This is a genomic window from Virgibacillus kimchii (assembly GCF_055379185.1).
The window spans coordinates 57,672-114,061 of sequence record NZ_AP043951.1 but is presented as its reverse complement, the minus strand read 5'-3'; the positions used below and the strand labels follow the sequence as shown (position 1 = coordinate 114,061).

The 56,390-nt window shown below is 40.0% G+C and carries 64 protein-coding genes, 1 other RNA gene and 1 pseudogene (2 of these 66 cut by a window edge); 19 read left to right on the top strand and 47 right to left on the bottom strand.

The annotated features are described in order from the left end of the window. The 8 genes from aceA to ACZ42C_RS00725 form a co-directional block, all read right to left on the bottom strand. Nucleotides 1-154, bottom strand: the start of a protein-coding gene (gene aceA / locus ACZ42C_RS00760; protein WP_461182916.1) for an isocitrate lyase. Its footprint begins 1,121 nt before the window's first position; the window shows 154 of its 1,275 coding nt (coding positions 1-154); the start codon lies at nt 152-154; its stop codon lies off the left edge, out of view. A gap of 656 nt (nt 155-810) precedes the next feature. Beyond that, nucleotides 811-1,443: a response regulator gene (locus ACZ42C_RS00755; protein WP_461182917.1), complete on the bottom strand. Its 633-nt coding sequence runs from the start codon at nt 1,441-1,443 to the stop codon at nt 811-813. Then, nucleotides 1,436-2,476, bottom strand: coding sequence for a sensor histidine kinase (locus tag ACZ42C_RS00750; protein WP_461182918.1), 1,041 nt, complete (start codon nt 2,474-2,476; stop codon nt 1,436-1,438). Before ACZ42C_RS00750 ends, ACZ42C_RS00755 begins: the two co-directional genes overlap by 8 nt. After that, on the bottom strand, nt 2,473-3,204 hold the full coding sequence (gene liaF / locus ACZ42C_RS00745; protein WP_461182919.1) for a cell wall-active antibiotics response protein LiaF: 732 nt from the start codon (nt 3,202-3,204) through the stop codon (nt 2,473-2,475). The genes ACZ42C_RS00750 and liaF overlap by 4 nt, the downstream gene beginning before the upstream one ends. Before the next feature lie 93 nt (nt 3,205-3,297). After that, entirely contained in the window at nt 3,298-3,933 is a 636-nt protein-coding gene (locus ACZ42C_RS00740) for a PspA/IM30 family protein (RefSeq protein ID WP_461182920.1), read from the bottom strand. Between the two features lie 18 nt (nt 3,934-3,951). Beyond that, the gene (locus tag ACZ42C_RS00735; RefSeq protein WP_461182921.1) at nt 3,952-4,305 is read right to left on the bottom strand and encodes a lmo0954 family membrane protein; all 354 of its coding nucleotides are present in this window, start codon (nt 4,303-4,305) and stop codon (nt 3,952-3,954) included. Nucleotides 4,306-4,551: 246 nt separating this feature from the next. Then, the gene (locus ACZ42C_RS00730) at nt 4,552-5,529 is read right to left on the bottom strand and encodes an LLM class flavin-dependent oxidoreductase (RefSeq protein ID WP_461182922.1); all 978 of its coding nucleotides are present in this window, start codon (nt 5,527-5,529) and stop codon (nt 4,552-4,554) included. Next, nucleotides 5,526-6,128, bottom strand: a complete 603-nt coding sequence (locus ACZ42C_RS00725; protein ID WP_461182923.1) for a DUF1836 domain-containing protein — start codon at nt 6,126-6,128, stop codon at nt 5,526-5,528. The genes ACZ42C_RS00730 and ACZ42C_RS00725 overlap by 4 nt, the downstream gene beginning before the upstream one ends. 133 nt (nt 6,129-6,261) lie before the next feature. On the opposite strand from ACZ42C_RS00725, the gene trhA reads away from it, so the two are divergent. Beyond that, complete coding sequence (gene trhA / locus ACZ42C_RS00720) at nt 6,262-6,909, top strand: PAQR family membrane homeostasis protein TrhA (RefSeq protein WP_461182924.1); 648 nt, start codon at nt 6,262-6,264, stop codon at nt 6,907-6,909. A 45-nt stretch (nt 6,910-6,954) separates the two neighbouring features. Here the strand turns inward: trhA and ACZ42C_RS00715 are convergent, their stop codons facing one another. Then, nucleotides 6,955-8,010 carry a M42 family metallopeptidase gene (locus ACZ42C_RS00715; RefSeq protein ID WP_461182925.1) on the bottom strand — a complete coding sequence of 352 codons (1,056 nt, stop codon included), beginning with the start codon at nt 8,008-8,010 and terminating at the stop codon, nt 6,955-6,957. A gap of 651 nt (nt 8,011-8,661) precedes the next feature. Here ACZ42C_RS00715 and ACZ42C_RS00710 point away from each other — a divergent pair. After that, entirely contained in the window at nt 8,662-9,900 is a 1,239-nt protein-coding gene (locus ACZ42C_RS00710) for an IS4 family transposase (protein WP_461183818.1), read from the top strand. Nucleotides 9,901-10,502: 602 nt separating this feature from the next. Here ACZ42C_RS00710 and ACZ42C_RS00705 read toward each other — a convergent pair. Further along, nucleotides 10,503-10,871, bottom strand: a complete 369-nt coding sequence (locus tag ACZ42C_RS00705; protein ID WP_461182552.1) for a hypothetical protein — start codon at nt 10,869-10,871, stop codon at nt 10,503-10,505. Between the two features lie 135 nt (nt 10,872-11,006). On the opposite strand from ACZ42C_RS00705, the gene ACZ42C_RS00700 reads away from it, so the two are divergent. The 3 genes and pseudogenes from ACZ42C_RS00700 to ACZ42C_RS00690 all read left to right on the top strand — a co-directional run bounded on the left by ACZ42C_RS00700 (nt 11,007) and on the right by ACZ42C_RS00690 (nt 13,797). Further along, nucleotides 11,007-11,486: an Hsp20/alpha crystallin family protein gene (locus tag ACZ42C_RS00700; protein ID WP_461182551.1), complete on the top strand. Its 480-nt coding sequence runs from the start codon at nt 11,007-11,009 to the stop codon at nt 11,484-11,486. A 115-nt stretch (nt 11,487-11,601) separates the two neighbouring features. Continuing rightward, nucleotides 11,602-12,755, top strand: a pseudogene (locus tag ACZ42C_RS00695) (agmatinase family protein). Nucleotides 12,756-12,954: 199 nt separating this feature from the next. Further along, on the top strand, nt 12,955-13,797 hold the full coding sequence (locus ACZ42C_RS00690) for an ATP-binding cassette domain-containing protein (protein WP_461182550.1): 843 nt from the start codon (nt 12,955-12,957) through the stop codon (nt 13,795-13,797). A gap of 80 nt (nt 13,798-13,877) precedes the next feature. Here the strand turns inward: ACZ42C_RS00690 and ACZ42C_RS00685 are convergent, their stop codons facing one another. The 4 genes from ACZ42C_RS00685 to ACZ42C_RS00670 all read right to left on the bottom strand — a co-directional run bounded on the left by ACZ42C_RS00685 (nt 13,878) and on the right by ACZ42C_RS00670 (nt 15,218). Beyond that, entirely contained in the window at nt 13,878-14,351 is a 474-nt protein-coding gene (locus ACZ42C_RS00685; protein ID WP_461182549.1) for a hypothetical protein, read from the bottom strand. Between the two features lie 50 nt (nt 14,352-14,401). Beyond that, nucleotides 14,402-14,641 carry a hypothetical protein gene (locus tag ACZ42C_RS00680; protein ID WP_464891312.1) on the bottom strand — a complete coding sequence of 80 codons (240 nt, stop codon included), beginning with the start codon at nt 14,639-14,641 and terminating at the stop codon, nt 14,402-14,404. Between the two features lie 50 nt (nt 14,642-14,691). Then, complete coding sequence (locus tag ACZ42C_RS00675) at nt 14,692-14,919, bottom strand: spore germination protein (RefSeq protein WP_461182547.1); 228 nt, start codon at nt 14,917-14,919, stop codon at nt 14,692-14,694. Nucleotides 14,920-14,990: 71 nt separating this feature from the next. Next, nucleotides 14,991-15,218, bottom strand: a complete 228-nt coding sequence (locus ACZ42C_RS00670; protein ID WP_461182546.1) for a spore germination protein — start codon at nt 15,216-15,218, stop codon at nt 14,991-14,993. 157 nt (nt 15,219-15,375) lie between these two features. Here ACZ42C_RS00670 and ACZ42C_RS00665 point away from each other — a divergent pair, with 157 nt between their 5' ends. The 8 genes from ACZ42C_RS00665 to ACZ42C_RS00630 all read left to right on the top strand — a co-directional run bounded on the left by ACZ42C_RS00665 (nt 15,376) and on the right by ACZ42C_RS00630 (nt 19,732). Continuing rightward, entirely contained in the window at nt 15,376-15,681 is a 306-nt protein-coding gene (locus tag ACZ42C_RS00665; protein ID WP_461182545.1) for a hypothetical protein, read from the top strand. Nucleotides 15,682-15,931: 250 nt separating this feature from the next. Then, nucleotides 15,932-16,570 carry a CbiM family transporter gene (locus tag ACZ42C_RS00660; protein WP_461182544.1) on the top strand — a complete coding sequence of 213 codons (639 nt, stop codon included), beginning with the start codon at nt 15,932-15,934 and terminating at the stop codon, nt 16,568-16,570. Next, nucleotides 16,563-17,009 (top strand): hypothetical protein, encoded by a 447-nt coding sequence (locus ACZ42C_RS00655; RefSeq protein WP_461182543.1) that lies wholly within the window; start codon nt 16,563-16,565, stop codon nt 17,007-17,009. Before ACZ42C_RS00660 ends, ACZ42C_RS00655 begins: the two co-directional genes overlap by 8 nt. Next, nucleotides 17,006-17,830 carry a DUF4198 domain-containing protein gene (locus tag ACZ42C_RS00650; protein ID WP_461182542.1) on the top strand — a complete coding sequence of 275 codons (825 nt, stop codon included), beginning with the start codon at nt 17,006-17,008 and terminating at the stop codon, nt 17,828-17,830. Before ACZ42C_RS00655 ends, ACZ42C_RS00650 begins: the two co-directional genes overlap by 4 nt. A gap of 28 nt (nt 17,831-17,858) precedes the next feature. Next, entirely contained in the window at nt 17,859-18,635 is a 777-nt protein-coding gene (cbiQ, locus tag ACZ42C_RS00645; RefSeq protein WP_461182541.1) for a cobalt ECF transporter T component CbiQ, read from the top strand. Between the two features lie 76 nt (nt 18,636-18,711). Further along, nucleotides 18,712-18,819 (top strand): YjcZ family sporulation protein, encoded by a 108-nt coding sequence (locus ACZ42C_RS00640; protein ID WP_461182554.1) that lies wholly within the window; start codon nt 18,712-18,714, stop codon nt 18,817-18,819. Between the two features lie 242 nt (nt 18,820-19,061). After that, nucleotides 19,062-19,172 (top strand): YjcZ family sporulation protein, encoded by a 111-nt coding sequence (locus tag ACZ42C_RS00635; RefSeq protein ID WP_461182540.1) that lies wholly within the window; start codon nt 19,062-19,064, stop codon nt 19,170-19,172. A gap of 191 nt (nt 19,173-19,363) precedes the next feature. Further along, nucleotides 19,364-19,732 (top strand): hypothetical protein, encoded by a 369-nt coding sequence (locus ACZ42C_RS00630; protein ID WP_461182539.1) that lies wholly within the window; start codon nt 19,364-19,366, stop codon nt 19,730-19,732. A 240-nt stretch (nt 19,733-19,972) separates the two neighbouring features. Here the strand turns inward: ACZ42C_RS00630 and ssrA are convergent. The 6 genes from ssrA to secG form a co-directional block, all read right to left on the bottom strand. Then, nucleotides 19,973-20,338, bottom strand: a transfer-messenger RNA (tmRNA) gene (ssrA, locus tag ACZ42C_RS00625). Between the two features lie 134 nt (nt 20,339-20,472). Continuing rightward, nucleotides 20,473-20,937 (bottom strand): SsrA-binding protein SmpB, encoded by a 465-nt coding sequence (smpB, locus tag ACZ42C_RS00620; protein ID WP_461182538.1) that lies wholly within the window; start codon nt 20,935-20,937, stop codon nt 20,473-20,475. 75 nt (nt 20,938-21,012) lie between these two features. Next, complete coding sequence (zupT, locus tag ACZ42C_RS00615) at nt 21,013-21,822, bottom strand: zinc transporter ZupT (protein ID WP_461182537.1); 810 nt, start codon at nt 21,820-21,822, stop codon at nt 21,013-21,015. 303 nt (nt 21,823-22,125) lie between these two features. Beyond that, nucleotides 22,126-24,297, bottom strand: coding sequence for a ribonuclease R (gene rnr / locus ACZ42C_RS00610; RefSeq protein ID WP_461182536.1), 2,172 nt, complete (start codon nt 24,295-24,297; stop codon nt 22,126-22,128). Between the two features lie 86 nt (nt 24,298-24,383). Then, nucleotides 24,384-25,130, bottom strand: coding sequence for an alpha/beta hydrolase (locus tag ACZ42C_RS00605; RefSeq protein WP_461182535.1), 747 nt, complete (start codon nt 25,128-25,130; stop codon nt 24,384-24,386). A 222-nt stretch (nt 25,131-25,352) separates the two neighbouring features. Further along, the gene (gene secG, locus ACZ42C_RS00600; protein WP_461182534.1) at nt 25,353-25,583 is read right to left on the bottom strand and encodes a preprotein translocase subunit SecG; all 231 of its coding nucleotides are present in this window, start codon (nt 25,581-25,583) and stop codon (nt 25,353-25,355) included. Between the two features lie 177 nt (nt 25,584-25,760). Here secG and ACZ42C_RS00595 point away from each other — a divergent pair, with 177 nt between their 5' ends. Continuing rightward, entirely contained in the window at nt 25,761-26,675 is a 915-nt protein-coding gene (locus tag ACZ42C_RS00595) for an alpha/beta hydrolase (protein ID WP_461182533.1), read from the top strand. A gap of 64 nt (nt 26,676-26,739) precedes the next feature. Beyond that, nucleotides 26,740-28,452: a phosphoenolpyruvate--protein phosphotransferase gene (ptsP, locus tag ACZ42C_RS00590; RefSeq protein WP_461182532.1), complete on the top strand. Its 1,713-nt coding sequence runs from the start codon at nt 26,740-26,742 to the stop codon at nt 28,450-28,452. Between the two features lie 1,085 nt (nt 28,453-29,537). Here ptsP and ACZ42C_RS00585 read toward each other — a convergent pair. The 9 genes from ACZ42C_RS00585 to ACZ42C_RS00545 form a co-directional block, all read right to left on the bottom strand. Then, on the bottom strand, nt 29,538-30,449 hold the full coding sequence (locus ACZ42C_RS00585; protein WP_464891311.1) for a nuclease-related domain-containing protein: 912 nt from the start codon (nt 30,447-30,449) through the stop codon (nt 29,538-29,540). 165 nt (nt 30,450-30,614) lie between these two features. Further along, nucleotides 30,615-31,202, bottom strand: coding sequence for a nitroreductase family protein (locus tag ACZ42C_RS00580; RefSeq protein WP_461182530.1), 588 nt, complete (start codon nt 31,200-31,202; stop codon nt 30,615-30,617). 174 nt (nt 31,203-31,376) lie between these two features. Beyond that, nucleotides 31,377-32,663: a phosphopyruvate hydratase gene (gene eno, locus ACZ42C_RS00575; RefSeq protein ID WP_461182529.1), complete on the bottom strand. Its 1,287-nt coding sequence runs from the start codon at nt 32,661-32,663 to the stop codon at nt 31,377-31,379. Between the two features lie 48 nt (nt 32,664-32,711). Next, nucleotides 32,712-34,256 (bottom strand): 2,3-bisphosphoglycerate-independent phosphoglycerate mutase, encoded by a 1,545-nt coding sequence (gene gpmI / locus ACZ42C_RS00570; protein ID WP_461182528.1) that lies wholly within the window; start codon nt 34,254-34,256, stop codon nt 32,712-32,714. After that, nucleotides 34,253-35,011, bottom strand: a complete 759-nt coding sequence (gene tpiA, locus ACZ42C_RS00565; RefSeq protein WP_461182527.1) for a triose-phosphate isomerase — start codon at nt 35,009-35,011, stop codon at nt 34,253-34,255. The genes gpmI and tpiA overlap by 4 nt, the downstream gene beginning before the upstream one ends. Before the next feature lie 30 nt (nt 35,012-35,041). Further along, the gene (locus ACZ42C_RS00560) at nt 35,042-36,226 is read right to left on the bottom strand and encodes a phosphoglycerate kinase (RefSeq protein WP_461182526.1); all 1,185 of its coding nucleotides are present in this window, start codon (nt 36,224-36,226) and stop codon (nt 35,042-35,044) included. A 273-nt stretch (nt 36,227-36,499) separates the two neighbouring features. Continuing rightward, nucleotides 36,500-37,507, bottom strand: a complete 1,008-nt coding sequence (gap, locus tag ACZ42C_RS00555) for a type I glyceraldehyde-3-phosphate dehydrogenase (RefSeq protein WP_461182525.1) — start codon at nt 37,505-37,507, stop codon at nt 36,500-36,502. 36 nt (nt 37,508-37,543) lie between these two features. Beyond that, nucleotides 37,544-38,572 (bottom strand): sugar-binding transcriptional regulator, encoded by a 1,029-nt coding sequence (locus ACZ42C_RS00550; protein ID WP_461182524.1) that lies wholly within the window; start codon nt 38,570-38,572, stop codon nt 37,544-37,546. A 174-nt stretch (nt 38,573-38,746) separates the two neighbouring features. After that, nucleotides 38,747-39,001 carry a glutaredoxin family protein gene (locus ACZ42C_RS00545; protein WP_461182523.1) on the bottom strand — a complete coding sequence of 85 codons (255 nt, stop codon included), beginning with the start codon at nt 38,999-39,001 and terminating at the stop codon, nt 38,747-38,749. A gap of 240 nt (nt 39,002-39,241) precedes the next feature. Between ACZ42C_RS00545 and ACZ42C_RS00540 the strand changes: the two genes are divergently transcribed. Then, nucleotides 39,242-39,640 carry a ribonuclease HI family protein gene (locus ACZ42C_RS00540; protein ID WP_461182522.1) on the top strand — a complete coding sequence of 133 codons (399 nt, stop codon included), beginning with the start codon at nt 39,242-39,244 and terminating at the stop codon, nt 39,638-39,640. A gap of 40 nt (nt 39,641-39,680) precedes the next feature. Here ACZ42C_RS00540 and ACZ42C_RS00535 read toward each other — a convergent pair whose 3' ends face one another. After that, a complete protein-coding gene (locus ACZ42C_RS00535; protein WP_461182521.1) occupies nt 39,681-40,613 on the bottom strand; it encodes a fumarylacetoacetate hydrolase family protein in 933 nt (310 codons plus the stop codon). A 137-nt stretch (nt 40,614-40,750) separates the two neighbouring features. Between ACZ42C_RS00535 and ACZ42C_RS00530 the strand changes: the two genes are divergently transcribed. Beyond that, nucleotides 40,751-41,089, top strand: coding sequence for a general stress protein (locus ACZ42C_RS00530; RefSeq protein WP_464891310.1), 339 nt, complete (start codon nt 40,751-40,753; stop codon nt 41,087-41,089). A gap of 620 nt (nt 41,090-41,709) precedes the next feature. Further along, complete coding sequence (locus ACZ42C_RS00525; RefSeq protein ID WP_461182519.1) at nt 41,710-42,111, top strand: hypothetical protein; 402 nt, start codon at nt 41,710-41,712, stop codon at nt 42,109-42,111. Nucleotides 42,112-42,365: 254 nt separating this feature from the next. On the opposite strand, the gene nikC is transcribed toward ACZ42C_RS00525, so the two are convergent. The 6 genes from nikC to aroD form a co-directional block, all read right to left on the bottom strand. Further along, nucleotides 42,366-43,205: a nickel transporter permease gene (gene nikC, locus ACZ42C_RS00520; protein WP_461182553.1), complete on the bottom strand. Its 840-nt coding sequence runs from the start codon at nt 43,203-43,205 to the stop codon at nt 42,366-42,368. 110 nt (nt 43,206-43,315) lie between these two features. Continuing rightward, the gene (locus ACZ42C_RS00515; protein ID WP_461182518.1) at nt 43,316-44,317 is read right to left on the bottom strand and encodes an ABC transporter permease; all 1,002 of its coding nucleotides are present in this window, start codon (nt 44,315-44,317) and stop codon (nt 43,316-43,318) included. Between the two features lie 254 nt (nt 44,318-44,571). Further along, entirely contained in the window at nt 44,572-46,278 is a 1,707-nt protein-coding gene (locus tag ACZ42C_RS00510) for an ABC transporter substrate-binding protein (RefSeq protein ID WP_461182517.1), read from the bottom strand. A gap of 52 nt (nt 46,279-46,330) precedes the next feature. Continuing rightward, nucleotides 46,331-47,299, bottom strand: coding sequence for an ABC transporter ATP-binding protein (locus tag ACZ42C_RS00505; protein WP_461182516.1), 969 nt, complete (start codon nt 47,297-47,299; stop codon nt 46,331-46,333). Beyond that, on the bottom strand, nt 47,274-48,290 hold the full coding sequence (locus ACZ42C_RS00500; RefSeq protein WP_461182515.1) for an ABC transporter ATP-binding protein: 1,017 nt from the start codon (nt 48,288-48,290) through the stop codon (nt 47,274-47,276). The genes ACZ42C_RS00505 and ACZ42C_RS00500 overlap by 26 nt, the downstream gene beginning before the upstream one ends. A gap of 344 nt (nt 48,291-48,634) precedes the next feature. Next, the gene (gene aroD, locus ACZ42C_RS00495; protein WP_461182514.1) at nt 48,635-49,390 is read right to left on the bottom strand and encodes a type I 3-dehydroquinate dehydratase; all 756 of its coding nucleotides are present in this window, start codon (nt 49,388-49,390) and stop codon (nt 48,635-48,637) included. Nucleotides 49,391-49,518: 128 nt separating this feature from the next. Between aroD and ACZ42C_RS00490 the strand changes: the two genes are divergently transcribed. Further along, entirely contained in the window at nt 49,519-50,046 is a 528-nt protein-coding gene (locus ACZ42C_RS00490) for a shikimate kinase (RefSeq protein ID WP_461182513.1), read from the top strand. Between the two features lie 255 nt (nt 50,047-50,301). On the opposite strand, the gene ACZ42C_RS00485 is transcribed toward ACZ42C_RS00490, so the two are convergent. From ACZ42C_RS00485 to ACZ42C_RS00435, 11 genes are all read right to left on the bottom strand, one after another. Further along, nucleotides 50,302-50,649, bottom strand: coding sequence for a hypothetical protein (locus ACZ42C_RS00485; protein ID WP_461182512.1), 348 nt, complete (start codon nt 50,647-50,649; stop codon nt 50,302-50,304). 169 nt (nt 50,650-50,818) lie between these two features. Beyond that, complete coding sequence (locus tag ACZ42C_RS00480) at nt 50,819-51,832, bottom strand: coiled-coil domain-containing protein (RefSeq protein WP_461182511.1); 1,014 nt, start codon at nt 51,830-51,832, stop codon at nt 50,819-50,821. Between the two features lie 2 nt (nt 51,833-51,834). Then, nucleotides 51,835-52,362, bottom strand: coding sequence for a Panacea domain-containing protein (locus ACZ42C_RS00475; protein ID WP_461182510.1), 528 nt, complete (start codon nt 52,360-52,362; stop codon nt 51,835-51,837). A 342-nt stretch (nt 52,363-52,704) separates the two neighbouring features. Continuing rightward, nucleotides 52,705-52,902: a YolD-like family protein gene (locus ACZ42C_RS00470; protein ID WP_461182509.1), complete on the bottom strand. Its 198-nt coding sequence runs from the start codon at nt 52,900-52,902 to the stop codon at nt 52,705-52,707. 481 nt (nt 52,903-53,383) lie between these two features. Beyond that, the gene (locus ACZ42C_RS00465) at nt 53,384-54,529 is read right to left on the bottom strand and encodes a peptidoglycan recognition protein family protein (protein WP_461182508.1); all 1,146 of its coding nucleotides are present in this window, start codon (nt 54,527-54,529) and stop codon (nt 53,384-53,386) included. Beyond that, complete coding sequence (locus ACZ42C_RS00460; protein ID WP_461182507.1) at nt 54,529-54,783, bottom strand: phage holin; 255 nt, start codon at nt 54,781-54,783, stop codon at nt 54,529-54,531. The genes ACZ42C_RS00465 and ACZ42C_RS00460 overlap by 1 nt, the downstream gene beginning before the upstream one ends. After that, a complete protein-coding gene (locus tag ACZ42C_RS00455) occupies nt 54,780-55,088 on the bottom strand; it encodes a hypothetical protein (RefSeq protein WP_461182506.1) in 309 nt (102 codons plus the stop codon). Before ACZ42C_RS00455 ends, ACZ42C_RS00460 begins: the two co-directional genes overlap by 4 nt. A gap of 79 nt (nt 55,089-55,167) precedes the next feature. Beyond that, nucleotides 55,168-55,485, bottom strand: coding sequence for a hypothetical protein (locus tag ACZ42C_RS00450; protein WP_461182505.1), 318 nt, complete (start codon nt 55,483-55,485; stop codon nt 55,168-55,170). Between the two features lie 73 nt (nt 55,486-55,558). After that, on the bottom strand, nt 55,559-55,771 hold the full coding sequence (locus tag ACZ42C_RS00445; RefSeq protein WP_461182504.1) for a hypothetical protein: 213 nt from the start codon (nt 55,769-55,771) through the stop codon (nt 55,559-55,561). Beyond that, nucleotides 55,771-56,130, bottom strand: a complete 360-nt coding sequence (locus ACZ42C_RS00440; protein WP_464891309.1) for a hypothetical protein — start codon at nt 56,128-56,130, stop codon at nt 55,771-55,773. The genes ACZ42C_RS00445 and ACZ42C_RS00440 overlap by 1 nt, the downstream gene beginning before the upstream one ends. Then, on the bottom strand, nt 56,130-56,390 hold the 3' end of the coding sequence (locus tag ACZ42C_RS00435; RefSeq protein ID WP_461183773.1) for a phage tail spike protein. It continues 2,940 nt past the right edge of the window; only the last 261 of its 3,201 coding nucleotides appear in the window; the start codon falls outside the window, past its right edge; it ends in the stop codon at nt 56,130-56,132. Before ACZ42C_RS00435 ends, ACZ42C_RS00440 begins: the two co-directional genes overlap by 1 nt.

Below are 56,390 nucleotides of genomic sequence, written 5' to 3'. Positions count from 1 at the left end.
ATAGCTTTTTGGCACCTCTTTCAGCGAGTGTGTGCTCAATATCAATGGAACCCCTCAGACGAATAACATCCTCAGCTGTGTATGGTCTTTCCACCCCTACCCAGCGTATATCATTGTCCCACGATTTTTGGATTTGTTCAGCACGATTATTCATTTTACTTTTCCTCCCTGTAAATATTGTTTATATGATGCAAGAAACCGGGCAAGATATCCTGGTTGTTTTAAAGGAAGATTCTTGTGTTAGGAGCAAAATTTTATCCGCCCGCTTCCTGATCTTTACAATTAGTTTTTTCCTCAAAATGACTACAGATTGATTTAAAACCAGCCAGTGGTAACCATTCCCTTGTTGTAATACATAACCCTAAAATCACCAATGTTATATAACAGAGTAAACAAAAAATTAAGCGTCCTTCTTGGACAGACAATAATCACATTCAGTCAAATAGTGGCGAGCCTCAATTTCTTTTCCACATTCTGTACAAGCTACGTATTTCGTTTCTGTTTGCATGTGAAATCCTCCTTTTTTTATATAACAGGTTTTGTTTCTTTGTTTTTTGTTATAATACAGTGTATGCTAAATTAATCTTTATTGCAAGGATTTTTTTTAATTTTTTCAGGAAATTTAAAAACAGTAGGTGCCAAACCGTGCTGAGTCAAGGTTTGTAGGTTCTAAATATTTTTTGTAAATTACTCCATCTGTACTAAAACAGATTATATAAATAGGCTGTTTGAATTTTAATGCCGGATATAGTAGTAGGAAGTCTCATTGAAATGAAATAAAAAAACACGGAAAGGTTTACCCTTTTCGTGTTACTTAACCAGATTATGTTTAAATGCATATATTACTGCCTGTGTACGATCCTGCACCATCAGCTTTCCCAAAATATTACTAACATGGACTTTCACCGTTTTTAATGAAATAAATAATTCATCGGCAATTTCCTGATTTGTCTTCCCCTGAGCAACGAGCAGCAGGATCTCCATTTCCCGCTCTGTCAACTGTTCATGCAACGGATCCTTTTCAGGCTTTCTCATTTTGTTCATAATTTTTCCGGTTACTTCCGGTTCCAATATAGTTTCTCCGTTATAGGTGGAGCGTATGGCATCAGCAATCTCACTTGCTTTGGAAGTTTTCAGCATATAGCTCGTCGCACCGGCTTCCAATGCAGGATAGACTTTATCATCATCCAGAAAGCTTGTAACAATGATAATTTTTGCTTCAGGCCAGCTTCCAATAATTCGTTTGGTTGCTTCAATGCCGTCCATTTCTTTCATGACCAGGTCCATTAAAATAATATCAGGCTTTAACTCCAATGCCAGTTTTACTGCTTCTCCCCCATCGTCCGCCTCTGCGATCACATCAATATCAGCCTGGGCGGAAAGGTAGGCGGAAACACCAATCCGCACCATTTCATGATCATCTGCAAATAAGACTTTAATCATCTTTTTCACCTTCTTCGGTTAAATTGGGAATCTTCACTTCGAGCCTTGTCCCTTGATCAGGCAAACTGACGACCTTGAAGTTTCCGCCAATTTCCTGTGCCCTTTCCCGCATGTTTTGCAGTCCGAATGAATTCATTTTTGTCTTCTCCATATCAAATCCAATCCCATTGTCAACAGTTCTTAATATAATGGTTTCATCCCTTTCCACTAAAAGGACATGAAGTTTTGTTGCTTTTGCATGCCGTAAAGTATTGGAAACACCTTCCTGCAGTATACGGAACAACTGGTCTTCCACTCCTTTATCTGCATGAAAATCCTCTATTTTCCAATCCACTTCCATCGGGACCTTCTGGGTTAATTCCACGAGTAGCTCTTTTACGCCTTCCTGCAGTGATTTTCCCTTTAAAGCAGCGGGGCGCAGATGAAGAAGCAAAGCACGCATTTCCAATTGAGACTGATGGATCATATTTTCAACGAGATTGAGCTGTTTTTTCATTTTCAAATCTTCCGGGGGATTCGTATCATTAATCGCCGACATCATCATCGATGCAGCAAACAGCTGTTGACTGACAGAATCATGCAATTCCCTTGCCAGGCGATTTCTTTCCTGGACCACGATTTCCTGTAGACTTTTTTCCCGTTCATGTGCTCTATCTGTGGCTAAGCGCTGTGCTTTTTCCTGTTGCATACGAATTCGTTCCTGAATTTGTTCCATGTATGATTCAATTTTGTCCAATTCCTTATACGGCTCCAGATCAGCAGTTAATTTTTGTCCTTTTGAAATATCGGAAAGCTGCCTTTCCACCCGGAGAAGCCGTTGCCTCCAATATACTCCTGTGACTACACCGATAATCACACCGGCAAACACTGGAATGACTATTACGAGCAGTAAAAATGAAATGTCGGCTACCTGCTTCTGAAAAAGAAGGGACCAATCATTCATAAAAACAAAAAATGTAAAACTAACCATTACGATCGAAATGATCAAGGTGAATAAAACAGCAGTAAATACGTGTTTCAGTATCATACTCATATACGCTTCACCTCGATATCTCCGGATAATACCGTGGTGATAATTTTGACCCGGGATGAGTTTGTATCATAGTTGGGTGTCCGGTATATAAGGGATTGATTGATTAATTTTCGGTTATGCTCTCCCAATATGTGTGCCCTGCCAAAGACAGAACTGTGATGAACACTTACTTCCACTTCATAAGGAATTAATATTTCTATGTTCCCCACTACATGTCTGATCGAAATCACTACTGTATCTTCCGGAAGTACTGTATTACTCAAATCTATCACCCGGTCGCCAAAAGCACCGTGTATATTAATGTCCCGCCATTCGTAAACTGTATCATCCGTTGTTTGATCTCCAAAGATCTTATGATCAAATAATGGTTCTGTCTCGATAATTGGATCTGTGATTATTTCCTGTTCACTGGATAGCTGGGGATAAATCCTTTCAGCTTCCTGTTTCGACTTGGAATAATTAACAAAAAATAATACAATGGCCGCTAAAATAAGAAAACGGACGGCCAGCATATTTAATATAGAGAAGATGGCAGCTACAACACCGAGCCAAAACAGGATTTTTCCCCATAATTGATTAAAGTTCTTCCAGCCAACATAAATCAATACAGCAGAAAATAAAGCTGATGCGATCATGCCGCCATGAAAAAATGCAAGCTCCAAAATGAAGAGGACCACCCCGATGATTAATATCCAATTGAATGTATCTGTTTGTAGATGTTTAAACATGGCAGTGATCCTCCTTTCTATGTAAAACAGACGCGAGAGCAGTCGCGCCTGTTTTAGTATAGCAGATTTTCCGAAAAAGCTTTAGCGGAAAATTTAATTTGCTCTTTCCTGCTCTTTCATTTCCCTTTCAAGCTTGGCAATTTTACTGTCAAATGTGCTTTTGTAATAGTCACTGTTGACCTTATATTCCAATCCTTCGATGTACTGTTCGATCTCTTCAAATTTTGAAAAAGATGCATCACTTACTTTATCGACGACACGATTAATCTGATGGGTTGCTTTTGCAATATTTTCCCTTCCCATTAATTCCATTCGCCTAAGATGCATATCTTTCAGTTTATGCTTCATCTCTTCATATTTTTGTTCCAGTAATTCCAGCTGTTCCAAAGCTTCACTTCTGGATGCCTTCATTCGATCTGCCCGGTTTTGGTATTCCTGCTGCTCTTTTAAAGCAAATTGATACATTTCTTCTTCCCCGGCTTTACGAGCAATTTCCGCCTGTTTTCCCCGCTTGTCCGCGAGATCCTGGGCTTTATGGTATTCCCTGGTGAATTCGTCCTTTAACTTATATTGCCTGTCCACCAGCTTTCGTACTCTTTCCTTTTCCTGCTCACTTTTGCGTAAATAATGATTCAACGCTGCCACCGGGTTATTCTGCTCCTTCTTGTCCATTAAATCATGAAGATCTGACGAAATAGAATCCTTCATACGTGTAAAGATATTTGTCATAGTAAATCTCTCCTTATTTTATTTTTTTAAATCTGCCCACTCACGTTCAAAATTTGTAAATGGATCCCCATCATCCAGCACCTTGACATCGGGATCATCGCTTTCTTTGTTCCAGCTTTTATAGATGAGATATAATGCATAAGCTGCTGCCACGCCAATTACTGCATATATGTTTGAAAAAGTAATGCTTAAAATGATGAGTCCTAAAATGATCCATCCTATTTTCCCTGCTGGCGAATCACTTTGAAGGAATTTTTTAAAGATGATATAGAGCAGCCAAATGCTTAATCCGAGCAAAACCATCGGTCCCAGGTTGGCCAGAAAAATGAGCAGGGCAACCAGTCCGCCAAGAAATAATAAAAACTTCTTCATTTGTTAGCGCCTCCTTCCTCTTATCTGTCTCTATCATACCGGTGAGGAGGCTCTTTGGTAATGAACCCGGGATATATTTTGGGATAGGTCTGAAGGCTTATTTATCATTGGACTTGTGGTATAGAGTGTTTATGGGTTTGGGTATGCGGCTTGGAACGAGGGGATTTATGGGAGTCGAGCGAAATTCCTTGCGGGGCGAGCGATATTCTTTTGGCCGAACGTTTCCACGTTCGGCGCATATTTCTTCTACAAGCCGCATGCTTCTGCTATGAGTTCGTATGATTTCCTTCTGACATCATAACTGTGGGTAATGGTCACTATCATAAATTCATCCGTACCATATTGCACCTGGAGCTTTTCCAGTTGCTCTTTTACCTCTTGCGGGTTGCCAATGATCATATTGTTTTTCATTTTTTCCAATTTGTTTTTCTCTTCATTGGAAAGTTCATATGCTTTTGCTTCTTCCACCGTGGGTACCCCGGATTTTCCTTTACCTTTTTCCTGCTGCAGCTTCCAAACCAAATCACTTAACGCGCACTCTTCCGCTTCCTCCGTTGTTTCAGCGCAGACAGCAGTTACGGCAATGAGTGCCCGGGAACCGCCACTTTTGTAGTAATCTTCCACTATTTCAGGTCCGTTTTCCCCTGACATAAAATGGCCGAAAGCATAGTTCATTCCTTTTTCGACCGCTAGTTTGCCGCTTTTTCCACTCGTTCCCAACAGCCATGGAACTGGGGGTACATTCGGCACAGGTCTTGCTTTTATTTTGGAAAATAAATGACCGTCCGGAAAAGAACCATTTAAAAATGCCAGCAAATCATCCAGTTTATCCGGCATCTTCCGGACATTTTCAAGAAAATTATCAGATAACGCCATGGTTACCTCTGCCGATCCGCCCGGCGCCCTGCCAATACCAAGATCGATTCTCCCGGGATTTAGGGTAGCCAGCATATGATATCTTTCTGCTATATTAAAAGGCTTGTAATGTGGCAAAAGAACAGCACCTGCTCCTATGCGGATCTGTTCCGTCCTTAACCCAATCATACCAAGCAGCACATCCGGTGCCGGACTTGCCAAGCCTGGAAGATCGTGGTGCTCTGCCACCCAGTATCTCGTATAACCCAAACGGTCAGCTGATTGTGCCAGTTCCAAGGTGGCGGTTAATGCTTGCTGTGCAGTGCTTCCGGAAGATACGGGTGCCTGATCAAGGATACTTAATTTCATTCTTCCACCTCTTTGTCTTCATTTTTTGCTTCATTTTCCTGTACATGATCGACCAGTTTCTCTGCAGCTTTCCGGTAAAAATTACTCATCATTGTAAAAGATGCTATTAATAATAATTGTTCAAGATAATCTGCTTCATCATCCCCCAGTTGCTGAACTGCTTCTTTTGTTTGTTCAGTATGTCTTCCTATCGTTTCTTCAAAAATATCATAATTTACTTCCAGCAGATGATTATATTTTTTATATAGATCTTTTACTGAAATAGAGTCATCCACAACTTTTTCATTCAGGCGCGCCAATGTCTGTTTAACATCCTGAATGGATAAAGAACCTTTCATCTGATAAATCATACTGATCAATATGACATGTTCCTTTGAATACCTTTTATTTTCTATTGGAAAAAATAATTTTCCTTTTGCGTAATTGTTAATCATTGTTTTCGTCAGGACTTTTTCTTCTTCATTGCGCTTTGTTCCGGCAAACTTCTTTTCAAATAACTGAATAACCTGATCCATATAAAGTTCAAGATCGGGGATTTCTTCAAGGGATAAATGGGTATCTAAATGTATATCCTTTATCATATCATGAATATTTTTCATCTATAAAATCTCCAGTCTTATCATTTACTACCAATTATAATAGAAAAAAATAACGCGGTAAAGCTTGACTACATAATAATATACCTATATTATTAACATATAGTTTTAAAAACTACATAAGGTGGTTGGTAATATGACGATATCAATTCGGGAACCAGTGAATGGTTTTACTCATTTGTTTGGGGCAATTTTAGCGTTTGTGGGACTTTTGGCATTAGTTATTAAGGCAACTGCAGTGACTGGGGATTTTATTGCCATTATGTCCGTTATTATTTTTGGGGTAAGCATGATACTGCTCTATGCAGCTTCAGCGACCTATCACATGGTGGTGGCTGATGATAGGGTGATTGCATTTTTGCGGAGAATTGATCATTCGATGATTTTTGTGTTGATCGCCGGCACATACGCGCCATTTTGTTTAATCAGTTTAAGTGGAACAACAGGATGGATTTTATTTACGATCATCGGCTTGCTTGCTTTAATGGGAGTGATCTTTAAATTAGTTTGGTTTCATGCACCGAGGTGGCTGTCCACCGCATTATATGTACTAATGGGCTGGATCGTTATTTTTTTCAGTGCAGAACTTGCACCAATCATTGGTGTTGGTGGAATGACTTTCCTTGTCCTCGGGGGGATCATTTATACTATTGGAGCGCTTATTTACTGGTTAAAACCTAACTTTTTAACCTTTAAGCATTTTGGTTACCACGAGATATTTCATATATTTATTATGTTCGGCAGTTTATTTCACTTTTTTTCTGTATATTTTTATGTGTTGTAATAACAATACGAACACACTTTCAGCGAAGTGTGTTCGTATTTTAGTTTAATAGGATACAAGTGACGATTTTACATAATGATATAATAACTTTTCCGTCTCCTCCAGTGAGTTTTCATGTGTTCTTTCATAGGCATGGGAGGAATCAATACCAGGGCCGATCAATCCATGAATAATATCGTGCCCTGCCCGGATTGCAGCAGATGCATCCGAACCGTAGTAAGGGTAAATATCCAGCTTATAGCCAATATTATTTTCTTCTGCCAGTTCGGTCAGATGCTTGCGCAAACCATAGTGATACGGACCGCTTGAATCCTTTACACAAATGGATACCGTATATTCATCTGTGGATTGGCCATCCCCCATCGCGCCCATGTCGACTGCCATATATTCCACCGTTTCCGGCGTAATATTGGAATTGCCCCCGTAGCCGATTTCTTCATTATTGGAAATAAGAAAGTGAGTGGTATAAGGCAGTGTAATACCTTCTTCTTTTATTCTTTTGATCAGCTGCAGCAATATTGCTACACTCGCCTTATCGTCCAGGTGGCGTGATTTGATAAAACCATTGTCCGTCATTTGAACACGTGGATCAAAAGATACAAAATCCCCCACTTGGATCCCCAGTTTCTTTATATCTTCGTCATTTTCGACTCTCGCGTCAATGCGAACTTCCATATTTTCCTGATTGCGCTTCGCTTCTCCTGCATCTTTATAGACATGTACAGATGTTTGGTGCATAAGAATCGTGCCTGTAAACACTTGTCCATTTGAGGTATGTATTTCACAATATTCCCCTTCTATGGCATTGTATTTAAAACCGCCAATCAAATCCAGACGCAGCCTGCCGTTGGATTTAACCTCCTTTACCATGGCACCAAGCGTGTCCACATGGGCAGTAAGCATTCGTTGTTCTTTATTGTTTTCGCCGGGAAGTGTGGCGATCAAACCTCCCTTGCGATTTCGTCTTGTTTCCACTTGCAGGTCTTGTAAAAACTCCTCTGTAAATTGGATCACTTTTTCGGTATATCCTGAGGGGCTGGGAATCGAAACCAGTTTTTCGATCAGGGATTTTGTTTCTTTTATGTCCGGATATGCAGTCATTTTTATTACTCCTTCCTCATAGCGTTGCTTTTAATTATTATTTTAGCACTGTATGCGGGATTCTGCATATAGTGATGACAGGTTTTTAACGTTTTCATTCTTAGGTGAGATTTTGTTTGTAATTCATCTGAAGGAGGATTGTTAAATTTACCACCCAAATTAACATCACTTCCTATACGACGCGGAGAGTGAAAGGCTTCATGAAATTTTTATGGGAGATGAAGGTTCAACTGAAGGTAAAGTCCACTTAAAATGTCCTTCATAATGGTAAAGCAAGACCTGTTTCGAGCAATAAAAATTGCGAATTGTCGTTCATATAGCTAATGAAGATATGTTTAATGAAAAAAACTTACGAAGCGATCTTCATTGCGACTATGAGAATAAATTTAATCTAAAAATACCCCCAATCCGAACTACATTGCGACTATGAAGATATATTTAATGCTAAAATGCTCACTACCTGATCTTCATCACGAATATGAAGATATATTCAATCATTAGCATTGCATTAATTTATCAACCATTTTGTCAAGCATTACATCTAGTAAAAAATATTCCCAATATAGGTAATAATACTTACAATTGCATAAAAAAAGCCTTATAATTAGGGTAGTAGTTCTTGTCCAAATCCCTAATTATAAGGAGCATCACATGGACAAGGATAACACAAAAACAACAATAAATGAATTATTAAAGATAATAAACGAACAAACTTTTACGAAATTAATCAATGTGATCGATCTTGATAAGTACGTTAAAAAACTGACAGCTCATAAATTTTTACAGTTGCTTATCATAGCCCACATAAATGAGGTTGATAGTTTAGCGCACCTTACCCAAAAGGTGAAAGATGATGACAAATTAAACCGCCATATGGGATTTGATATTAGCACCTCTCAACTTTCAAGGAAGCTGGGAGCTTTATCACCAAAAGTTTTTGAGAAGGTCTTTCACCATCTTGTTTTTAACATCCATGCTCGGCAGAAAGGGCAGCCTATTTCTCAACAAATCTCAAGACTTCATGTCATTGATTCGACAACGATGAGTATGTCCCTGACGCAATATCCATGGGCAACATTCCGTAAAACAAAAGCCGGCGTTCGGCTTCATCTTCAGGTAGTTGTTACAAAAGACATGGTATTGCCTGATAGTGGTGTACTTACACCAGCCAAGCATGCAGATCGAACACAGATGAATGAACTTATTGAAATCGTACCTGATGCTGTCTATCTATTTGATCGGGGTTACAACGATTACAAACAATTTGATAAGCTTTGCATGGAAAAAGTTCGTTTTATTACACGGTTGAAAAAGAACGCTGAAGTAAAAGTACTTCAAGAATATGAGGCAAATCCAGACTCTCTCATATTTAAGGACCAGAAAGTTATCTTAGGAAAAGGAAAAAACCAAATGACTAGATCATTAAGGTTAATTGAAACAGAAGATAGTGAAGGTAATACGGTTATCATTATCACAAACTGCTTCCATCTTTCCGCTAATGAGATTGGTGACTTGTATCGCTACCGATGGAAAATAGAGACCTTTTTCAAATGGATGAAACAGCATTTACACCTGAAAACATTCTACGGAAAAAGCGAGAATGCCGTTTACAATCAAATCTGGATTGCGCTCATTACATACTGTTTAGAACTTTTAATGCAGCGAAACTTACATCATAAAGGATCATTATTAGACGTACACCGAAAGTTGCAAACCAACTTATTTGAAGGACTGGATAAATTCATTCGTTCCCTCTTTAGAAAGCCTGAACGCACGTCAAAAGGACGGCGAGCAAATCGTTGGGAGAGAGAATTTAAGTTCATAGAGCGTCAATTTGCACTTGAGGAGGTGAGTCATTTAAACGATTTAACGTTTGATCCTTTATTTTAATTACTTTTTAATATAATTCAAATTATCTGACAAGGACTACACTTATTCCTGTATTAACTTTTTTTCACTGTTCGGAATGAGGTGCAGTCAGAATATTGCATCATATTAATGTTACTTATGAAATCTTTGCTTGACTTTAATTTTTAGGTTTTATGCAATGCTAATGATATTCAATGCAAAAATACTTACAACCTGATCTTCATTAAGCCTATGAAGATACGTTTTATAATAAACTTCTCACTATCTGATCTTCATTGCGACTATGAAAATAAATTTAATGCTAAACTTCTCACTATCTGATCTTCATCACGACTATGAAGATATATTAATCCTAAAATACTTACAACCTGATCTTCATCAAGCCTATGAAGATACGTTTTATAATAAACTTCTCACTATCTGATCTTCATTGCGACTATGAAAATAAATTTAATGCTAAACTTCTCACTATCTGATCTTCATCACGAATATGAAGATATATTAATCCTAAAATACTTACAACCTGATCTTCATCAAGCCTATGAAGATACGTTTTATAATAAACTTCTCACTATCTGATCTTCATTGCGACTATGAAAATAAATTTAATGCTAAACTTCTCACTATCTGATCTTCATCACGAATATGAAGATATATTCAATGCAAAAATCCCTTTGATTCAAACCCCCTACCTTAGTTGTCGTCCTTAGCTGCCAGCAATGCTCTATAGTACGTTTTCTGCGTCGGGACTTCATTTTCTGCAATACAATGCTCAATGTACTCCGCAACCGCACATTCTGCCGGAACATTTCTTCATTTACTTCTGCAAGATGATTGGCTTTCTCCGAGGAAAAATTGCCGCATACCGGTTTTTCTTTTTTCAGCAGTATATCCAATTCACTTTCCAATTCTTTTATTTTATTGTATACAGCCCTTTCTTTCTTTTCCAACTGTGCTGTTCTTTTTTCCAGCTCCTGCAGATTCTGTTCCATGCTTATCCCCTTCCTTCCTGCAAACTTGCTATAGTTTATAAACCGACATATACCCATATGAATCAATCGGGTACAAGCACTTTTTTTAAGCATCGTGATTATGATAAGTGTATAGGCGGGAAAGGAGGGGGTTATTTGAATAAATATTGGCCCAAAGGCTGGAAAGATAAGCTGCCTAATTTCCTGGGTGAAGACTTCTTTTCCAGTTTTGAGAACTTTGATATGAATGATATGGAAAACCCGGGTTCTTCCGGCGGCGCAGCCAACAACAATAATTATTCAAGTGTAAAGGTCAATATTTGTGAATCCGATCATGAATTGTTATGTATTTTTAGAATTCCCGGACTGAATTTGGAGGACGTGGAAGTCGATGTATATGATATGACACTTGAAATCGTTGGCTCCATCAGCATAGATCATAAAGGGTTCAGGCCGGTTCAATTGGAATTATATCAAGGCCCTGTGAAGAGGCAGGTTAAATTGCCTTACCCTGCCCGTCACGATAAAATTAACGCCACCTATAAGCATGGTTACTTATATGTTCATTTGCACCGGCTTTTCCGCAATAAGGATACAAAACAAAAGCTGGATATAAAGAATATGGAAACAGAATAAATTATTCAATATTTTATAGAGTGCTTTATTTGGCATAAATAAAATGATCATAGAATATAATGAAATGATTGCCATCAAGCAAGGAATACGAGAATAACAGCTAAGAGGTGTATGTATGGGTTTTTTTGACAATCATGGGTTGAGCTTTCGCCAGAAAAAAGCATTGGAAAGCGATCGGACAACAGATTTATTGGGAATAGAACATGCGAAAAAAGAAGCCAAAATACCTGACACGGAAAGCAAAAAAGAAATTCAACGCTCCCTAAAATATGGTCTGGAAGGTGCACCCTCCATCGGAGACCGTACTATATCCACATTTACAAGAGAATCAAGACCTCCTTTTGCCGGAATACCCACTTTTTTAAGAGCTCCCTTTCTGGAAGATGTTCGAAACGTAGGCGAATATGATGTAGCTTTCATTGGTGTACCTTTTGACATTGGTACCACTTACCGATCCGGTACAAGATTTGGCCCGGAAGCATTAAGAAAAATTTCAAAACTTTATGATACGTACAGTTATGAAATTGGTGTAGATCTAAAAGAATCGTTAAAAATGTGTGATGTTGGGGATGTATTTACGATTGCCAATATTGAAAAGACGTTTGACCAGATATACAAGGCTGTCTCCCACGTGTTTTCTCAGGGTACCTTTCCGGTAATGCTGGGCGGTGACCATTCTATTGGATATCCATGTTTACGGGCGATCGCAGACCATGTGGATGGAAAAGTAGGCATTATTCACTTGGATCGTCATTTGGATCTGCAGAAAAAGATATGGATGAACGTATGCATACTACACCATGGTTCCATGCCACCAACATTCCGAATGCCCCACCTGAAAATCTCGTTCAAGTGGGAATTGGCGGATGGCAGGTACCAAGGAAAGCTGCAGAAAATGTACGTAAATTCAATACAACGGTGCTGACCATTGGAGATATTGAACGGCTCGGTATCTACAGGGCTGCTGACATTGCTTTGGAAAGGGCCTGGCGTGGAGCTAAAGCGGTTTACTTAAGTGTGGATATCGATTCCTTTGACAGTGGTTTTGTTCCAGGAACCGGTTGGCCGGAACCAGGTGGTTTTCTGCCGAGAGAAGGATTACAGTTTATTAGCAGGGTTGCAAGTGAAGGGGTGTGCGGAATGGAATTGGTGGAAGTATCCCCGCCTTATGACGTCAGTGACCAAACGGCATTATTGGGGCTAAGGGTGATCTCTGATGTACTTGGTTATATGGTAAAGGAAGGAAAATTGGGTAAACATTTTGGATAGATCAATCAGTATATGCATTTCTTCTATTTACAATTAGGAGGTTGAAAGGGGAGAAAATCGTCAATGGAAATTTAAAATATTACTTTTTCATAGTAATCATAATTCGATTTTCTCCAGTCTCTACATAATAGACCTATGATTTCAACAACACTCCCCCGTTGTAAATGCCGGGGGATTTTCTTTGAAAGGAGCAGGTATTTTGAACGCAATAGAACTAAAAGAGGTAACCTATCGATACGATAATGATAACGCAGATGTATTAAAAAACTTTTCCCTGACAATACCAACCGGAAAAAAAGTGGCACTATTGGGAGCTAATGGTGCGGGAAAATCGACCCTCCTGCATCATTTAAATGGATTAAAGCTTCCATATAAAGGTACCGTGAAAATTATGGGCGTTCCCCTCACAAAAAAAACGGCTCCTGCCATTCGCCGGCAGGTAGGCCTGGTTTTCCAGGACCCTGATGACCAGGTATTTTCCAGTACGGTTTGGGATGATGTGGCATTTGGGCCGCGGAATTTGAATATGACGGAAGATGAGGTGGAAGAAGTATGCAGTGCAGCTTTAGGTAACGTGGGGATGCTGGAATATAAAGGAAAAGCCCCTTATCATTTGAGCTACGGACAAAAAAAACGTGTAGCCATAGCGGGAATTTTGGCCATGAGACCGGACATTGTTATATTGGATGAGCCTATGGCATTTCTCGATCCTGTCGGTCAGGACGAAGTTGCCGGATTATTGCAGGGTTTAAATTATATGGGCAAGACCATTTTGTTATCCACACATGATGTCAATTTTGCTGCTTCCTGGGCTGATATGATTATTTTGATACATGACGGAAAAGTTCTCGCAGCAGGTGGTACAAGTCTTTTGGTCAATGAGAATTACATTAGAAAGGCCAATTTGCATATGCCTATTATTTCCAGAACCTTCAAGATGGTCCCTGGACTGGAAAAGGATGAACTTCCGGTTAATGAACAGGAAGCCTACCGCTTTCTCTTTAATCGGTTAAATGAAAAGGAAAACAAATATATATATTAAGCGTGTACTTGGTTGATTTAAACCGGAGTATGGGCTTGTTCTCTTTAATTACACAAGCCCATTTACATATCTAACAAAATTTATTCTTCTCCATCTTGATCATTCATCGTTTCATTATGCATCATCGCATTTTCAAATTCATTGGTATTCATCTCATTAAATGTAATTGGATCATTTTCCTCAAGCAGCTTCTTTAATTCTTCTGCGTCACTTAATGCGGTTAATCCAACCATGAGGTTGCCTGATAAATCCTGCACATGTAAGTCCTGTATTTTATAATTTATATTTTCAATGGTAAGTGGTTTAATATTCTCCACTTCTTCCTGTAATGCTTTGTTTTCCTCCTCCAATTGATCCAGCTTTTCATTTAGTTTTTCTATGTTTTTCAGAATGGAATCATATTTTATGTTGGGTTTATGTTCCTTGTATTGAATTTTTTCCGGGTAAGATGCAGGAGTTTTCTCATATTTTGGTTGTAGGTTAAAAGATGACTGGGGATCATGGTATGGACCATAAGAATAATTCGGGTAAAAGTAACGCCATTGATGATTCAATTCTGTCACCACCTATGATAATAACTTTAAAATGATACATGGTAAACATGCTAGTCGCTATAAAAAACAGGCGACGTCGGAATCTTTTCCACTTCTTCTTTCGCTTTTTCCATTTCCGCTTCAGCTTCTTCCATTTCCTCTTCTTCAAACTCTTCTTCTTCAAAAAATCCTTTTGGCAGTTGTACAGATGAAGATCTGTTCTTTAAAAAGACAGCCTTACCTACATTTAATGACCCTAATGTACTGATTGCATTTACATTTATGTTTCTAATTGAAATATTCAGATCCATAAGTGGCCAGCCTTTCATATATAAACTCTCTAATCATTCTTTCAATCAAACTAAACCTGCTTTTGCATCTGATCTATTACATCGGGATCAAATGCATAGTTCAGGTTACTAAATTTCAGCGGGCTTTGATTGGCATCCCCGTTATGATAATAGCCAACATTTATTTTTACGTTCGCCTGGTGTCCTTTATGCAATACACTTCCAAGGTTAATCGAGCCATTATTTGCAATACTGTTCACTCGAATGCCGAAAACATTATTTACATGGGAAGATGCCATACTCAAAACCCTCCTTAGAACACAATTCCTTAAAATAAAAAAGTTTATTATTGCTCCGATATTCACGCATTTCATACTTGTGCCTGCGGTGTATCAATTACATCTGGATCATTGGAGATATTTGAATTGTTAAATTGCAGTGGACTGAAGTTGGCATCGCCGGGCTGTGTATAGCCTGAGTTCATTTTCATATTCGCCTGATGTCCTTTATGGGCTGCATTTCCATAAGAAATAGCTGCGTTATTCGAAACGTTATTTATACGAATACCAAAAATATTATTAATGTGTGTAGGTATCATAAGCACCATCCTGTCTTGCCTTTTGTAAAATTATTATATTCCTCCAAACGTATTCTGTGCATGAGGTGATCTTTAAAAAACACCTAATTCCTTTGACCAATTTTACGTGGATGAATACAAATATACGGAGAGATAAATATGCAAGGAGGCAATAGGGATGAACTACTATTATACCCCTGGCTACTGGGGGAATTATTACTACCAGCCTGTACCGTATAATCCAAATCAAATGAGAGAATGGCAGTCTAAAACTCCTTCCCAGCCGGATGGAAGGAATATACACGGTCTGAAACCTTCTTATGAAAGTGGAAATGTATGCGCTTATGTTCCGGATCAGGAGGTTCCCTACCACAAATTGTCCATCACACAATGGCCTTCACAGGATTATCATTATCCGCATCCAAAAGGCTTTTTGCACACGGATTTAACGCAGGAGCACGGTGCTTATTACCCGCATCGTTGATACAGGAAAAAACCGATGTAAATTTTCATCGGTTTTTTTATTTTTGTGAAGAAGGTTTTGCATTTTTCCTGGTATTTTCATTTGCTTTGTTCATTCGCCCAAAAACTGTCTGTTTCTGAGGTTTTTAATCGTTTGGTCTTCCTCCCCTCCCACTCTTGGAAGGCAAACTTTATCCTACTCATACATAATTCCTCCGTCATTTTAATACAGTTTATTATGCAGCAATTTGATGTAAGGAGGTGGGCATTCCATGCACATAGCGGACGGGGTTTTAAGTATATCTGTTGCCGTTGCAACAACTGCTGGCGCAATAGGTGTGCTCGCCTACTCCTTGAGAGGAACAAAGGAAGAAGAAATTCCAAAAATCAGCCTTTTATCGGGTGCTTTTTTTGTGGCATCCTTAATTAACATTCCGGTCGGCCCCACCTCTGTACATCCTTTGCTGGGCGGTTTTCTCGGATTAATGTTGGGACGACGTGCTCCTTTTGCCATTGTAATTGGGCTCATCCTGCAAGCTATTCTTTTCCAACACGGAGGAATCAGCACGTTTGGTGCAAATACGCTGTTAATGTCGATTCCGGCTCTTCTTGTTTATTGGGGTCTTCCTTTCATCAAAAAAATCCCTTTATTTTTTAAAGGGTTTATTGGTGGTTTTTTCGCTGTGATGGCTGGTGTTCTATTACTGGTTTTATTATTGTTATTTTCCGATCAACGATATGCAGAGGGAGATTTTTCTGTCATACGCATCGTACTTCTCGCATACTTCCCTCTAGCCTTACTGGAAGGGGTACTGACAGGATTTGCAGTCAGACATTTATATGCCATGAAACCGAGCCTGTTTAAAAATAGTCATATTCATAAAGAGGCGGTGAACAACAAAGATGGGTAGTAAGCAGCTTTATTTTTTATTCATTTTCTGCACGAGCTTGGTTATTCTAGCTTCCCTTCACCCTCATACTGCATCTGCCCACAGAATGCTGATTGAACATGATGAAGCGGGTTTTATTCACGTTCGCTATGATGATGGCACTGGAGCAGGAAACGCCTTTGTTACAGCTTATGATGAAAATGGAGATGTTTTGTTTGAAAGAAAAACAGACGATGACGGCATATTGAACTATGACAAGGAGTGGGAAATTCATCGAGTTGTAGCCGATGATCGTATGGGACACCGGGCTGTTTCGACCACAGGAGAAGAAGCTTCTCTGCTTGACAGTGTTCCTCTTTCGGTCAGGGCATTATTTGGTTTCTCCATATTACTGTTTATCGCCGCCTTTTTCTTATTGCGTACTAATAAAAAGTCCGGGGATGGTGAAAAATCACAATGAAAAAAATAGTCTTATTCACAGGACTTATGCTGACTTTCAGTTTGTTTATATTTTCTAAAGAAACCTCCGCTCATGAATTGTTTATACAAGTGGAGGAATTTCCGGATAGTAAAGAATTACGTGTAGATGTTATTTGGGGACATATCAGGGATTTTGTGGATCAGGCGGATGTGGAAGATTTGGCACTCTACGTTCAATACCCAGATGAAAATACAGAGCAACTGGATTTGGAAGCTATCGGAGTACAGGCGAGGTCTTATGTATCCATCACAGAGGACGGTACATATACCTTCTGGGCAACACGGGAACCGAGTACATATACACCGGATGACGGGGTTACCCAATTAAGTGATCAAGCCGCAAAACTTGTGCATCATGTTGGTGGTGCCGGGACCTCCGGTAACGATACAGTGGAAATGGAGTTGGAAATTGTTCCTGAGACTGAAACACATTCTTTTTCCACCGGTACATTTACCGGAAACATTTTATTAAACGGGGAACTGACTGAAAGTGCCATTATTAGTGCGTATGGACCGGAGTGGGAAGTGCTTGAAACAACATCAGATGAAGACGGCCAATTTGAGTTGGATTTCGGCTCATCGGGTGAATGGCTCATTAAAGCAAATTTGGAACTAGATGAAAGTGGCACAGTGGATGGGGAAGATTATGAAACACACAGCTTTACTTCCACTTTCCTCATAGATACGGAGCAGGAACAAGTGGATACAAACGAATCTTCCCTTTTTTCACTGGTTGGTATGCTTCTGTCCGGTTTATTAATTGGAGCGGCGGTAACTATTTTTATTATGAGAAAAAAATAATCACAGTTCACAGGCAGGTGAATGGTACATGACTGAACAGGAACCAGATGCATTGTCAGCAATACCCAAATGGGCAAAATCCTGGGAACCTCGGACGAAATTAATTGCAGCCGTGTTCTATATTTTTACCGTGATCAGTTTTACCAATGTATCGGTTGTATTTGTTGCATTTGCCATTGCCTTTATTGGGCTGATATTTATGAGAATTTCTCTCGTTACATTGTTCAAAAGATATTTGGTTATTACGCCTTTTCTCATGTTAATGACCATTCCTTTATTGTTCAATTTCGATCTTTCTTTCCATACCCAAAACACAACGTTTATTCTTTTGATCGTAATGAAAGCTTTTACGTCGATGACAATCATTACCATTATTCTCGACTCTCAGTCACTTGATCAGTTCATGAATAGTCTCGCCGGGTTAAAAATCCCGGCTGTATTAATCACTGTCCTGATCCTTTCCTATCGATACGTTTTTTTGTTTCTCGATGATATCCAAAAAATGCAAACAGCAGCCAAATCCAGATTTTTCCGTGGAGGCATCGGAATTAAAAAAATCAAGGTTTATGGGCAGTTGACAGCAGCTTTATTATCCAGATCGGTAGAACGTGCCGAGCGTATGTATGAAGCAATGGCTTCCCGGTGTTTTACAGGTGAATTATATTTTCAAAAAGGACAGAAAATCACGCCGGGGGATATAGGGAAAACAGGGTGTGCTGTATTGTTGATTCTTTTACTGCTTCTTGTGGATCAAAGTCAAATTCCCCATTATTTCCTCCTGCAAAACTATTGTCTATACACTTGATAAAACCCTGCATAAGATAACAGTGAGAGTGTCACTCTCATTATTTTATCCTATCTTTTAAAGGAAGAATTCTGTAATAGGCTGTCGTTATGGTGGCGGTGGAGACTTTGTATTACTTGTAGTGCTGTTTATTTTACTGATTATTGTTGGTGCATCTTTCGTTGACAGTATAGGTTATTATTAAGAATCGTCATAAATGTAGCCAAAGGAATTCATACTCGGAATTCCTTTGGCTTTAGATTAAAAGACCATCAAAACAAGAAAGCATGAACAGCCAAATGAAGAGGAGCACATTTTATCTATTGGATAAAGGTAAATTGCGAATGACCCCAAAATATTGCACTGATGTCTATACAAATTCTGATCGCCTGCATAGGATATCAATGGGAGTACCACTCTCATACTTTAATAAGGAGGAATGCTATAATGAGTTATGGTTATGGTGCTGGTGCCGGTGGCGGCTTCGCGTTAATCGTGGTGCTGTTTATTCTACTGATCATTATTGGTGCATCTTTCGGTGGATACGGTGGCTATTAATAGAAAATCATGAAACAAATGCTCCCTTATGGGGGCATTTGTATTTAAAAAACCGTTTCCTTCCTTTTTTGAGAAATGAATCTTCTAAAGTAATGAAGGTAGATCGGAATTTTTTCTGACTTTCCTGAAAAAATTGGACTACCTGTAATTATTCGTTCATACGTATCTATTAAGGAAGGAGAGATAAGGAAATGAGAACAGGTATAGCTTTACTTTCTGTTTTGGGGCTGATCCTATTTACCGGTTTTCTTGACTCAACGGAAAATTGGAAGGATTATGAAGGTGTCAATGTAATGAATGATCTCGCCCAGGATGAAGAGGAAGCGAGTACATCATTTGCAGCAGAGGGTCTTCCTGCCTTCACTTCCGTGGAAATGATTTTAGAAGAAACGATGGAAGATGATGGACATGTCGTGGAAGTATATAGAGAATATGAAATTTACACAGACGAACATGGGACCGTGACAAAGCGGGAGCCTACGGACCATTATGAATATTTATGGTATAAGGTGGATGGTGAATATGAGCATGACCACGAAGATAGCCATGAACATGAATAGGTACTTTGGGCTGAGCTGTAATTAGATATATATAGTTTGTCAGATAAAAGTTCTTCTTTATTCAATGAAGACCTTATTACTAAAGCTGGCAATACAATTAATTAGCCATACGCTTTCTATTGTGCTCAACTCCAAGAGAGGTCTCAGGATCCCCGTATAAATGGCAGAAGATAATTGTGTATTTCATTGTTAGTTTTGTAACTACTTCTATCATAAACAAAAAACCACCAACATATGTATTGGTGGAGACGGTGGGAATCGAACCCACGTCCAGAGATATCGCCACTTAGGCATCTACACGCTTAGTTGGCATATTATCATTCACTGTCCTGTCAGCCTGCCAACAGGCTTTAAGGCAGCTAGTCCGATTGGTTTCAACTACCATCCTCAGACGGCGGATGATAGTATAGCCTGCTTCATTTGAGACCCTTCAATCTGCATCACAGGCGAACGCAGGAAGGATCGCTTTAGTACTGCTTACGCAGCTGCTAAAGCTGGTTGATTGTTAGTTTTGCCAGTTATATTTAGGCGAATAACGTTTTACGAGCCGTAACCTCGACGTGCAGCCAAAGCTCAAACTATCCCTGTCGAATCCAGAACGTCCCCGTAAAAAGAGAAACGCTCAAAGATTATATTGAGCTTCTTTCAAGATCTTACATACTTTAGTATAACAGAAATCCGAAAAATTTCAAGCCCCGCAGCACAAACGTTCGATGGTATGGACCAATACGCCGGGCAGACTATCGCATTTGCTCCTTGATTGCTCTGTCTGCATCCCGCTTCATTTGCTTCCGTTTCAGGTCCTCTCGCTTATCATATTTCTTTTTCCCTTTTCCGAGACCAAGCAACACCTTGGCAAACCCATTTTTTATATAAATTTTTAAAGGGATTAATGCATAACCCTGCTGCTGAATCAAACCGGTCAGCTTATCAATTTCTTTCCGGTGCAGAAGCAATTTTCGTGTTCTTGTAGGGTCATGGTTAAACCGGTTTCCCTGTTCATACTCTGCGATATGCAGATTAATCAGCTTCGCTTCCCCGCGGTCAATTCTCGCATGGGAATCTTTTATACTCACTCTACCGGCCCGAATGGATTTAATCTCGGTCCCTTTCAGTACAATACCCGCTTCATACGTATCCTCTATAAAATATTCATGGGATGCTTTTCTGTTTTGGGCAATTACTTTTCCGTGTCCTTTTGGCATAAGCCTTCCTCCTACTGATACATCCACATTATTTTATCAAATATTCGCGTATAATCCAACAGGACCGCCCAGAAATTACATTAATAACAATAAGCTTAACGCCATCACCGCCATTCCACTTATCACCCCATAAATGGAGAGATGTGCTTCATCATATTTCTTGGCAGCTGGGAGCAGCTCATCCAATGAAATGAATACCATAATTCCGGCTACCATGGCAAAAATAATACCAAACATCAGGTCATTTAAGAATGGCATAAGGATCAAAAAGGCGACTACGGCTCCAAGCGGCTCGGCAAGTCCCGATAGTAATGACAAACGGAACGCACGCTTTTTGTCCCCTGTAGCATAGTAAATCGGAACGGAAACAGCAATCCCTTCAGGAATATTATGTATGGCGATAGCAATAGCGATGGCAAGCCCAAGTGCCGGGTCCTGCAAAGTAGATACAAACGTCGCAATCCCTTCAGGAAAGTTATGCAAGGTTATTGCAAGCGCAGTAAAAAGACCCATCCTTAATAACTCCGGGTCATCGATCGCCGACCCAGGTTTTTTCATGTCTTCAATTTTTTTCAATTCATGCGGATTGGAATGCTTTGGAATAAAACGGTCAATGAACGCAATCAGGAGAATGCCTGCAAAAAATGCTGCAACAGTCATCCAAACGCCGCCCGCAGCCCCAAGCTCTACAATAAGCGACTCCTGCGCTTTTGGGAAAATCTCAATAAAGGAGACGTAAATCATTACCCCTGCAGAAAATCCGAGAGCGAAAGATAAAAATTTTGTGTTTGTCGTTTTTGTAAAAAAAGCAAGTAGACTTCCAATCCCTGTGGCGAGTCCGGCAAAAAGAGTGAATAGAAAGGCTAAAATTATATCTTCAGACAATCGTGAAGGCTCCTTTTTCATGAAAATTAATTAAGTTTCTGTCCAGCAAATACAGCAATAACTTGATTATCCCCCAAATTTTGTTCCTCTTCCTGCAGGGGAAGGGGAAAATGTTGGTTCGATTTAAGTCAATACAAGTTTCGCACTTCCTGCCTGGAAACTCGCAAATTATATTTTGAACTGTATACAACAAATTATGACCTGTCAACAATAAAGTTTTACATTTACAAAGAATTATGTACCGGGAGTCGTATTGCTGATGTTTTAAAGGGCAATTAAAAAATCGCTGAGGCGGCTGTCGGCTCAGCGATTTTTTGCTTTTTTTGCTTTGATGGTCTTTTTTCTTTTTGGCTTTTCGGCCTGTACGAGTTCAAAATCGACGGTTCTCTCATCGGTATTGACATCAGCTACCTTTACAGTAACCTCATCACCAATTCGATACACATTGGCTGTACGCTCTCCGATCATTGCATAGCTCCGCTCATCGTAATGATAATAATCATCTGTCATATAGCTCACATGTATGAGCCCTTCAATTGTATTTTCAAGCTCAACAAACATGCCGAAGTTTGTTACAGAACTGATCACACCGGTAAATTCTTCGCCAATTTTATCCTTCATAAATTCTGCCTTTTTCAAGTCATCGGTTTCCCTTTCCGCATCCACTGCGGCCCGCTCTCTTTCCGATGTATGACGGGCGATCTCCGGCATTGCATCCTTCCAGCGGCTTTGTGTTTTTTCATCCATCTGTTTATTTAGCAGATAGGTGCGGATCAACCGGTGAACAATTAGATCCGGATATCTCCGTATCGGAGAAGTAAAATGAGTATAAAAATCTGTTGCCAGCCCAAAGTGACCGATGCTTAGTGGATCATATTTTGCCTGTTTCATGGAACGCAGCATCAGCTTGGAAATAATCATCTCCTCAGGCTTACCCTTTGCTTCCTCCAGTACTTTTTGCAGTGCCTGTGGATGAATCTCATTTCCCGTACCTTTTACTACATAGCCAAGACCGGCGAGAAATTCAAAAAATGTGTTCAACTTTCCCTCATCCGGATCTTCATGAATACGGTGAATAAACGGAACATCCAGCCAATGGAAATGCTCGGCAATCGTTTCATTTGCCGCAAGCATAAATTCTTCAATCAGTCTTTCTCCCACAGAACGTTCACGAAGTACTACATCTGTCGGCTCGCCAGTTTCATTGACAAGCACCTGGGCTTCTTTAAAATCAAAATCAATTGCCCCACGGCCCATTCGTTTTTTGTTTAAAACAGCAGCCAGTTCTTCCATATGTTCAAATAAAGGTACTAATTCTTTATATTTTTCCCTTGTTTCTTCGTCTTGATCGACTAGAATTTTATTTAGATCCGTATAAGTCATACGCTCCTTGGAACGAATTACGCTTTGAAAAATTTCATGACCCACGATTTCACCGCTTGACGTAATTTCCATTTCACACCCCAGCGTCAGCCTGTCCACCTGCGGGTTCAAGGAACAAATACCGTTTGACAAACGATGCGGAATCATTGGAATAACACGGTCCACTAGATACACACTCGTCCCTCTTTCAAATGCTTCCTCATCAATCGGTGTTCCTTCCTTTACGTAATAACTGACATCAGCAATATACACTCCAAGCCGGAAATTACCATTATCCAATTTTTTGACGGATATAGCATCATCCAAATCCTTTGCATCTTCCCCGTCTATGGTTACGATTAACTCATCTCTCAGATCGCGTCTCCCCTTGATTTCATCTTCTGAAATTTCCTCCGGGGTTTCCGCTGCCTGCTGAAGAACTTCATCCGGGAAATCCACCGTAATCCCATGCTTATGAATAATGGATATGATATCAATGCCAGGGTCATTTTTATGTCCCAGTATTTCAATGATTTCTCCTTCCGCACTTTTTCTCCCTTCCGGATACTCCGTTATACGGACGATCACTTTATGGCCATCCACAGCACCATTTGTGCTTCCCTTTGGAATAAAAATGTCATTAGGAATCCGCTTATCGTCAGCTATTACAAAACCAAATGATCTATTATCTTCAAATGTACCAACAATATCTGTACTTGCTCTCTCCAAAATCCGTAATACTTTACCTTCCGCCCGTGCATCCTTTTGTTCTTTTGATTCCGGGCGGACAAGCACGGTATCATTATTCATTGCCGACCCAAGGTCTGAATGGTGAATATAAATATCGGAGAGTTCATCATCGTCCGGAATTAAAAATGCAAAGCCTTTTGCATGCATTTGAATTTTACCGCGAATAAGGTTCATCTTTTCAGGCAGACCAAAGCGGTTTTTTCTTGTACGAACCAGTTCCCCTTCATCCTCCAGCTCGTTTAATGCCTTTACCAATTCCTTAAAGTCCACCGCTTCCTCAATCTCAAAAACTTCTTCCAGTTCATGAACCGCAAGTGGTTTCGTTCCACTTTCTTTAAAATATGCTTGTATTCTATCTTTCATATTGCTCACCTTCTTTCTTTACCTATTATTTGCCTTTTCAATTGAATATAATCATTTTCCCTATAAATCATTGATGGAGTTATCCTTTATTCTTCCCAATCAAGTCCTTCCAGAAATTCGTAAATATCCTCATGAAGCTGATCTTTTTCCTTGCTCAATGTAATGACATGGCCGGCATTCTCGTACCACTGAATCTTCTTATGGTCTGTCTCCACATGATCATATATATAATTGGCGCTCTCCGTATTAATTATTTCATCTTTTCTTGCCTGAACGACCATTGTCGGTGTATAGATCGTATCTATTTCGCTTTTTACGCTTTTTATAAAGCTGCCGAGCCGGGAAAAGCCGGACTCGGAACTTTCCATCAGTTCCTCCACTTCTTTTTCAATTGTTTCTTTCTCTTTTCCTTCCAGTTGTTTATATTCTTTTGCATATAACTGAAAACCTTTCGTTAACTGGGTCTGATTATCAAAAAACATGGGAGAACACATGGGAATTACCGCTTTAATTTTTTTGGAATAAGCGAGTTTTAATCCAAGTACCCCACCGAGCGATAGACCAGCTACGGCAATTTCTTTATACCCAAGTTCTTCCAGGTGATGATAAGCCTCCAGTACATCTTCCCACCATTCTTCCGGTGTCGCTTTCATCAGGACTTCAGGAGGTTGATCATGTCCCCTGTAAATGGGGGCGTGGGACGTGTACCCTTTTTTCTCCAAGTATCTGCCAAGCATTCTTACATCTGCCGAATTCCCTGTATACCCATGTAATAGTAATACCGCACGCGGTCCTGCTTCAAACGTAAACGGTGCCGGTTTTTTTACTTTCATTGACTTCACTGCTCCTTTTTCTTTCTCTACATCCTATTTTACCCTTATTTCTTAAGAATAACTCACTTGATGCATTATGTAATTTAATCAATTCTGCTGAAAAATGAGAGAGCGTTTTCTGTCCATTCATCAAAAAATATGCTTCAACCCATCTTATCTACAGATTCCTTATTGCAAAATTAAAAAGACTCCTACCACATTTGTGATAAGAGTCAATTATTTTTATAGGAAATACGCACTTACAAAAGCCAAAAGAAAGAATATTACTGCGGCACCAATCGTGCTGCGATGCAGAATGTATTCCACCCCTCTTGCCTTTTGCTTCCCAAATAATTGTTCCGCACCGCCTGAAATAGCTCCGGATAACCCGGCACTTTTCCCAGGCTGCAATAAAATAAGAACGATCATAATAATACCAACAACAACCAATAACACATTAATAATCCCAGTCATCTTTCCTGCTACCCCCTCTTTAACCGACAATTGCCTATATATTACTTTAGCATAGATATGATTTCCATATCAAGCGCTTTTTCTAAATAGAGTCTTTTTTACTAGAGCTGAGAGTAGACGGATGAATAAATTACACTCATAATTAGTAAAAAATATAATAAAGGAAAGGATAGTCATATGCAAAAATCATTTTGGATGACAATGGATGATGAGGTGGAAGTCTATGTGAAGAAATGGTATACAGCAAACAGGCAGCCAAATGCAATTGTCCAGATTGCCCATGGTATGATTGAACATATTGAACGGTATCACGATTTTGCCGATTATTTAACGAAGCTTGGTATATTCGTGTATGGGAATGACCATCGCGGTCATGGACAAACTGGCCAAAAACAGGGTGTAATGGGTTACTTTGCAGATGAGGACGGTTTTGATCGTACTGCCGAGGATCTATTTGTGATTACAAAGTTCATCCAGAGGGAACACCCAAAAGTACCGATATTTCTGTTTGGACACAGTATGGGATCCTTTCTGATCCGGCTCTATCTACAGTCATACAGTGAATCAGTAAAAGCTGCCATACTATCAGGAACGGGTTATACACCAGAGTGGAAACTGTTTCTCGCCCGGCAACTTGCAGAGACACTTCCGCCTAAAGAAGAATCAACTTTAATGAATTCCCTTGTTTTTGCCAACTATAATAAAAGAATCAACAGAAATAGAACTGCATTTGACTGGCTGTCAAGGAATGAAAAAACAGTTCGTCACTATATAGAAGACCCGCTTACAGGTTTTGTACCGACTGCCCGTTTCTTTCGCGATTTGATGATAGGAATAAAATGGATTCAATCCGTAAAATTAAACAAATCTATTCGGGCGGATTTACCTTTATTATTTATTAGCGGAGAGGAGGATCCGGTAGGTGATTATGCGAAGGGCGTCTGGAAAGCTGCAGCACTTTATCATGAAGCCGGGCTGCAAGACATAACCACTATGCTGTTTCCCGGTAAAAGGCACGAACTTTTAAATGAAATCAATAATTCGGACGTTTATGCAGCTGTTTATAAATGGATAAGCGAACACATGAATTAGTTGTCACATAGAGCCCCAAAGTTTAAAATGGAATAGAAGGAATTTCCCAGAAAGGTTGGTAGCAATGACACAGATAACAGGAATCGGAGCTTCTTCCGGTATAGCAATTGCAAAGGCATACCGCCTGCAAGCACCGGATCTATCTTTTGATGAAAAGGAAATTAATCACCCTGATGAAGAAATAGAAAGATTAAATAAGGCCCTCGATATTTCCAAACAGGAACTGGAAAAAATCAGGGAAAATACAAAGGAAAACATTGGAGAAGAACAGGCTGAAATTTTTTCTGCCCATTTACTTGTGTTAAGTGACCCGGAATTAATCGATCCAATGAAAGAAAAAATTAAAACAGATCAGGCGATGGCCGAAGCTGCTCTTCAGGAAGTCGCTGATATGTTTATCAATATGTTTAAAGATATGGATAATGAATATATGCGCGAACGTGCCGCAGACATTCAGGATGTAACAAAGCGGGTAATGGCACACTTGCTTGGCGTCACCTTTCCTGATCCGGCTTTAATTGATGAAGAGGTAATCGTGATTGCGAATGATTTAACCCCGTCTGATACAGCCCAATTAAACCGTGATTTTGTAAAAGGGTTTGCAACAGATATCGGTGGACGTACTTCCCACTCTGCTATCATGGCTCGCTCTCTTGAAATACCTGCAGTTGTCGGCACGAAAGAAATAACCGTGGCTGTGCAGCCGGATGATGTCCTTATTGTCGATGGTAATGAAGGGGAAGTGATCATTAACCCGTCCGAGGATGAATTAAATTCGTACAGAGAGAAGCAGGAAATGCACGAAAAACAAAAAGAAGAATGGGCAAAATTAAAGGATGAGCCTACTTTTTCCAAGGACGGGGAACAGGTGGAGCTTGCAGCCAATATCGGTACACCTGAAGATGTTTCCGGTGTATTAAATAACGGTGGAGAAGGTATAGGACTTTACCGGACAGAATTTTTATATATGGGGAAAAATGAACTTCCGACAGAGGATGAACAGTTTAATGCCTATAAATCGGTGTTGGAACAAATGGATGGCAAACCGGTAGTTGTCCGTACACTGGATATTGGCGGGGATAAAGAATTAAATTATTTGGATTTGCCTAAGGAGCTGAATCCATTTTTAGGATTCCGTGCCATTCGCTTTTGCCTGGAAAATGAAAATGTGTTCAGGCCACAGCTGCGCGCCCTGCTGCGGGCAAGTGTTTATGGAAACCTGAAAATTATGTTCCCGATGGTTGCCACGCTGGAAGAATTCCGACAGGCCAAAGCAATCCTTATGGAAGAAAAAGATGCCTTAAAGAAAGACGGCATTGATGTATCCGATGAAATTGAAGTTGGTATTATGGTGGAAATCCCATCCACGGCAGTAATTGCCAAGCAATTTGCCAAGGAAGTTGATTTCTTCAGTATTGGTACGAATGACTTAATTCAATATACGATGGCTGCAGACCGAATGAATGAACAGGTATCCTACTTGTATCAGCCATACCACCCGGCAATTTTAAATTTAATAAACCATGTAATTGAAGCTGCTCACGCAGAAGAAAAATGGGTTGGCATGTGCGGTGAAATGGCCGGTGACTCCATCGCCATTCCAATATTGCTCGGCCTGGGACTGGATGAATTCAGCATGAGTGCAACATCCATACTGCCGGCAAGAACGCAAATCCGCGATCTGTCCAAAAAGGATTTGGCAGCCCGCAAAAATGACATCCTGACAATGGGAACAGCAGATGAAGTTGTGAATTTTGTCAAGGATTTAACGCAGTAATGAAAGGGAGCGCCTGAAACCGTGGAGGTTCAGGCGCTCTATTTGTTTGGTGGGTAGCCGATGCTGAAGCACGGATCCCAAATGAACGAATGACATCCAGAAAAAACATCCGATTAAATCCTGAATAAGATTCTCTGACGCATGGTTGAGCATAAAATGCATCAAGCTTGTTGTAGAGGAGACGGCTATGATACATGGCTGGGTTGATTTTTCTCCAGATATGTAGCTGTGGTGGCGCTTATGGTACACGTTGGGATTTATTTTCTCCAAGCATGTACTTGAGAGGACGTCTATACTACATGGTTAAGCTTATTCTTCTCCTGGCATGTACCTGAGAGGGCGCATGTGATGCACGGACACGCTTAGCTTGATAGAGGCATGCAGTAGAGAGGGGCGCTATACTACACGGTTGCGCTTCGTTTACTCCTGGCATGTACCTGAAAGGGCGTCTATAATACACGCTGAAGCTTCATTTACACCCGGCATGTACCTGAGAGAGCGTCTATAATACACGCTGAAGCTTCATTTACAACTAGCATGCACCTGAGAGGGCATCTATAATACACGCTGAAGTTTCATTTACAACTAGCATGTACTTGAGAGAGTGCATGTGATGCACGGACACGCTTAGCTTGATAGAGGCATGCAGTAGAGGGGGGCGCTATACTACACGGTTGCGCTTCATTTACTCCTGGCATGTACCTGAGAGGGCGTCTATAATACACGCTGAAGCTTCATTTACACCCGGCATGTACCTGAGAGAGCGTCTATAATACACGCTGAAGCTTCATTTACAACTAGCATGCACCTGAGAGGGCATCTATAATACACGCTGAAGTTTCATTTAACAACTAGCATGTACTTGAAAGGGCGTCTATAATACACGCTGAAGCTTCATTTACACCCGGCATGTACCTGAGAGAGCGTCTATAATACACGCTGAAGCTTCATTTACAAATAGCATGCACCTGAGAGGGCATCTATAATACACGCTGAAGTTTCATTTACAACTAGCATGTACCTGAAAGGGCGTCTATAATACACGCTGAAGCTTCATTTACACCCGGCATGTATCAGAGTAAATACTATTTATAATAAACCCAACGATTTTTACCTACTACCTCTAAATGCTGAGCCAGTACCTTAATTATTGTTCTGTTTGTCTTTACAATCTGGCACCATTCCCGAATAATGTTTGTAGTAATCTTTTTTTCTGGAAAAAGCAGCTGAAATTCTCTCACAGACCGTATGATAGCATTCGAAATCATCTCCTCACATGCACATTGTTCACATATACACTTCTCTCCTTTAATATACACAGAAAATGACCTGCAATTCTTACATGTAATCCCTTTACGAAGCTGTTCAAAACTATAGGATGGGGTATACATAAAACGAGAATCAGTAATATGAAGTGACATTAACCTACCAGCCAATAGATGGTGGTGCTTTCCTAACTTTAAAGATTTAGACTGCAGCTGATTAAAGTATCTTTTCATTTGGTTTGGATAAATAAATGGCTTTTCAAGAGGGGCTTGGTATAGAGTAAATGTTTCGTGGATAAAAACCACAGCAGCTTCAATAGGAATATTGAATCCATTCTTAAAAAGCAATTGATTCAACAGCGTTTGACCTCTTTCCATCTGATGTAATGGATTAACAACTTTGTAATGTGGCTTTTTGAAGAATTCATCTTTTTTTGAGTCATATACGTAGTCTCCCTCAAAATTCTTGACTTCATGAAAGTAAGTTTTGTCTGCTGTGATGATGAGCGAATCAATTTGAAACGTGGTGTTGTTCACTTCCAGTAATAAGCCATTTAGTATGATGCAGTCACATTGAAGTTTTTCCGTCCAAGAATCAAATTTCTTTTCTCCTTCATAGCCTTTTGCCAGGTTTGTATAATGCTGCTTGTCCTTTGAGGATAGGGTCATTCTCGTGTTGAGGTATTCCAGGATGAGCAGTTCAGAGGTTTTCGTACGGGGTTTTAGTAGCATATTACAATTCCTTTCTTTAATATAAAGATAACCTTAGTATACTAAAAAATTAAAATAATTGCACATATTATTATTTAATAAATCTCACCCTCCGGTCGCATGTCCAAATAATTATAAATAAAGAGCGCGGTCTGAGAACATCTATTTATTTCAACCACGCCAAAACTATCCCCGAATAAATTCCATTTTCTCTTCCATCGGGGTTCTCCCTTTATCCCTTGGCACCCGCTCCGGATATCCGATTTGCATGACGGCAGCAATTTTAAACCGTTCAGGATCCAATCCAATCTCCACCGCAAACTGCGGATCATGCATATAAGGGGTAACCGTCCATAGCATTCCTACACCATATTCCCAGGCTGCCAATTGTGCATTTTGAATAAAGGCAGCGACAGAAGAATATTCCTCTTCATAGCGTACCTGGTCATCCTCTTTTTCAAAATAAATAACAGCGTGATGTGGAATAGCCAATAGAAAAGCTGTCATGGAGTCAATCATTTTTAATGTCTTTGGGTCATGATTATTTTTGATCATACCGATCCGCTGATAGCTTTTTATTATGGCATCAACAAACGCATTTTTTCCGTTTTCCTGATATATTTTTATATTCCATGGTTCCTTCATGTAATGAGACGGTGCATAGGATCCATAAGTGAAGATTTCTTTTAATATGTCAGTATCTACTTCTTCTTTTTTAAACTTATGTATAGAACGGCGCTCTTTTATTGTGTTTAAAATATCGATTTCTCCCACCTCCCGTTAACTAATGTTAAATAGTTTTCAAACATGCTGCAAGTAAAAATCTGTATGTTTACAGGCAGAACACCAGGGAGCAGAAAAAGCCAGCCCACCTGCGATAGATGCTCCCATCTATCATGAATCCTATAAAAAAAGAGACAGCACCCGCTGCCTCTCTTTTTATTCAAATTACTTCTTCAAATTATAAAAAGCATGTAATCCGGCATATTCACCCATGCCTGCCAGTTCGTCTTCAATACGCAGCAATTGATTATACTTTGCTACACGGTCGGTACGGGACGGGGCGCCTGTTTTAATTTGACCTGCATTGGCTGCAACGGCAATGTCGGCGATGGTTGCATCCTCTGTCTCCCCGGAACGGTGGGAGATGACTGCGGTGTAGCCGGCACGCTTGGCCATTTCAATAGCCTCGAAAGTTTCTGTCAGGGTACCGATCTGATTGACCTTTACCAGAATAGAATTGCCGACCCCCTGCTCAATTCCCTGGGCAAGTTTTGCTGTATTCGTTACGAATAGGTCGTCGCCTACCAGCTGTACTTTGGTCCCAAGGCGGTCTGTCAACAGTTTATGGCCTTCCCAGTCATTTTCGTCCAGCCCATCCTCAATAGAGATAATTGGGTACTTATCTGCCATGTCCGCATACCAGTCAACCATCTCACGGGAATTACGGACAACACCTTCCCCTTTCAAATTGTATTTTCCGTCTTCGTATATTTCAGATGCAGCGACATCCATGGCCAATTGAATTTCTTCCCCGGGTTTATAACCGGCTGCTTCGATTGCTTCCACAATCGTCTGCAGAGCTTCTTCATTTGATGAGAGGTTCGGCGCAAATCCGCCTTCGTCTCCGACTGCAGTATTGTAGCCTTTATCCTTCAGCACTTTTTTCAGGGAATGAAAAATTTCCGCTCCGGTCCGTAACGCTTCCTGGAAATTTGGCGCAGCTACCGGCATAATCATAAATTCCTGAATATCCACATTATTATCTGCGTGTTCCCCTCCGTTTAAAATGTTCATCATTGGTGTCGGCAGGGTTTTTGCATTAAATCCGCCAAGGTAGTTGTATAAAGGAATTTCCAGGTAGCTTGCAGCAGCATGTGCCGCAGCCATAGATACACCCAGTATGGCATTGGCGCCCATGTTCCCTTTATTTTCTGTTTCATCCAGCTCCAGCATAATATGGTCAATGATATTTTGTCGGGTTACATCAATACCTACGAGTTCAGGAGCAATAACCTCATTTACATTCTGTACTGCTTTTAATACTCCCTTGCCCAAGTATCTGTCTTTATCCTGATCCCGCAGTTCCACCGCTTCATGTTCTCCGGTCGATGCCCCACTCGGTACCAAGGCTGCACCAAAAGCGCCTGATTCTGTAAAAATCTCCACTTCCACTGTCGGATTTCCACGGGAATCCAATACTTCTCGTGCATAAACATCTGTAATGTATGGCATTTAAAATCTCTCCTTTATTAGTTATTTTGCTTGAATCTCAAATAAATATTATTTATCTTTTTTTATCAGGGAAGTTCCTGTCATTTCTTCCGGTTTTTCCAGCTGCAGTAAATCAAGCAATGTTGGTGACAGATCCGCTAAAATACCACCCTCACGCAGCTCAATTCCTTCTTTGGTTACGATAACCGGCACTGGATTTGTGGTATGGGCAGTCATCGGTTTTCCATCCGGTGTCACCACTTCATCCGAATTGCCATGATCTGCTGTAATAATAGCATATCCGCCCAATTCAGTAATTTTATCCACGACTTTTCCCAAGCATTCATCAACCGCTTCCACCGCCTCAACGGTCGGCTTTAATTTACCGGAATGTCCTACCATGTCCGGGTTGGCAAAGTTTAATATAATCGCCTGATGCTCTCCTGCATCCAGCTCTTTTAAAAGTGCATCTGTTACCTCGTAAGCACTCATTTCCGGCTTCAAATCATACGTAGGCACTTTCGGCGAATCAATGAGAATCCGTTTTTCACCAGGGAACTCTTTCTCCCGGCCCCCGCTCATAAAAAAGGTAACATGTGGATATTTTTCTGTCTCCGCAATCCTCAATTGGTTCACTCCGTACTGGGAAAGCACTTCACCAACGGTATTGTCCAGGTTTACAGGTTTATATGCAACATATCCATCCACTGTTTCACTGAAATCCGTCAGCATGACAAAGTCCAGATCCTTTGGCACATTATCTCCGCGGTCAAAATCCCGAAAATCAGCATTGGCAAAAGTACGGGAAATTTGGATCGCGCGGTCCGGACGGAAATTATAAAAAATGATGGAGTCATTATCCTGTATTTTCCCTGCAGGCTCGCCGTTTTCATCGACAATGACGGACGGGATGACAAATTCATCATAGATTTCATTTTTATAAGAATCGTCAACGACTTCCATGGCACTGCGGTAGGTCGGACCTTTTCCGTTTACCATGGCATCATACGCTTTTTTTACACGATCCCACCGTTTATCCCGGTCCATCGAATAGTACCTGCCTGATACAGTGGCAAATTGTCCAACACCGAGCTCTTTCATTTTATCTTCCGTTTGTTTGATGTACTCTCCAGCAGTTTGCGGACCGACATCCCGTCCATCCAGAAATGCATGTACATACACGTTATCCAGCTCTTTGTCCTTAGCGAGTTCCAGCAAGGCAAACAAATGGTTAATATGACTGTGAACACCACCATCGGAAAGAAGACCAAACAAATGCAGGGCTTTATTATTGGTTTTAGCATGGTGCACTGATTTTAAAAATGCTTCCACCTCAAAAAAGTCGCCTTCCTTAATGGACAGGTTTACCCTTGTTAAACTTTGATATACAATCCGGCCGGCACCTATATTTAAATGCCCTACTTCTGAGTTTCCCATTTGGCCTTCCGGCAGTCCTACTGCTTCTCCGCTTGCCTTCAACTGCTGATGGGGGTAGCGGTTCCAGTAACGGTCAAAGTTAGGCGTGTCTGCCTGCTTGACAGCATTTCCCATCTCTTCATCCCGCAAAGCGAACCCATCAAGTATAATTAATGCTGCTAATGGATGGTCTGTCATTGTTTACCTGCCTCCACAAGCTGTAAAAAGGATTCCGCTTCCAGGCTGGCACCGCCCACCAATGCTCCATCAATATCCGGCTGTCCCAGCAATTCTTCTATATTGGCGGGCTTTACACTTCCCCCATACTGAATAACGATTTTTTCTGCGGTTTCACCGGAAAATTGTTCTTTCACCACTTGTCGGATATGGGCACATACTTCATTTGCATCTTCACTTGACGCTGTTTTGCCTGTGCCAATAGCCCAAATCGGCTCATAAGCTATAATTGTTTCTTTCACCTGGTCTTCCTGCACACCTTTTAATGCTGATTTTACCTGGCTTTCAATGTGATTCATTGCCTCATCTGCTTCCCTTTGCTCCAGGGTTTCTCCGACACATACAATAGGAGTTAAATCATGGGAAAAAGCCGCAAGTACTTTTTGGTTTACGGATTCATCCGTTTCGGCAAAATGTTCCCTGCGCTCGGAATGTCCCAGAATCACATGGGTCACCCCGATATCTTTCAGCATGACCGGACTGACTTCCCCGGTATAGGCTCCGTTTTCTGCTTCATGCATCGTTTGTGCAGCAATTTTTACATTTGTCCCTTTTGCTTTTTCCACGAGGGAAGGCAAAAATGGAAAAGGGGAACAAATGATGGATTCCACCCGTTCATTACCAGGAACCTTGTCACTGATTTCCTGTAAAAATGCATTCGCTTCCTGCAATGTTTTATTCATTTTCCAATTACCTGCGATTACTATTTTACGCATTGTTTCACCCTTTCTATTTATTTAACTGAATTATTCACGTTCATTTAATGCCTGCACACCCGGAAGAACCTTCCCTTCCATAAATTCCAGGGAAGCGCCGCCACCGGTGGAAACATGATCCATTGCGTCTGCAAGCCCAAATTTTTCCACTGCGGCTGCAGAATCACCGCCACCGATAATTGTATAGCCTTCCGTTTTGGAAAGTGCTTCAGCAACTGCCTGGGTTCCGCCAGCAAAAGCATTCATTTCAAAAACACCCATGGGACCGTTCCAAATGATTAATTTGGAATTTGCCACGATCTCGCTGTATGTCTCCCTTGATTTTGGTCCGATATCCAACCCTTGCCAATCAGCAGGAATTTGATCAACCGGAACGATTTTTGTGTTGGCTGTTTCGGAAAAGGTATCCGCTATCACCGTATCCTTCGGTAATACAAAGTGGACTCCTTTTTCTTCAGCTTTTTTCATAAATTCCCTTGCAAGTTCTATTTTGTCCTCTTCCAACAAGGATTCTCCAATCTCATACCCCTGGGCTTTCAAAAATGTATAAGCAAGACCGCCGCCGGCAATAAGATAATCCACCTTTTCCAACAAGTGATCAATCACATCAATTTTATCTTTCACTTTCGCTCCGCCAATAATTGCTGAAAATGGCCTTTCAGGGTTTTCCAAAGCTTTCCCCAGCACATTGATTTCTTTTTCCATTAAATAGCCGGCAACTGCAGGAAGTTTTTCTGCAACACCTGCCGTGGAGGCATGCGCACGATGGGCAGTGCCAAATGCATCATTGACGTAAAAGTGAGCCATGTCTGCAAAAGCCTGAGCCAATTCCGTGTCATTCTTTTCTTCCCCGGCTTCAAAACGGACATTTTCCAAAAGTAAAACATCCCCATTTTGCAAGCCGGAAATTGCTTCATTTACTTCGCTTCCATACACGGAATCGGTTTTTACAACATCTTTTTGAAGTAGGTCGCTTAGCCTTTTGGCAACCGGATCCATTCGTAATTCTTCAACAACATTCCCTTTCGGCCTGCCGAGATGACTCGCCAAAATAACAATTGCGCCCTGCTCTGTTAAATGGCTGATCGTTGGCAGTGCCGCTTTTATGCGCGTATCATCCGTAATCTCACCATCTTTCAGGGGTACATTAAAATCCACCCGGCAAAAGACTTTTTTCCCTTCCACTTGCAGATCATTTACTGTTTTTTTGTTCATGTTTAACCTCCAATCGGGACAGAGGGACAAGTTTACTGCCCCAAACAAAGTGGGGCACGGGGAGAGACTGCGCTGAATGCTCGTCCCACCGTAAAGATTTGGGGCTCCGGTACTGCGGTTCCTCGTCCCACCGTAAAGATTTTATTCCTCTGTCTCCATTAAGATTTTACTCGGCCAGTACCATTATATAGCAAACGGAGGAGGAATGCTCTCCTCCTCCGTTATTATTTTACTACGGAACAGATTTATAGCCCTAAAGAGACACTGCCCGTATTATAATCCCTGTTTTTTAATGAATGTTGCCAAATCCAGACATCTTGCGGAATATCCCATTTCATTGTCATACCAAGCAACAATTTTAGCCATATTATCTTCCATGATCATGGTGGACAGACCATCAACAATGGAAGAATGCGGATTTCCGACAATATCTGATGACACAAGAGGATCTTCACTATACTGCATGATTCCTTTCAAGTCGCCTTCAGCAGCATCTTTAAAAGCTTGATTTATATCTTCTTCGGTTACGTTTTTCTCCAGTTCCACTACCAAATCAGTCAGTGAACCGTCCGGGGTTGGGACCCGTACTGCACCGCCGTTTAATTTCCCATCCAATTCCGGAAGCACTTTTCCTACCGCTTTTGCTGCTCCCGTCGTAGTAGGAATGATATTTTGTGCTGCAGCCCGTGCCCGGCGGTAATCTTTATGAGGCAAGTCCAGGATTTGCTGATCATTGGTATAGGAATGAATGGTTGTCATCAACCCTCGTTTAATGCCAAAATTATCATGAACCACTTTGGCAAACGTGGCTAAACAGTTCGTTGTACATGAAGCGTTTGATATAATATGATGCTTGCTTGCATCGTACTGATCGTCATTCACCCCAAGTACCATCGTCAGATCTTCGTTTTTAGCGGGTGCAGATATAATTACTTTTTTGGCGCCAGCATCAATATGCTTTTGCGAACTCTCCCTGTCTACAAAGCGCCCAGTTGATTCTATCACGACTTCTACACCAAGCTTTCCCCAGCTCAAATCAGCGGGATCCCGCTCAGACAATACCTTTACCTCTTTTCCGCCAACAACAATGGCGCCATCTTTCGCTTCCACTTCTTCATCCAACACGCCGTGGACTGAATCGAATTTCAGCAAATGTGCCAGCATATCAGCATCTGTTAAGTCATTTACTGCTACAATCTCCACTTCCTCATTCTCAATTGCTTGGCGAAAAACGTTACGCCCAATTCTTCCAAATCCGTTAATACCAACTTTAACTGTCATCTATATTCCTCCTATGATCGTTTTTTTAATGCATATTTAAAGGGTATCATTCTTTAACATTTCTTCGGCAGCTGCCTCATCTGTAATCAGCAGGCTGCTTTTACCCTTTTTCAAATAAGATGTAATAGCCTTGGCCTTTGATGTTCCTCCTGCAATGGATATAACTTCCTCCACCTTATGCAGGTCCTCCAACTGCATCCCAATAGTTCTTACTTTGTGCACAATATGACCTTTATCGTCAAAATAATAACCAAATGCTTCGCTGACTGCTCCTTGTTCTTTAAGTCTTTCTACAATAGGTTCAGGGGTTTTCCTTCTTTCTGCCATCTTGAGCGCGTCCCCAATTCCGTGGAGAACAACACTTGCACTTTTAATGAGTGACAGGGTTTCGTTAATGGAAGCTTCATTAATCATGGATTGATAAGCAGGTTCACTAAGCGGATCGGGCACATAAAGCAAACGATAATCCCCATTTGCTCTCTTTGCCATCTCCACTGCAATGGTATTTGCCTGATTTTCTGCTCTTTCACCAACCCCGCCCCTAGCAGGTACAAAAACCGGTGTTGGCTTTTCCTGTAATGGTTTCATTACCTCAGCTGCAGCAGCCATCGTAGAACCGCCTGTTACAGCAACAGTGCGGACATTGGTTTTCTTTTTATTTAAATAGGAAACACAAGCCTTTCCCATTTCCTGCTTTACCCATTCCGACTCATCACTATTACCTGCAACAACTATAACTTGTTCTACATTTAATCTTTCCTGAATTTGATTTTCTAAAACACTTAATCCCATGATCTCCCCAAAAAAACTACGAAGCTGCTCCAAAAGTGCTTCTCCCTCTTTTGTCGTAAACATTCCTTTTGTAGTAATTTGGATAAAACCCTGTCTTTGTAAAAATTCGATATCTGCGCGCACATGCCGTTCTGTTAAATTGGTATTTTCAGCGAGCGCACGCCGGCCAATTGGTTGGAGCAACTGCACAGCATGCAGAACAGAATACCTTTCTTCCATTACTTCCAACAAATCAGGGAGCAGTTTTTTTTGTAAATTAATCAGGTTTCGCATATATCGACTCCTTCTTGTTGGTCATTTAATGTCCCCTCTGGTCATATTATGTCCCGATTAACGCAAAAAAAATCATTCCTTTTTTCTAATTATAACCAATGGCGTGAAAAGACACAAATAGTACGCAGCTAAAAATAGCAAAAAAATAAAAAGGGAGCGGAAAAATTCTCCGCCTCACGTTTGCTTTTTAATATGATCTTTCAATAACTGCTCCAACGAGTCTATATTTAGTTCTTCACAGTTCAAGGCACTATCATTTATTTGAACATAAGGAATTAGTAATTGATACTTTTCCAGCCATTCATCTTTCGTATATATATCCCTTTCTTCCAATTCAAACGGATATTCCCGCTGGAACATAAGCAATAGCGCTTTTGCATCATCACACAGCGAACAAATTTCTTTTGTATAAAATATTACTTTTTGCATGCATATCACATCCACTCCGTAATTACTCCGGGCTTTCCGTAAAATCAATACACCCGATTACCTGTACCTTTTCATAGACAAGCATACGAGCCCGTGTAGAACTTCTATATTTATTTTGCCATAGACGTACGTTGCTGTCACGTTTGGTTAGATGGCAATTTTTTGTCTGAAAGGCTGATTTAGTTTGGAATTTATAATTAAGATTTCTATAATAAGAATAGTCAAGGGAGTGTGGAAAACATGATTGAAGTATATACTGATGGTGCTTCACGCGGTAATCCGGGTTTGAGCGGTGCGGGCATATATATAAAAGATGGAAAGCAACAATATGAATATGCTTTTCCATTAGGTAAGATATCCAACCATGAAGCTGAATTTCTCGCTGTCATTAAAGCACTGGAGATTTGTGAGGAATTCTTTCCCGGCGAAATCATATCAATACGATCTGACTCCAAAATCGCTGTGGAGGTAATTGAAAAGAACTATACAAAAAACGCTCAATTTCTTCCTTTTCTTGAAACTATTCAGGACTATATAAAAAGCTTTCCTTATGCTTTCTTTAAATGGATCCCGGAAAAGCAAAATAAACATGCAGATATGCTGGCAAAAAAAGGAATCCAAATGAATGAAGGTAGTTGAAAAGCTCACCTCGCTACAGTGAGCTTTTCAAGGAATGCATCTATTTTTCTGCGACTTTGTTCTCCATCGTCCCGATTTTTTCTATTTCCAATGTAACCGTATCCCCGTCATTTAAAAATCGAGGCGGTTTCATCCCTGCTCCGACACCATCCGGCGTGCCGGATAAAATAATATCTCCCGGTTTTAAAGTTACCAGCCTGGAAATAAAGGAAATTAAGTACGGTATATCAAAAATCAGCTTACTTGTATTGGATGATTGCCTTACTTCCCCATTAACCAGAGCGCGGATGGACAAATTGGAAGGATCGCCTACTTCATCCGCAGTAACTATCCAGGGGCCAATCGGTGTGCTGTTATCCATCGTTTTTCCCTGCAGAAATTGGGATGTTCTTTTTTGCAGATCCCTGGCGGAAGTATCATTCGCCAGTGTGTATCCGGCAACATGATTCAACGCTTCCGCCTCATTTACATTGGATGCTTTCTTACCAATAACGACTGCCAGTTCCACTTCATAATCCAGCTTTTCTGTTACATCCGGCTTTTCAATATGATCCTCCGGACCGATGATGGCATTATTATACTTGGCAAAAAGCATCGGATATTCCGGCACATCACCGCCCATTTCCTTTGCATGATCCAAATAGTTTTTGCCGATGCAAATGATTTTCGATGGGGAAGGATTGGGTGCAGACAATGTCACCATTTCACGGTCAAAGCCAACCTCCTCCAAGTCCTGTTCCCTTAAGGCATTCACCGCTTTCCGGGCTTTTTCAACGGCATCAAATCCAGTGGATAAAAACACCCCAGGATCGGAAGGCAGTACATATTCAACAGTATCAGCCAAATCCTGCTTGTTCTCCGCTTCAAGATATTTGCGATATGCTTCCTGAATATCAATCACGCTATTATTTACTACAGCCCCGATTCTCAATAAACCCGGCTTTCCTTTCAGTTTATAGCTTACCAGTTTCACAGACAGCACCTCATTTTCAACAGATTTATGTATCTATTAAAAATATTATCAAATTATCCGGCAAAATAACACCCTCTTGTTTATAAGCGATTACAAAAGGGTAATTTTTTAATAGCAATCCACTAAAAGGAGGCAGGATGATGACCAAAGAAATTGCTGGCGTCTATGATTCATTGGAAGAGACGATTCGGAAAGTAGAGAACCTGGAACTAAAAGGACATGATCAGAAGAAAATAGCAGTAATTACAAACAGCAGGAAAATAAATGAACTGGATGAAGAGACTGACGTAAAAGTAAGGTCAGGCATCCCTGAAAAAGACACAGACTCATTCAAAGATAAAATCGTTGAACTTTTCACGGATGACACAGTCGACCCTTATATTCATTTAATGGAATTTGGCATTCCCGAAGAACAGGCAAAGGTGCACCAGGGAGATTTAAAATCCGGGAAAATGATTGTGACCTTGGAAATGTGATGATTGGCTGTAAATTAAAAAATGGAATTTCAAAGCATCTTAATTAAACCACAACTTCCCAGCAAGTGTGGTTTAATTGGATTTATTTAATCTTCCACTTTTATAAACACACCTTCTACCTCATATTTAGATGGATCTTTTCATTTGTTTTTACAACAATTTATTAGGAATGAAAATTTACCTTAATCATTCCCAAAACAAATTATATTTACAATTATCTGAATAATACTTGCTTTTATTGAAATATATGTATATAATAAAAATACAAACATAATTTTATGAAAAAAAAGGGTTCTATAAAAAGTTTAGTTTTAGTTTGTCAGAGTCGTTGGTTTAAAAGAGTGATCATGAAGATTCACAAAAAAATGCTACAGTCAGTCAGATATGACAGCCCTGGAAACATACGTAGACTATTCCGGGAGAAAGGCATCACCGGGACCCTGGGACGTGTCAACACGAAGAGGAACAACAACCGCCTCAGGAATGCGAAGTATATTTAGCGAGCCGCTTATATCCGCCAGTTTTTGAAGTAAGGATTTCTTTTCCCCAGCTTTATTAAATACGTTTAATTATATATGTAATAAAGTTTAGTTAAAACTACAAAAGAAAGGCGCATTTTTATGAATAAGACTGTTTTTATTCCTTCTTTCTTATTTTTGTTTATGTTGTTAGGGTGTACGAATGAATTGACTGGCCCACCACTGGAGAAAAATCAAAATCAAATGGGTGAAAATGAAATGCATTCATCTGTTCAATGGGCTGATATTGTAAAAGTGAATGATACTAATTACCATTTTGACGAGAAAAAAACAGAAACAATTACAGAACAGGATAGAGACAAGGTATTAGGTGAAATCACTTTTACGGTCATCAATAGTGAAGAAGAAGATAATCCCGATTACCAATTAAAAAATAATGAAGCCACCTTGCTGGAGGAAGATTCAATAATCTATTCAATTGTTGGGGAAGATAGCAGTAGATATATATATTCTGAAGGCAAGGTATATAGAGCGGATGAATAGTCTGCTGACGATATAATGGAAGATATACGTTATTCCTGTAAAAACCTGTTTTTTATTAAACTCGTCACATTACATAATGCCAGACAAAAGATCCACAAAACATCCAAGGACTTCTACCTCTCATACACCAGTGCAAGTGTATTTAAAACATTTATACCTATAGATGAATACAAGGATCATAGCGTCAACTGCTTCCAGTTTAAGAAAGCTGGTTGACGCCTCATTTTCATCTCATTATTTACAAAATCCCAAAATCAATTTTTCATCTTCGGGTCCAGTGCATCCCGCAGCCCATCACCAATCAGGTTAAAACCAAGTACGACCAGCATAATGGATAGACCCGGCATAATCAGTGTCCATGGCGCCAGCTGGATAAATTCACGAGAACTTGCAAGCATTTGTCCCCATTCAGGTGTTGGCGGCTGTGCACCAAGTCCAAGAAAGCCGAGGGCTGCTGCCTCCAGGATAGCAGTACCAAATCCGAGCGTGGATTGCACAATAATTGGCGCAATACTGTTTGGTAAAATATGATGAAAAATAATTCTCCCATTTTTCATCCCCTGTGCTTTTGCAGCCATTATATACTCTTCTTCCCTCAGGCTGATAACTCTGGACCTGACAAGCCTCCCAAATATAGGGATATTAATAATGGCAATTGCAATTAACGCATTTTCCAACGATGGTCCGAGGATCGCAACAATCGCAATAGCGAGTAAAATACTTGGAAAAGCAAGCAATATATCAAATATCCTCGAAATAATCATATCAATCCACCGGCCAAAATATCCAGCTATAATACCAAGCAGAGTTCCAAATATCAAGGCACCGGTAACAGCAAAAAAACCAACTTGAAGGGATACTCTTGCTCCATACGCAATTCTCGTAAAAATATCCCTGCCTAAATCATCCGTTCCCATCCAATGTTCACTAGAAGGAGGATGGAGGCGATTTACAAGATTTTGATCATCATACGTGTAAGGTGTCAGTAAAGGGGCAATTAATCCCAAAACGATGAAGAAAAGGATAATGATTATTCCAACCATGGCAAAGCGGTTTTTTCTCAATTGTTTCAAAGTGTCTTTCCACGGGGACATCGCTGCTATTTCTTCCGTATCAATCTGCTGTCCTGCTTTTGCGGGGTTGGCAATTTGCTGTTCTGTATCAACTCTTTTTTTCTCATCCAGTTTCATTACAGCACCCCCCTTTAGTAATTAATCCTTGGATCAATAATTTTATACAAAATGTCAACGACCAGATTGATCATCACAAAAATAAATGCAATGACAAGGATCCCGGATTGAATCACCGGATAATCACGGTAACTTATTGCTTCAAATACATACCTTCCTATACCCGGCCAACTGAAGATCGTCTCTGTTAAAATGGCACCGCCAAGAAGCACTCCTGTCTGCAAACCGATTACCGTCAGCACAGGAATAGTGGCATTTTTTAATGCATGCTTATAAATGACGAGAAATTGACCTGAGCCTTTAGCCCGAACAGTACGAATATAATCCGATTTCATAACTTCAAGCATACTGGACCTTGTCATTCTTGCAATAATAGCCATTGGGATAGTGCCAAGGGCAATACTTGGCAGTACTAAATGCTTTAATATTGTTACCGTTCTTGCAAAATCCAAATGAATTAAGGAATCCAGGACATACAAATGTGTTATTGGTGCGATTGGATCCCTGCTGTCCTGTCGTCCGTAGGCAGGAAACCACCCGAGCTCCTGTGCAAAAATCCACTGTTCCATTAAAGCAAGCCAGAAAACCGGCATGGATACGCCAATTAAAGCAAACAGCATGGCCAAAAAATCAAACCACGAATTTTGCTTCCAGGCACTGATGATGCCTGCATTTACACCGATGAATACAGCAAATATCATGGCGAAAAAGGTTAACTCAAAGGTAGCTGCTATGTATGGCCAAATTTCTGTCGATATGTCCGCTCTCGTTCTGAGGGAGGTTCCTAAATCTCCCTGCAGAAGATCTTTCACATAAATTCCATATTGAACGACATAGGGTTCATTTAGCCCCATGCTTTCTTCCAGGTCTTCGATTGCCGTTTGATTAGCGGTTTCCCCAAGAATTACCTGGGCCGGATTCCCGGGAATTAAATGAACGATGGAAAAGGTGATTAATGTCATTCCCACCAACACAGGAATGAGCATGATTAAACGCCGGATAATATAGGAAAACATCAGTTCACCCCAATTCTTCTTCCATTATTGACCTTTTCATATATATAGCTTTTTACAAGGAGTAAAAAATAAAATAATGACTTTTTAAAAATTATTTTGTTCAATGGACATGATGGAATGAAAGGAGACTCCTCCTGAAAGACCTGTCTCCCCCGCCCCTTTACAACCAGAGATATACATATCTTTTGTTACCAGCTGATTTTCAGGCGCGGAGATGACCCTTTATTCCGGGAGAGTCTCCTTCATTTTTTCTATTAATTTGCCAATTCTACTTCAGCTAAAGATTCACTTGTGGATGGATGCGGTACATAATTTTGCACAGCACTTGTCGTTGCCAGCACTGGTCTGGAGTGAACCAGTGGCACCATTGGCGCATCATCTGCTATGATTTCCTGTGCCTGTTCATAAAAGGAAGCTCGGTCGTCCTGATCCACGGATAACTTGGCCTGATCCAATAATTCATCCACTTCATCGTTGGCATAAAATTCACGGTTACTGCTTCCTACATTATCTCCATGCAGTAAGCTGCTCAGGAAATAATCGGGGTCACCATTTGTTCCTGACCATCCAAGCATATACAATTGGTGTTCTCCATTCATTGTTTTCTCGAGGTATGGAGCCCACTCTTCTCTGATGATATTGGCAGTAATCCCAATATCAGCCAGGTTGTTCTGAATAATTTGTGAAACTGTTTCCGGATCAGGCATATACGGTCTTGCTACTGGCATGGTCCATAGTTCAATTTCCAGGCCGTCTTCATAACCTGCTTCCGCCATTAATTCCATTGCTCTGTCCGGATCGTACGCAAAGCTTTCCACCTGATCGTTATATCCCATATAACTCGGTGGCAATGGAACGTTGGCAGGTGTAGCATAGCCTGCGTATAAAGCGTCCGCAATTGCTTCTTTATCAATTGCATGACTGACTGCGTGTCTTAAATCTTTATTATCAAACGGCTCTTTTTCCACATTAAAGCCTACATAACCAATATTGTTTTCAGCACGCTCGTAAAGTTCCAGACCTTCCTCTTCTTCCACACCTGCTGCATCATCAGGATTTAAACCATCCATAATGTCAATCTCTCCGGAACGGAGGGCAATCAACCTGGCAGCATTGTCCGGAACAACTTCAAATACAACCCGATCCAGCTTTGGCAGCCCATCTATCCGATAATCTTCAAATTTCTCCAGTACAATTGAATCATCCCTGCTCCAGCTGACAAACTTGAATGGGCCTGTTCCGACAGGGTTTTCATTTATTTCCGGTCCATACTCCTCCAATGCTGCCGGTGAAGTAATCGGGAAATAGGTCATGGCCATATTTTGCAGGAAGAACCCTAATGGCTGACTCAGATTAAATTCAACGGTATAATCATCCACCACATTTATTTCTTCAATAACATGGTTGTCATCACCCTGATAACCGCCAAACATGGTACTATACATGGAGTAAACATAACCATCATCTGCAAAGGCAAATTCATGGTCAGGATCTGCCCAGCGCTCAAAGTTAATTTTTACAGCTTCGGCATTAAAATCTGTTCCATCATGGAATGTAACGCCTTCTTCCAGGTAGAATGTATAGCTTAACCCATCATCAGCTACATCCCAGTCATGGGCCAGAGCCGGAAGGATGTCAAAGGAATCTTTATCAAACTCCAGCAGACTTTCATACACTTGCCTTGTAATACGGGAAGACTCCCCGTCTGTTGTACTTGCCGGGTCAAGGCTCTCGGAATCACCACCGCGGGCAAAAATTAATACTTGTTCTCCATCAGCAGCCTCTGCTGCCGCCTCATCGGCATCCTCATCTGCGTCCTCTGTTCCTGTATCTTCCTCTGTACCCGGGTCTTCACCTTCTTCAGGCGCATCCCCATTTTGTCCTCCATCACCAGTACACGCTGCCAATACCAACATAAAAGCAAGCATGAAGGCGACAAGAAGCGAATATTTCAGCTTCATTCTATTTCCCCCTTTTATTCAAATTTATAAGAATAATATTTTATTGCAATGCCTATTCATACAAATGACATGCAACAAAATGATTATCTTCCACTGGTTTAAATGCAGGTCTAACTTCTTTACATATATCCATTGCATGTGGACACCTCGTATGAAATGCACATCCGGATGGCGGGTTGGCAGGGCTTGGAACATCCCCTGTCAGTATGATTCTCTCTTTTTTTATATCCGGATCAGGAAGTGGTACAGCAGAAAGCAATGCTTGCGTATACGGATGCTTCGGGTCGTCATAGAGCCTGTCATTTTCCGTCAGCTCTACCATTCGCCCCAAGTACATTACTCCGATTCGGTCACTGATATGTTTCACTACGCTTAAATCATGAGCAATAAAAATATATGTCAAATTAAATTGCTCCCGAAGCTCATCCATTAAATTAAGAATTTGCGATTGGATGGACACATCCAGTGCAGAAACCGGCTCATCACAGATAATCAATTTCGGGTTATTAGCAAGCGCCCTGGCAATTCCGATACGCTGTCTTTGCCCTCCACTGAATTGATGCGGGTATCTTGAAGCATGATAAGCACTCAGACCTACCACTTCCAATAATTCCTGCACTCGTTCTTTACGCTGATTGGCAGACTTCATACCATGAACCAAAAGTGGCTCACCGACTATTTTTTCCACCGTATGCCTGGGATTAAGGGAAGCATAAGGATCCTGGAAAATGATCTGCATATCTTTTCGCAATTTACGCATCTCTTCTCCAGTGACGTTTGTAATGTCTTTATCTTCAAAAAGAACTTCCCCCTCTGTCGGTTCGATCAGCCGCAATATGGATTTTCCCGTCGTTGATTTTCCACAGCCCGATTCACCGACTATTCCCAGTATTTCCCCTTCCCTTACTGTAAAGGAGACATCATCCACTGCTTTCACTTCTCCAACTTTTCTACCCAGCGGGCCGCCTTTTATATCAAAGTATTTCTTAAGTCCGTTAACCTCCAATATCGGCTTTTGCATGCCTATCCACCTTCCCTTCTTTATCGTCATTTAAAAAGCATCTGCTTTGACGATCATTTCCCAAAGGGTAAAGGGGAGGATTTTCATTAAAACAACGGTCAAAGGCAAATTCGCATCTCGGGGCAAAATTGCAGCCGACCCTATCCATTTTAGGCTTAGGCACAACGCCTGGTATGGAATAAAGCTTTTGTTCCCGTTCATGAATCTTTGGCAATGACTTTATCAGTCCCCGGGAATAAGGGTGTTGCGGATCCTTTAGAATCTCCCGTGTTGTTCCCTCTTCCACTACTTGTCCCGCATACATGACAACAACCCTGTCACAAATTTCTGCAACAACCCCCAAATCATGTGTGATAAGCAAGATAGCCGTGTCTTCTTTTTCATTTAAATTCCGCATTAAATCCAGGATTTGCGCCTGAATGGTTACATCAAGTGCAGTCGTTGGCTCATCTGCTATCAACAGTTCCGGGTCACAGGACATTGCCATGGCGATCATGACTCTTTGTCTCATCCCACCGGAAAGCTGATGCGGATATTCATCAACGATTTCTTCCGCTCTTGGAATTCCGACCTGATGCAGCATATTGACTGCTTTTGACCTCGCCTCTTGCTTCGTTATCTTCTGATGTAGGCGAATGGCTTCGATTAATTGATTACCAATGGTGAAAAGTGGATTTAATGAAGTCATGGGTTCCTGAAAAATCATCGAAATCTCATTTCCCCGTAATTTTTTCATCCGCTTTTCAGAAGCATTGGTAAGGTTTTCCCCTTTAAAATTAATCTCTCCGCCTACTATTTTTCCAGGTGGTTTCGGTATAAGCTGCATGACGGAAAGGGAAGTAACACTTTTACCGCTTCCCGATTCCCCGACAATTCCGACGACCTCACCCTCATGCACTTTTATGCTCACGCCATCTACAGCAGGGATTTCTCCGCTGTCAGTTAAAAAATGTGTATGTAAATCCTTCAGTTCCAAAACCAATTCCGACATGATTGGTTCCCCCTGTTCTTTCTCTTTGTAAAACATTTTCTTTAATAGTCCACCGAGAACTAAAATTACCAAACATGTTATAAATGATACTTTTTAGAATATTTAATTACCATTTATTATACGGAAAATTGGTTGGATTGCAAGCTATTTTTTTTGAGACAGTATAAAGAGTTTAAACACTGGCTTTTCCTGTTTACAAAACATGTTCCATGGGAATGAAAGGCTTGCTCGTCAAAAACTGAACCGCAAGCCATGTTCATATAAAAGATATATCATTTATACTTCCGGGCTTTATTAGTCAGAAAAAGACCTGCAATATATCACTGTGTCGCAGCACCATTCATTCAGCTGTTATGATGAATAATTCTTAACACTTCCCGTAAGTCAGATACATTAATTTGGCCCGGTGCAGAAGCCTCTCTCCCGACACCAAATGTTGCATCGGATCCAAACACTTCACCGGCAAGCCGGCTGATTAAACCATATTTTCCCATCGCCATTGTAATCAGCGGTTGATCAGGATGCTGCTTTTTTATGGTGTTTGTAGCTTGAAGCAGCGTGATTACATCTTCTGTTTTTTGTGGCATAACGGCCAATTTAGATATATCCGCCTCTGCTTTAATCATTTGCATTAAGGTAGAGCTTATTGCTTGTTCTGCTGGTGTCGAGTCAAAATGATGACTTGACATAATAATAAACACACCATATTCCTTTGCTTTGCTTACCAGTCTGCTTCTAATACCCTTTGAAAGAGTATATTCAATGTCCACAAGATCTATGTTTCCACTTTCCATAGCTACCTGAATTAACTGTGCATACTCATCTTCCCCCATGGCTGTATCCCCACCCTCTTTGATGGTACGAAAAGTAAAAATGAGCGGAGTATCTGATAAATTTCCAGCCAACTGGTGAAGGATTTTTTTAACTTTTTCTGCATTCTTCACATCTTTAAACTTGTCAGCCCGCCATTCCACCATATCCGGTTTGAGTTCTTTTACCAACTTTGCTTCCTCTATTAATTCCGCATCCGTCTCTCCTGTCAACGGTACAATAATTTTCGGCATCCCTTTCCCAATCTGTATATCTTTCACTTTTAACACTTCATCATCCCTTTCAATTGCTTCCCTTCTATTATAAATAGTTTACCATTTCCCTAAATCTTTTTTTACAAAAAATAAAAATTGCATTATACTGATTCTAATTCTATTCTTAGAAAGAGGATTTAATAATGCATGAAGAAAAAAGCATTGTGCTCATAGGTTTTATGGGTGTCGGAAAATCAACGTTAGGCAAAGAGCTTGCAAATAGGCTCAGAAGAAACTTTATAGATATTGATCAGGAAATTGAAAAAATGTATGGAATGGAAACGACGAAGATATTTAAAGTGCACGGGGAAGAAGCATTCCGTCAAAAAGAGCAGGAATTATCCATATATTACGCCAAACAGCCGGGTTATATCATTTCCCTGGGAGGCGGAGCGTTTATGAATGAAGCAATCCGTCATTTATGCTTATCTCACTGTGTGATCATTTATTTAGACTTAAGCTGGGAATACTGGAAGGATCGTATCAGTATATTGGTAGACAGTCGCCCGATCCTCCAGCAGAAAAACATGGAAGAAATCAGGGAACTTTTTCAGGAAAGAAAGACATTATATCTGAACCATCATATTAAAATAAATATGGACGAACTTAATATTGAGGACAGTGTCCAGGCGGTAATGGAAGCAATGGAGAAGTTGGATAAAAAGCAATAAAAAAGCAGGGTGCGATCGCTCCCTGCCTTTCATCCTGACGCGCCCAGAGGGATTCGAACCCCCGACAAACCTGGTACCGGAAACCAAAAGAAGGCATTTTACTGCATTTCAACCTGTACCAAAATGTTTAAATAACGCGTTTCTACTATTATATGACTCTATTATTTTTGTTTGTTTTCGTTTCTCTCGTTAGCATTAAAGTTTGCAACCTATATGTATAAATACAAAATTAAAAGAGCGGACACACATCCGCTCTTACTTATTAATACTGTCTTGTATAAATTGGTCATATTTTGATACTTCAACTTTCTTATTTTTCGTTTCTGAATCGGTTCCTGAATTTCCGTTTATTGATCTGTGTATTCTATCTAATAAATTTATGATCTCTGCAAAACCCATCATCATGATTCCAACTACAAAGCCTGCAACTATATACGATATAAAGACAGTGAATGATTCTTCTACAATCGGTTCGGGTTCAGAGAAGCTGGTTAACGGTTCTTCATAACCAACCACCACCTGAAAATTAGTAAATGCTAAAATGATCCCTGCTGCTATACAAATCCATCCAATAATAAATAATGCTCTTGCTATTGTGTTCATCTAATTAACCCCCATTCTCTTTTACCTACATCTTACCATAATTTTCATAAATATTTATCTAATTTTACGGGGAGCAACTAAATGAAGGAATCAATGAGAAGATGAAAAAAAAAAAAAAAAAAATAGAGGAAAATAAAAAGCCCTCGGTGTGAGGGCTTTAAATACTCAGTTAAGTATCTATCTCTCTATCCCTTTTGCGCATGTACAAATACAAACTAAAAAAAACTATAGGGGATAGAAAAAGAAATAAAACGAAAGTAAAATTAGAACCATCATTAAAAATACTAGGAATAGAGTATATATCCAACACTTGCTCATAATCAATTATGTAACCAAACGCTCCAATTATAGACGTATAAAATAAAATAAAACCAAAAGTTATTATCGTAGGATGCTTAGTAAATATACTGTGTTTGCAGTCGATACCCTTATTTTCACACTCACAACTACGTATAGTTTTCCCTGTTAACCTGGATAGACCATTAAAAAGAACAAAAAGCAGAAATATAATTCCAGCAATACTAAGACTAGAAAAAACGATTAGTTTTGCTGTAGGAGTTGTACTAATGTTTCCTAGTATGTTTTTTAAAATTTCTAAGCTTCCAAAGGTAGCAAAAATAATTGCAGAAAAAATACCTAATATAGTTACAAATTGAGTATAAATGTTAGATTTATCTTTCTGTAGCTCTTCTACATCAGCCCTTGTGTTATCATAGTTCTCTTGCAATTTATTTCGTGTTTGTATTAACTTCTGTTGTGCTTCAGTAATTTGGGATTTAGTTTTTGCAAGTTCTTCCCTTGCCTTAAGTGTTTCTTCTCTAGTATTTTCCAAGGCCGTTCGAAGCCCTTTCATGAAAACTTCCGATTCTTTAGAAACATCTTCAATTAATTTTCTCTGATTCTCTGCTAGGTCAGCATGATCAATTAACTTTTCTATTTTGGTAGCTATTTCTGTATTATTTTCTTCATTAGCAACTTTTTTAATTTCCGATAGGTTAATTCTAAGTATATCTATCCGATCATCGTTAAATATATATACCGCTTTACTTATTTCTGAGTATTTATGTCTAGGGTTTTCTTTGTAATAATTTTTGAACCTATCAAAAAAAGACTCTGGAGTTAATTCATCCGAGTCCGAATCTGAAAATCTGACGTACGAAAGTTCATCAATAATTTGATTCATTTTCACCCATCCCCCATAACTTCTTCAAGTTTCTCGGGATATTGGATGAAATACTCTCGAATCTCTTCATTGGTATACTCTAAGCCTCTTTCGCCACTCTCTATCCGTCCTTTAAATTCACTCCAAGGAGAATGTTCATGAGTTTTGTCAACTAAATGAAAAGGGTTCTGCTTCAGTAAAGAAACTATCGATTGTTCAATGTCATCGTCATCTGCTATTTCTTCAGGAATTTCGTTTACATCAAACTCAACAAATTTAATACTCATTGTTTCATCGTCAAAAATAATTTCATTAGCAATTTCTCGTATGGGTTGTGATCCATACTCTTTATACTCATGATACACATTTGAAACTACGGGGCCCAAACGCCATTTACCGATACTCTCAGCAAAAAGAGGGTCACCAGTTTCGTATAACGATTTTGCTTGTAAATAATATAGTATTTTCTGTAGGTGTAAATTGGTGACATCAATATCTTTCTCTAGAGCTAGATGAATAATATAATTTGCAATTTGCATAGCTCTAAACATTCACAATCACTCCCTTTAATGTAGAGACTGACTTTAATTACTTAGTTTCCCCTTATTAATAAATTTATGCATCCATATATGAAATGTTGTGACCATTTTTTATCAATTTATTAATATTACTGTATAAAGAATAACACTTATTAGTACAAAACGCCATCATTCTGTATTATTTGTTACCCTTCTGTAAACTTTTTGTAATTATTACGTAACCTAAAATTTATCTAAACTACCTCTACATTAATCACATCATCTCCCTTAACCCTGGTACCATCCTCAAAAATTATACCTTCACCATTATCAACCGTTTTCAATTTACCTTTGGTGACATGAAAATCATGATTTTTAAAATATTTTACTTCCTTCAACAGTCAAGTTATCATGTAATGCCATCCGCAACTTCATTATAATTTCTTCAATCTGCTGTTCATCCAGAATTGGCTTTTCCTTTTTATCATCCTCTTCCCACATTTCTTTAATCAACTGCACATGCTCTGGAAGCATGAGTGATGTCCATTTTATGTTTCCTCTGTCATTGACCATTACCCCTCACCTTTTAAGAACATTTGTTCTTATTATAACAAAAAATAATAAAATGTATACTGTTATTTTTTAGAATTAAAGGATTTTAAGTATTTACGTAGAATATCTATACAGGTGATAAAAATGTGGATCCGAGGATATAAATTAAAACCGGGAGAAGTGCCGCCATATTACATAAGTGAGGAAATAAAAAGGCTTGTGAGGAATCTGGCTAATAAATACCGAGTAGAGTTCGAGGCAAGCGTACATAGTGAAGCCTGCTATTTAATAATTAACGAGCTAACTATCTCTTTTCGTAATCATCGTCCTGGGAAACCGAATGATTACGTGATTTATTTGTGGAAGTTTAATACGTGGCGGCAGTGTGAGAAATACTTTGAGAAAAGGGTGGCTCCCCTTATTGGAAAGATATAAATACATAAAAAAAGACCAGGGCTTTCCACACCCTGGTCAAAACGGTTAAAAACACTAACTGATTAAATTAATTAAATAAATGTTTAAATGTGACTGGACCTGGTATTCCATCAACACCGATTCCGGCGTCCCTCTGAAACTCTTTGACCGCCGACTCTGTGCCACCACCAAAAATACCATCGAATCCATTTGGACTATACCCTAAACCATATAACACCCCCTGAATGATCCGGGTAATGTTTCCGCGTGCCCCCTTCCTAACAGTTACGCTTGCCTCCTTGGTCTTTGGTCCCCAAATACCATCAACAGTAAGGCCGGCATCAAACTGATTGTTTAATTCACGCTGATAAGCTTTAACTGCTGCCTTTTTACTCCTTGGGCCATAAATACCGTCAACTGCTATGCTATTAAACGAGTAGCTATTAAGCCAGCTTTGAAATTGGGAAATACGATCCGATTTATTTTGCTTGGCTTCTGGTTTCGTGTTTTCCAATTTTTCTTTACTTTTCGGTCCATATAATCCATCTACAACTAAATCATAATCAGCTTGAAAAGCACGTAAACCCTTGTCAGTAGCTTCTCCGAAAATACCGTCTGCGCCATAACCGCCCAGATCATAACCAAGGTCAATTAGCAACTGCTGCATGTCTTCCACTTCTGCCCCACGGTCTCCACGCTGAAGATAATTTCGTTCTTTTTTCGTTGTTTTTGCTTCAACTTTAGCGCCTTGTACCATAGATAAAAAGTCTTCCCAACTTATCCCTGCCTTGTTTGCTCTAATCTGAGCGGGGCAGTTTTTAGGATACCATCCATTATGCTGTCTTACATTTGATATAGATATGCCGTGTTCTTCCATTTTTGTACGCACGCGATCCGCAGCATTTTCTACAGCTTTTACATAATCGCCATCTGAATTTATGCAGATTTCAATATTATAGGATTCTGAATTACCGGTTCCACGACCGTCTGTATTAGCCCAGCATGCCGCTTCATCAGGGAATGACTGAATTGCAATTTTATCATCTACAGACTCATGCCAGCTTGCTTGTCGTGGATTTAGATTAGACTGTAAATTAGCGTGAGATTGAGCGTTTGCACCGGGAGTAGTGTTGCCGGTTTGGTGGACTGTAATGTAATTCACCGGATTGATCAAACCATAAGATCGCTTATTAATCACGTCATTGGAAACAATTTGTTCTTTAAATTTAACCATTACTTATTAGCCTCCTTTTCTCCATCAAGATATTTTTGGGCTCGTTCGGCTTCCGGCGTCCAGTTATTGTTCTTCCAGTGGTTCCATATCTCTGTGCCTGCTAACGCGACAACTGATATTCCTGCAACAATTGCTTCATCTCTGAAAGGCAATAATTCATATCCAAACATCATTGCTGCAGCGTTTATAAAAACCACTGTCATTGCTACTAATCGGACCCACTTGTTATCAATTTTTTTGAGTTGTTTCTTCATTTGCCATCACCTCCTTTATCCAGACTATCTAATCGTTTATGCGCTTGTTTCGATGATTCTTCGACTCTTGTCAATCGCTCCCCTAATGCTCCGACTTGCCGCTCATTTGCCCGTAAATCAATCCTAATATTGTCTACTCCATTACTGATGTTGTCCAATTTTGTTTCGATCACAGCCTCCCTTGATGCCTCATCTTTAATATTCTTTTGCGTTTTAGCTTCATTTCGCTGCTTGTTAGCTTGGTATCCCAGATATGCAATGACCACACCGGCAACAGACAGCAAAACTCCTAGTTCGACACTCATAACCAACCCCCTAAATAAAAATAGCGCTCTATTGAGCGCAAAAGAAAAAGCACCTCGGGTGAGATGCTTTAATTAACTCTTATTTATTTTCACCAAAATGCTTTTCTAATTCCTTTTCAAGTACTTTTTCCATTGCTGAACCAAGCATATTTCCCATTTTTTCCCGGACTACTGGATTATCAAATTGTTTAGTGGTTATATCAGTCTTTGCCTTTTCTTGATGGAGTTTTGCCTCAGCCAACGCTTGCTCCTTAATTTTTTCTAACTCATTTTCTGTTTCAATCTTAATTGCCTTTAAATTTGCTTCTGATTTTTTCACAGCGCTTTTATACGATAAAAAGCCTGAGACAATTGGACCTAAAACTGCAATTACAGCTAGGGTAATCTCGAATCCCATATTTATCCCCTCCTACCTACTAATTTCGACAAGAGGGGATAAAGTCCTGCTTTTTCCACATAAAAAATAACGCCTATCCAGCGTTCATCTCAGTCAACAAATGCTCTTTAGCCATTTTTTCTAACTGCTCAATGGCCTCGTTGTTCTCATATTTTTCAGCTGACAACTCAAAGTTCCCATTAACATTTACGCTACGGTTATCCGTTTTCGCCGAATAAACAACCTGCACGCCACTAACTTCCCCTTCTTTATACCTTGTATTTACTGATCTAATTTCAAAGTTCATTATTTCTCCTCCTTCAAAATAATACTTAACAATCCTAATGTTCGCGGCTTGATCTCTTCCCCTAAATCAGTAAGTTTAAGTTTCTTTAGATCAATTTTGACTTCCTGTTCCATTAACTCATCAATTTCCTTCTTAAAGGCTTCTCGTTTTTTGACATCAGGTATGCGCCCATCTTCTGTGATATGATCTTTATATTTCTCTGTTATCTTCCTTCTCACTTCATCAGAAGGCTTTAACTCATCACCTACCTTTTTAAAATTTTGCTGAATAGAAAAAGCTACCGAAGTCGGCAGCTCTTTATCCAAAAGATCAGTTAATCCAGCTTTTAAATCGTATAACTTTCTAACAGTTAGCTTCATTATGCCACTCCTTTTTCTAATTGTTCAACACGCTTTTTCAGTAGTTCATTTTCATATTTTAGCCAGTCAACGTCATCAACCAAATCCCTTGTAATTGGGATTAGAAGAGTCCATACTCTTTCTTCATAATGTTCGACTTCCCCGTCATGATAATCAACATATTGGCCTAGTCCAACATCCACAAGTTCATCGGCAATAATCCCATAATGTTTTTTCAAACCATCTGATGTCCAACCGTTTTCCTTAACCTCTTTCAAGTC

What these genes read in the sequence shown, in the direction of transcription:
- ACZ42C_RS00755 (WP_461182917.1), bottom strand. Translation starts at nt 1,443, where the DNA reads ATGATTAAAGTCTTATTTGCAGATGATCATGAAATGGTGCGGATTGGT.
- ACZ42C_RS00750 (WP_461182918.1), bottom strand. Translation starts at nt 2,476, where the DNA reads ATGAGTATGATACTGAAACACGTATTTACTGCTGTTTTATTCACCTTG.
- liaF (WP_461182919.1), bottom strand. Translation starts at nt 3,204, where the DNA reads ATGTTTAAACATCTACAAACAGATACATTCAATTGGATATTAATCATC.
- ACZ42C_RS00740 (WP_461182920.1), bottom strand. Translation starts at nt 3,933, where the DNA reads ATGACAAATATCTTTACACGTATGAAGGATTCTATTTCGTCAGATCTT.
- ACZ42C_RS00735 (WP_461182921.1), bottom strand. Translation starts at nt 4,305, where the DNA reads ATGAAGAAGTTTTTATTATTTCTTGGCGGACTGGTTGCCCTGCTCATT.
- ACZ42C_RS00730 (WP_461182922.1), bottom strand. Translation starts at nt 5,529, where the DNA reads ATGAAATTAAGTATCCTTGATCAGGCACCCGTATCTTCCGGAAGCACT.
- ACZ42C_RS00725 (WP_461182923.1), bottom strand. Translation starts at nt 6,128, where the DNA reads ATGAAAAATATTCATGATATGATAAAGGATATACATTTAGATACCCAT.
- trhA (WP_461182924.1), top strand. Translation starts at nt 6,262, where the DNA reads ATGACGATATCAATTCGGGAACCAGTGAATGGTTTTACTCATTTGTTT.
- ACZ42C_RS00715 (WP_461182925.1), bottom strand. Translation starts at nt 8,010, where the DNA reads ATGACTGCATATCCGGACATAAAAGAAACAAAATCCCTGATCGAAAAA.
- ACZ42C_RS00710 (WP_461183818.1), top strand. Translation starts at nt 8,662, where the DNA reads ATGGACAAGGATAACACAAAAACAACAATAAATGAATTATTAAAGATA.
- ACZ42C_RS00705 (WP_461182552.1), bottom strand. Translation starts at nt 10,871, where the DNA reads ATGGAACAGAATCTGCAGGAGCTGGAAAAAAGAACAGCACAGTTGGAA.
- ACZ42C_RS00680 (WP_464891312.1), bottom strand. Translation starts at nt 14,641, where the DNA reads ATGGATCTGAATATTTCAATTAGAAACATAAATGTAAATGCAATCAGT.
- ACZ42C_RS00675 (WP_461182547.1), bottom strand. Translation starts at nt 14,919, where the DNA reads ATGGCATCTTCCCATGTAAATAATGTTTTCGGCATTCGAGTGAACAGT.
- ACZ42C_RS00670 (WP_461182546.1), bottom strand. Translation starts at nt 15,218, where the DNA reads ATGATACCTACACACATTAATAATATTTTTGGTATTCGTATAAATAAC.
- ACZ42C_RS00665 (WP_461182545.1), top strand. Translation starts at nt 15,376, where the DNA reads ATGAACTACTATTATACCCCTGGCTACTGGGGGAATTATTACTACCAG.
- ACZ42C_RS00660 (WP_461182544.1), top strand. Translation starts at nt 15,932, where the DNA reads ATGCACATAGCGGACGGGGTTTTAAGTATATCTGTTGCCGTTGCAACA.
- ACZ42C_RS00655 (WP_461182543.1), top strand. Translation starts at nt 16,563, where the DNA reads ATGGGTAGTAAGCAGCTTTATTTTTTATTCATTTTCTGCACGAGCTTG.
- ACZ42C_RS00650 (WP_461182542.1), top strand. Translation starts at nt 17,006, where the DNA reads ATGAAAAAAATAGTCTTATTCACAGGACTTATGCTGACTTTCAGTTTG.
- cbiQ (WP_461182541.1), top strand. Translation starts at nt 17,859, where the DNA reads ATGACTGAACAGGAACCAGATGCATTGTCAGCAATACCCAAATGGGCA.
- ACZ42C_RS00635 (WP_461182540.1), top strand. Translation starts at nt 19,062, where the DNA reads ATGAGTTATGGTTATGGTGCTGGTGCCGGTGGCGGCTTCGCGTTAATC.
- ACZ42C_RS00630 (WP_461182539.1), top strand. Translation starts at nt 19,364, where the DNA reads ATGAGAACAGGTATAGCTTTACTTTCTGTTTTGGGGCTGATCCTATTT.
- smpB (WP_461182538.1), bottom strand. Translation starts at nt 20,937, where the DNA reads ATGCCAAAAGGACACGGAAAAGTAATTGCCCAAAACAGAAAAGCATCC.
- rnr (WP_461182536.1), bottom strand. Translation starts at nt 24,297, where the DNA reads ATGAAAGATAGAATACAAGCATATTTTAAAGAAAGTGGAACGAAACCA.
- ACZ42C_RS00605 (WP_461182535.1), bottom strand. Translation starts at nt 25,130, where the DNA reads ATGAAAGTAAAAAAACCGGCACCGTTTACGTTTGAAGCAGGACCGCGT.
- secG (WP_461182534.1), bottom strand. Translation starts at nt 25,583, where the DNA reads ATGACTGGGATTATTAATGTGTTATTGGTTGTTGTTGGTATTATTATG.
- ACZ42C_RS00595 (WP_461182533.1), top strand. Translation starts at nt 25,761, where the DNA reads ATGCAAAAATCATTTTGGATGACAATGGATGATGAGGTGGAAGTCTAT.
- ptsP (WP_461182532.1), top strand. Translation starts at nt 26,740, where the DNA reads ATGACACAGATAACAGGAATCGGAGCTTCTTCCGGTATAGCAATTGCA.
- ACZ42C_RS00585 (WP_464891311.1), bottom strand. Translation starts at nt 30,449, where the DNA reads ATGCTACTAAAACCCCGTACGAAAACCTCTGAACTGCTCATCCTGGAA.
- eno (WP_461182529.1), bottom strand. Translation starts at nt 32,663, where the DNA reads ATGCCATACATTACAGATGTTTATGCACGAGAAGTATTGGATTCCCGT.
- gpmI (WP_461182528.1), bottom strand. Translation starts at nt 34,256, where the DNA reads ATGACAGACCATCCATTAGCAGCATTAATTATACTTGATGGGTTCGCT.
- tpiA (WP_461182527.1), bottom strand. Translation starts at nt 35,011, where the DNA reads ATGCGTAAAATAGTAATCGCAGGTAATTGGAAAATGAATAAAACATTG.
- ACZ42C_RS00560 (WP_461182526.1), bottom strand. Translation starts at nt 36,226, where the DNA reads ATGAACAAAAAAACAGTAAATGATCTGCAAGTGGAAGGGAAAAAAGTC.
- gap (WP_461182525.1), bottom strand. Translation starts at nt 37,507, where the DNA reads ATGACAGTTAAAGTTGGTATTAACGGATTTGGAAGAATTGGGCGTAAC.
- ACZ42C_RS00550 (WP_461182524.1), bottom strand. Translation starts at nt 38,572, where the DNA reads ATGCGAAACCTGATTAATTTACAAAAAAAACTGCTCCCTGATTTGTTG.
- ACZ42C_RS00545 (WP_461182523.1), bottom strand. Translation starts at nt 39,001, where the DNA reads ATGCAAAAAGTAATATTTTATACAAAAGAAATTTGTTCGCTGTGTGAT.
- ACZ42C_RS00540 (WP_461182522.1), top strand. Translation starts at nt 39,242, where the DNA reads ATGATTGAAGTATATACTGATGGTGCTTCACGCGGTAATCCGGGTTTG.
- ACZ42C_RS00530 (WP_464891310.1), top strand. Translation starts at nt 40,751, where the DNA reads ATGATGACCAAAGAAATTGCTGGCGTCTATGATTCATTGGAAGAGACG.
- ACZ42C_RS00525 (WP_461182519.1), top strand. Translation starts at nt 41,710, where the DNA reads ATGAATAAGACTGTTTTTATTCCTTCTTTCTTATTTTTGTTTATGTTG.
- nikC (WP_461182553.1), bottom strand. Translation starts at nt 43,205, where the DNA reads ATGTCCCCGTGGAAAGACACTTTGAAACAATTGAGAAAAAACCGCTTT.
- ACZ42C_RS00515 (WP_461182518.1), bottom strand. Translation starts at nt 44,317, where the DNA reads ATGTTTTCCTATATTATCCGGCGTTTAATCATGCTCATTCCTGTGTTG.
- ACZ42C_RS00510 (WP_461182517.1), bottom strand. Translation starts at nt 46,278, where the DNA reads ATGAAGCTGAAATATTCGCTTCTTGTCGCCTTCATGCTTGCTTTTATG.
- ACZ42C_RS00505 (WP_461182516.1), bottom strand. Translation starts at nt 47,299, where the DNA reads ATGCAAAAGCCGATATTGGAGGTTAACGGACTTAAGAAATACTTTGAT.
- ACZ42C_RS00500 (WP_461182515.1), bottom strand. Translation starts at nt 48,290, where the DNA reads ATGTCGGAATTGGTTTTGGAACTGAAGGATTTACATACACATTTTTTA.
- ACZ42C_RS00490 (WP_461182513.1), top strand. Translation starts at nt 49,519, where the DNA reads ATGCATGAAGAAAAAAGCATTGTGCTCATAGGTTTTATGGGTGTCGGA.
- ACZ42C_RS00485 (WP_461182512.1), bottom strand. Translation starts at nt 50,649, where the DNA reads ATGAACACAATAGCAAGAGCATTATTTATTATTGGATGGATTTGTATA.
- ACZ42C_RS00480 (WP_461182511.1), bottom strand. Translation starts at nt 51,832, where the DNA reads ATGAATCAAATTATTGATGAACTTTCGTACGTCAGATTTTCAGATTCG.
- ACZ42C_RS00475 (WP_461182510.1), bottom strand. Translation starts at nt 52,362, where the DNA reads ATGTTTAGAGCTATGCAAATTGCAAATTATATTATTCATCTAGCTCTA.
- ACZ42C_RS00470 (WP_461182509.1), bottom strand. Translation starts at nt 52,902, where the DNA reads ATGGTCAATGACAGAGGAAACATAAAATGGACATCACTCATGCTTCCA.
- ACZ42C_RS00465 (WP_461182508.1), bottom strand. Translation starts at nt 54,529, where the DNA reads ATGGTTAAATTTAAAGAACAAATTGTTTCCAATGACGTGATTAATAAG.
- ACZ42C_RS00460 (WP_461182507.1), bottom strand. Translation starts at nt 54,783, where the DNA reads ATGAAGAAACAACTCAAAAAAATTGATAACAAGTGGGTCCGATTAGTA.
- ACZ42C_RS00455 (WP_461182506.1), bottom strand. Translation starts at nt 55,088, where the DNA reads ATGAGTGTCGAACTAGGAGTTTTGCTGTCTGTTGCCGGTGTGGTCATT.
- ACZ42C_RS00450 (WP_461182505.1), bottom strand. Translation starts at nt 55,485, where the DNA reads ATGGGATTCGAGATTACCCTAGCTGTAATTGCAGTTTTAGGTCCAATT.
- ACZ42C_RS00445 (WP_461182504.1), bottom strand. Translation starts at nt 55,771, where the DNA reads ATGAACTTTGAAATTAGATCAGTAAATACAAGGTATAAAGAAGGGGAA.
- ACZ42C_RS00440 (WP_464891309.1), bottom strand. Translation starts at nt 56,130, where the DNA reads ATGAAGCTAACTGTTAGAAAGTTATACGATTTAAAAGCTGGATTAACT.